Source organism: Flavobacterium sp. (assembly GCF_035292545.1).
Taxonomy (GTDB): domain Bacteria; phylum Bacteroidota; class Bacteroidia; order Flavobacteriales; family Flavobacteriaceae; genus Flavobacterium.
In genome coordinates this window covers 1-45540 of the sequence record NZ_DATDPV010000021.1, presented here as the reverse complement: position 1 = coordinate 45540, position 45540 = coordinate 1, and the positions used below count along the sequence as shown (strand labels likewise).

Sequence of the window (45540 nt, the reverse complement as noted above, 5' to 3'; positions counted from 1 at the left end):
GGTCACAAGCAGAGATATCGTATTATTGATTTCAAAAGAACTAAAGATGGAATTCCAGCTTCAGTGAAATCGATCGAATACGATCCAAATCGTACTGCGTTTATCGCTTTATTAGCTTATGCTGATGGTGAGAAAACTTATGTTATTGCTCAAAATGGATTGCAAGTTGGTCAGAAATTAGTTTCTGGTCCTGAGGCGCAACCAGAAATTGGTAATACATTACCATTAAGCAGAATCCCATTGGGAACTGTAATATCTTGTATTGAGTTACGTCCGGGACAAGGAGCAGTAATCGCTCGTTCTGCTGGAACATTTGCTCAATTAATGGCAAGAGATGGTAAATATGCAACAATTAAAATGCCTTCTGGAGAAACAAGATTGATCTTGTTGACCTGTTCGGCTACAATTGGAGCGGTATCTAATTCTGACCACCAATTAGTTGTATCTGGAAAAGCAGGTAGAACAAGATGGTTAGGTAGAAGACCTAGAACAAGACCTGTTGCAATGAACCCTGTCGATCACCCAATGGGTGGTGGTGAAGGACGTTCTTCTGGTGGACATCCACGTTCAAGAAATGGAATACCAGCTAAAGGTTATAGAACTCGTTCTAAGAAAAACCCGAGTAACAAGTATATCGTAGAACGTAGAAAGAAATAAGTAAGATATGGCACGTTCATTAAAAAAAGGACCTTTCGTTCATTATAAGTTAGACAAGAAAGTTCAGGAAAACATCGAGAAAGGTAATAAAGGAGTAGTAAAGACTTGGTCTAGAGCTTCCATGATTACTCCAGACTTTGTTGGACAAACTATCGCAGTTCATAACGGTCGTCAGTTTGTACCAGTTTACGTAACAGAAAACATGGTAGGTCACAAATTAGGAGAGTTTTCACCAACAAGATCTTTTAGAGGTCACGCTGGGGCAAAAAATAAAGGTAAAAAATAAGAAGCAATGGGAGTTCGTAAAAGAGAAACAGCAGATGCGAGAAAAGAGGCTAATAAGTCTATTGCTTTCGCGAAATTGAATAACTGCCCTACTTCACCTAGAAAAATGCGCTTAGTAGCGGACTTGGTAAGAGGTCAGAAGGTAGAAAGAGCATTAAACATCTTAAGATTTAGTTCTAAAGAAGCTTCAAGAAAATTAGAGAAATTGGTTTTATCTGTTATTGCCAACTGGCAAGCAAAAAACCCTGACGCTAATATGGAAGAAGCAGGTTTATTTGTTAAAACGATTACAGTAGATGGTGGAATGATGTTGAAAAGACTTCGTCCAGCTCCACAAGGTCGTGCACACAGAATTAGAAAACGTTCTAACCACGTTACAATCGTGTTAGGATCTACTATTATTAATAACACAGAAGCAATTTAATAAAAGATGGGACAAAAGACAAATCCAATTGGAAATAGACTTGGTATCATCAGAGGATGGGACTCAAACTGGTATGGTGGAAATGACTACGGTGATAAATTGGCCGAAGATTATAAAATCAGAAAGTATATCCATGCTCGTTTATCAAAAGCTAGTGTATCAAAAGTAATCATCGAGAGAACTTTGAAACTTGTAACCGTTACTATCACTACAGCCAGACCTGGTATCATTATCGGAAAAGGTGGACAAGAGGTAGACAAGTTGAAAGAAGAACTTAAGAAAATTACTGACAAAGAGGTTCAAATCAACATCTTTGAAATCAAAAGACCTGAGCTTGACGCGTATCTAGTTGCTACAAGCATCTGTCGTCAAATCGAAAGCAGGATTTCTTACAGACGTGCAATCAAAATGGCTATTGCTGCTTCTATGCGTATGAACGCAGAAGGTATCAAAGTCTTGATTTCTGGTCGTTTGAATGGTGCAGAGATGGCTCGTTCAGAAGGTTTCAAAGAAGGTAGAATTCCTCTATCAACTTTCAGAGCCGATATTGACTATGCTTTGGCTGAAGCACATACTACTTACGGTAGAATGGGTATCAAAGTATGGATCATGAAAGGTGAAGTTTATGGAAAGAGAGATCTTTCTCCACTTGCAGGAATGGATAAAAAACAATCCGGAACTGGTGGTGGTAAAGGTGGCGATGCTCCTAGAGGAGACAGAAAGCCTTTTAATAAAGGTGGAAAACCAGACGCTCGTAAACGAAAGTAAATTTTTAAACTAAAGTAAAATGTTACAGCCTAAAAGAACAAAATACCGTAAGGTACAAAAAGGTAAAATGAAAGGGAACTCTCAAAGAGGGCATGAACTTTCTAATGGAATGTTTGGTATTAAATCTGTACATGAAGATGGAATGTTCTTAACTTCTCGTCAAATCGAAGCTGCGCGTATCGCTGCAACTCGTTTTATGAAGAGAGAAGGACAATTATGGATCAAAATATTTCCAGACAAACCAATTACTAAGAAACCTCTTGAGGTACGTATGGGTAAAGGAAAAGGAGCCGTTGAATATTGGGCTGCTGTTGTTAAACCCGGAAGAATTATGTTCGAAGTTGGAGGAGTACCTTTGTCAGTTGCAAAAGAGGCGTTACGTCTTGCAGCTCAAAAGCTTCCAGTAAAAACTAAATTCGTTGTTGCTAGAGATTTCGAAGCATAATTTATATTATATTATGAAACAATCAGAAATAAAAGATCTTTCTGCAGCAGAGTTGCAAGAAAAGCTTAGCCAGACTAAGAAAACATATGCTGATCTAAAAATGGCTCACGCTATTTCGCCAATTGAGAACCCACTTCAAATTAGAAGTGTAAGAAGAACAGTTGCTAGATTAGCTACAGAACTTACTAAAAGAGAGTTACAATAACTGTATTCTGCTGAAAGATGGAAGAAAAAAGAAATTTAAGAAAAGAAAGAGTTGGTGTTGTTACTTCAGACAAAATGGATAAATCTATTGTTGTTGCTGAAGTGCGTAAAGTAAAACACCCATTATACGGTAAGTTCGTGTTGAAAACTAAAAAGTATCACGCACACGACGAAAAGAACGACTGCAATGTTGGAGATACGGTAAGGATTAGCGAAACGCGTCCTTTAAGTAAAACCAAATGTTGGAGGTTAGTTGAAATCTTAGAAAGAGCTAAATAATTATGGTACAACAAGAATCAAGACTAAAAGTAGCAGATAACACAGGGGCTAAAGAAGTTTTAACCATCCGTGTTTTAGGAGGTACCAAAAGAAGGTATGCCTCTGTTGGAGACAAGATTGTAGTATCAATTAAAGATACAGCACCTAACGGAAGCGTTAAAAAAGGAGCTGTTTCAACTGCAGTAGTTGTACGTACCAAAAAAGAAGTGAGAAGAGCCGACGGTTCATACATCAGATTCGACGATAACGCTTGCGTATTGTTAAATGCTGCTGGTGAAATGAGAGGAACTCGTGTTTTTGGTCCAGTAGCAAGAGAACTTCGTGAAAAACAATTCATGAAAATTGTATCATTAGCACCTGAAGTGCTTTAATTATTTTTAAGATGATAAAGCTAAAAATAAAAACAGGAGATATCGTTAGAGTTATTACCGGAGACCATAAAGGTGCTGAAGGTAAAATTGTAAAGGTGGACCGTGAGAAGAACAAAGCGATCGTTGAAGGTGTAAACATGGTTTCGAAACATACAAAACCAAGTGCAAAAAGCCCTCAAGGAGGAATCGTTAAGAAAGAGGCTCCAATACAAATATCTAACCTTTCTCTTATAGATCCGAAAACAAAGGAAACTACAAGAACAGGAGTTAGAGTTGAAGGAGATAAAAAAGTAAGATTTTCAAAAAAATCTAATCAAGTATTATAGTAATGGCTTATATACCTAGACTAAAAGATGAATATAAGAACAGAGTAATCTCTGCTCTTAAAGAAGAATTCGGATACAAAAACGTAATGGAAGTTCCAAAATTGGAGAAAATCGTTTTGAGTAAAGGAGTTGGTGCAGCAGTATCTGACAAGAAACTTATTGACTATGCAGTGGATGAGTTGACTAAAATTACTGGACAAAAAGCTATTTCTACAATCTCTAAGAAAGACGTTGCGTCATTCAAATTGAGAAAAGGAATGCCAATTGGAGCGAAAGTTACCCTACGTGGAGAAAGAATGTATGAGTTTTTAGATAGATTCATCACTTCTTCTTTACCACGTGTTAGAGATTTCAGCGGTATCAAAGCTACTGGTTTTGACGGAAGAGGTAACTACAACTTAGGAGTTTTAGAACAAATCATTTTCCCTGAAATTGATATTGATAAAGTGAACAAGATTTCTGGTATGGATATTACATTTGTTACTTCTGCGAAAACAGATAAGGAAGCAAAATCGTTATTGACAGAACTAGGATTACCTTTTAAAAAGAATTAAGACATGGCTAAAGAATCAATGAAAGCCCGTGAGGTGAAGAGAGAAAAAACGGTAGCAAAGTATGCTGAGAAAAGAAAAGCTTTGTTAGAAGCTAAAGATTTCGTAGGTTTGCAAAAATTACCGAAAAACGCTTCGCCTGTTCGTTTGCACAATCGTTGTAAATTAACTGGTAGACCAAGAGGGTATATGCGTCAATTCGGTCTTTCACGTGTTACATTTCGTGAAATGGCAAACAACGGATTGATACCTGGGGTTAAGAAAGCTAGTTGGTAAAATAACATTTATAAATTGGTTAAAGGTTCTTCTAATGAGTATTAGTTGAAAACCATAGCCGCAAATTAATACACATGTATACAGATCCTATTGCGGATTATTTAACAAGAGTTAGAAACGCTGTGGCTGCAAACCACAAAGTTGTCGAAATTCCTGCATCTAATCTAAAAAAAGAAATAACAAAGATCTTATTTGATCAAGGTTATATCTTAAGTTACAAATTTGAAGACAACGCTGTTCAGGGTTCAATCAAAATCGCTTTGAAGTATGATAAAGATACTAAAGAGCCGGTAATCAAAGATATCCAAAGAATTAGTAAACCAGGTTTACGTAAGTATGCGGGTTCTTCTAAAATACCAAGAATCCTTAATGGATTAGGTATTGCTATTGTTTCTACATCAAAAGGTTTGATGACTGGAAAACAAGCCAAACAACTTAATGTTGGTGGCGAAGTAATCTGTTACGTATACTAATTTAAAGACTATAATAAGATGTCAAGAATAGGTAAAAACCCAGTTGTAATCCCTGCCGACGTAACTGTTGAAGTTAAAGACGGTATTATTACGGTAAAAGGAAAAAAAGGTCAACTTACACAGGAGTTTTCGGACGTAACTGTAACAGTTGAAGATGGTCAGGTTCAAGTGAACAGATCGTCTGATCACAAAGACCACAGAGCAAAACACGGATTGTACAGATCTTTAGTCAATAACATGATTATCGGTGTATCGGAAGGTTTTACTAAATCTTTAGAATTAGTAGGTGTAGGTTATAGAGCTTCAAATCAAGGTCAAAAACTTGATTTAGCTTTAGGTTACTCTCACAATATCGTTTTAGAAATTGCTCCAGAAGTAGTTTTAGAAACAATATCTGAAAAAGGTAAAAACCCAATCGTAAAATTAACATCATTTGACAAACAATTGTTAGGTCAGGTAGCTGCGAAAATCAGAGGTTTCCGTAAGCCTGAGCCGTACAAAGGAAAAGGTGTTAAATTTGTGGGTGAAGTATTAAGAAGAAAAGCAGGTAAATCAGCTTAAAAAATAAGATTATGTCATTAACAAAATCTGATAGAAGACAGAGAATCAAGTTCAGAATTAGAAAGACTATTAGTGGTTCAGCTACTAAACCAAGACTTTCTGTATTCAGAAGCAATAAAGAAATCTACGCACAACTTATTGATGATGTGAATGGAGTAACTTTATTGGCTGCATCTTCAAGAGAAAAAGAAGTAGGTAAAGGTACAAACGTAGAAGTTGCAAACGCAGTTGGAAAACTAGTTGCAGAAAAAGCGTTAAAAGCTGGGATAGATGCAGTAACTTTCGATAGAGGAGGTTATTTATATCACGGTCGTATTCAATCATTAGCAGAAGGCGCGAGAGCGGCTGGACTTAAATTCTAATATAGTATGTCTAATAGTAAATACAAGAATGTAGAGCTAGTAAAACCAAGTGGTCTTGAATTAAAAGATCGTTTGGTAAGTGTTAATCGTGTTACTAAAGTTACAAAGGGTGGTAGAGCTTTCGGTTTTTCTGCTATTGTAGTTGTAGGTGATGAAAATGGAGTAGTTGGTCACGGATTAGGAAAATCTAAAGACGTTTCTGAAGCAATTGCGAAAGCAGTAGAAGATGCAAAGAAAAATCTTGTAAAAATTCCTTTGAATGGTCAATCAGTTCCTCACGAACAAAAAGGTAAATTTGGTGGTGCACGTGTATTCTTAATTCCTGCCTCTCATGGTACAGGAGTTATTGCTGGTGGAGCTGTTCGTTCAGTTCTTGAATCAGTAGGAATTCATGATGTATTATCTAAATCTCAAGGATCATCAAATCCTCACAACGTAGTAAAAGCAACTTTTGATGCTTTGTTACAAATGAGAAGCGCACACACTGTTGCAAAACAACGTGGAGTTTCTTTAGAGAAAGTTTTTAAAGGTTAATTCAAGGAAATTATGGCTAAATTATTAGTAAAACAAGTTAGAAGCAAAATCAATTGTCCTCTTACTCAAAAAAGAGGTTTGGAAGCTCTAGGTCTACGTAAAATGGGACAAGTTGTAGAGCATGATTCAAACCCTACAATCCTTGGGATGATAAACAAAGTTAAACACTTAGTTTCTGTTGAAGAAACTAAATAACAAATACTGTTATGAATTTAAGTAACTTACAACCTGCTGAAGGTTCTACACACAATCAAAATAAAAGATTAGGTAGAGGAGAAGGTTCTGGAAAAGGTGGTACTTCTGCAAGAGGTCACAAAGGAGCAAAATCTCGTTCTGGTTATTCTAAAAAGATTGGTTTTGAAGGTGGTCAAATGCCACTTCAAAGACGTGTGCCTAAGTTTGGTTTCACAAACATCAATCGTAAGAATTACGAAGGTGTAAACCTTGATACACTGCAATTATTAGTGGATAATGGAATGATTACAGATACTGTTGATATGACAGTATTCGTTTCAAACCGTTTGGCTACCAAAAATGAAATCGTTAAGATTTTAGGTAGAGGAGAATTGACAGCTAAATTAAAGGTAACCGCTCACAAATTTACTGCTACTGCAAAAGCTGCTATCGAAGCGGCTGGTGGAGAAGCTGTAACAATATAATTTTTCTAGAAGATGAAGAAATTTATTGAATCACTTATTAATGTTTGGAAAATCGAAGAATTAAAAAATAGAATCCTAATTACTTTAGGGCTGTTATTAGTTTATCGTTTTGGTGCGCAAGTTACCCTTCCAGGTATTGATGCAACTCAATTAGCTAATTTAGCTGGTCAGACTAAGGAAGGAATTGGTTCAATTCTGGATATGTTTACCGGAGGTGCATTTTCTCAAGCTTCTGTTTTTGCGTTGGGTATCATGCCTTACATTTCAGCATCTATTGTAGTACAGTTAATGGGAATCGCGGTTCCTTATTTGCAAAAACTACAAAGTGATGGGGAAAGCGGAAGAAAGAAAATTAACCAAATAACACGTTGGTTGACTATCGCTATTACCTTAGTTCAAGGACCTGGTTATATCTATAATTTATATAGAACACTGCCAAGTAGCGCCTTTTTATTAGGATTTGATTCTTTTTCATTCTTATTCTCTTCAGTAATAATTTTAGTTACAGGTACAATTTTTGCCATGTGGTTAGGAGAAAAAATTACTGATAAAGGAATCGGAAATGGTATTTCACTATTAATTATGGTGGGTATATTAGCCAGATTTCCACAAGCGTTCATCCAGGAGTTTACAACTAGAGTTACCAACAACAACGGAGGGCCAATGTTATTGGTTATCGAAATTATTGTTTGGCTTTTAGTTATCATGGCATGTATATTGTTGGTAATGGCAATCAGAAAAATTCCTGTACAATACGCCAGAAGAACAGTTTCTGGTGATTTTGAACAAGACATGATGGGTGGAAACAGACAATGGATTCCATTAAAGCTTAATGCATCGGGTGTAATGCCAATTATCTTTGCACAAGCGATTATGTTTATTCCGGCTGCTTTAGCAGGTTTGTCTCAATCAGAAGTATCAACCTCAATTGCAGGAGCTTTTAGTAATATGTTTGGATTTTGGTATAACCTTGTATTCGCAACTTTAATAGTTGTATTTACTTTCTTTTATACTGCCATTACAGTTCCTACAAATAAAATGGCTGATGATTTAAAGAGAAGTGGTGGATTTATTCCGGGTATTAGACCAGGAGTGGAAACATCTGACTATTTAGATCACGTGATGTCTTTAATTACTTTCCCAGGTTCATTATTTCTTGCCTTAATAGCTGTGTTCCCGGCGATTGTTGTAAGTGTTATGGATGTTCAACAATCTTGGGCGATGTTTTTTGGCGGAACGTCATTAATAATTATGGTTGGAGTAGCAATAGATACCATTCAACAAATCAACTCTTATTTGCTTAATAAGCATTATGATGGTTTGATGAAAACTGGTAAAAATAGAAAAGCAGTAGCTTAACTTATGGCGAAACAATCAGCAATAGAACAAGACGGATCAATCATCGAAGCATTATCCAATGCGATGTTCCGTGTAGAGTTAGAAAATGGACATATTGTAATTGCTCATATATCTGGAAAAATGCGTATGCATTACATCAAATTATTACCTGGTGATAAAGTGAAACTGGAAATGAGCCCTTATGATCTGTCAAAAGCAAGAATTACTTATAGATATTAAAGGTATTCACAATGAAAGTAAGAGCATCAGTAAAAAAGAGAAGTCCCGAGTGCGTTATCGTGCGAAGAAAAGGGAGATTGTACGTAATTAACAAAAAGAATCCTAGATTTAAACAAAGACAAGGATAGTTATGGCAAGAATTGCAGGGGTAGATATCCCGAAAAATAAGAGAGGTGTTATTGCACTAACCTATATCTTCGGATTAGGAAAAAGTAGAGCTATTGAGATTTTAGAAAAAGCTCAAGTTAGCCAAGACAAGAAAGTTCAAGATTGGAATGATGACGAGATCGGAGCAATTCGTGAAGCGGTATCAACATTCAAAATTGAAGGTGAATTACGTTCTGAGGTTTCTTTGAACATCAAACGTCTTATGGACATTGGATGTTATAGAGGTATTCGTCACAGATCTGGTCTTCCATTAAGAGGACAAAGAACTAAAAACAACTCTAGAACAAGAAAAGGTAAGAGAAAAACTGTTGCCAACAAGAAAAAAGCAACTAAATAATAAGTAGTATGGCTAAGGCAAGTACAAAAAAACGTAAAGTCATTGTTGAATCAACGGGAGAAGCACACATCAGTGCAACTTTTAACAACATCATCATTTCTTTGACAAACAAAAAAGGTGAAGTTATTTCTTGGTCTTCAGCTGGTAAAATGGGCTTTAGAGGTTCTAAAAAGAACACTCCATATGCAGCTCAAATGGCAGCAGAAGATTGTAGTAAAGTAGCGTTGGAAGCAGGACTTAAAAAAGTAAAAGTGTATGTAAAAGGACCAGGAAACGGACGTGAGTCTGCCATTCGTTCTTTGCATAACGGTGGAATTGAAGTGACTGAGATTATCGATGTTACTCCAATGCCTCACAATGGATGTCGTCCTCCAAAAAGACGTAGAGTTTAATTATATATTTAAGTATAACTAGGTAGAATAAACGATTATCGAAGGATATGACCTGAATTCATAATCTCTACCTTAATTTAATTTTTAGAAATGGCAAGATATACTGGTCCAAAAACTAGAATTGCTCGTAAATTTGGCGAAGCAATCTTCGGAGATGACAAATCTTTCGAAAGAAGAAATTACCCACCTGGACAACACGGGATGGCTAAAAAAAGAGGAAAAAAATCTGAATTTGCTATCCAGTTAATGGAAAAACAAAAAGCTAAATATTCTTACGGAATTTTAGAAAAACAATTCAGAGGCTTATTCAAAAAAGCAGCAGCTTCAAAAGGTGTAACAGGTGAAATCCTATTACAATTATGTGAAGCAAGATTAGATAACGTAGTATTCAGAATGGGTATCGCTCCTTCTAGAAGAGGCGCTAGACAATTGGTATCGCACAGACACATCGTGGTAAACGGTGAAGTTGTAGATATCGCTTCTTACCACTTGAAAGCTGGTGATAAAGTTGCCGTTCGTGAAAAATCTAAATCATTAGAAGCTATCGAACGTTCTTTGTCTAATTCTAGTCATGTTTATGAATGGATTACTTGGAACAACGATATCAAAGAAGGTACTTTTGTTTCTGTTCCTGCAAGATTGCAAATTCCAGAAAACATCAAAGAACAATTAATCGTAGAGTTGTACAACAAATAATAACTGACATTAGTCGAAATTTATGGCAATATTTAATTTTCAGAAGCCCGATAAAGTTATCATGATCGATTCAACCGATTTTGAAGGTAAATTCGAATTTAGACCTTTAGAACCTGGTTACGGATTGACAGTTGGTAATGCACTTAGAAGAGTTTTACTTTCTGCTTTAGAAGGATACGCAATCACATCGGTTCGTATCGAAGGTGTAGATCATGAATTTTCTACTATCTCAGGAGTTGTTGAAGATGTTACAGAAATTATCCTTAATCTTAAACAAGTACGTTTCAAACGTCAAATTGAAGATGTAGATAATGAATCGGTTACGATTTCTGTTACAGGTAAAGACCAACTTACTGCTGGTGATTTTCAAAAGTTTATCTCAGGTTTCCAAGTTCTGAACCCAGAACTGGTAATTTGTAATTTAGACCCAAAAATCAATTTGAATTTCGAATTGACAATTGAAAAAGGTAGAGGTTATGTTCCTGCAGAAGAGAACAAAAAACAAAATGCAGCAATTGGAACAATATTTACTGACTCAATCTTTACTCCGGTAAAAAACGTAAAGTATACTATTGAAAACTTCCGTGTAGAGCAAAAAACAGATTATGAAAAATTGGTTTTTGAAATAAAAACTGACGGTTCAATCAATCCAAAAGATGCCCTTACTGAAGCTGCCAAAGTTTTAATTCACCATTTCATGTTGTTTTCTGACGAAAGAATTACGCTAGAGGCTGACGAAATCGCTCAAACTGAATCGTATGACGAAGAGTCATTGCACATGAGACAATTGCTTAAAACTAAGCTTGTTGATATGGACTTATCGGTTAGAGCATTAAATTGTTTGAAAGCGGCTGAAGTTGATACATTAGGTGACTTAGTGTCATTCAATAAAAATGACCTGATGAAATTCCGTAATTTCGGTAAAAAATCGTTAACTGAATTAGACGAATTAGTCGCAGTTAAAAATTTAACCTTCGGAATGGATTTAGCAAAATACAAACTAGATAAAGAATAAATTACTTCATATTTTGCTCTCCAAAGTGGATTGCAGCAAGATGAAGTTAAAAAAAATACGTCATGAGACACGGAAAAAAATTCAATCACTTAAGTAGACAGAAAGGACATAGAGCAGCTATGTTGGCTAATATGGCTTGTTCTCTTATCGAGCACAAACGTATTAACACTACTGTCGCTAAAGCAAAAGCACTTAAACAATTCGTTGAGCCGCTTATAACAAAATCAAAAGCTGATACTACTCACAACAGACGTATCGTTTTCGCTTACTTACGTAGCAAATATGCCGTAACTGACTTGTTCAGAGACGTAGCTGCAAAAGTAGGAGATCGTCCGGGTGGTTACACTCGTATCATCAAAGTTGGAAATCGTTTAGGAGATAATGCTGATATGGCAATGATCGAACTAGTAGATTTCAACGAACTTTACAACGGTGGTAAAAAAGAAGTGAAAAAAGCAAAAAGCCGTCGTGGTGGAAAAGCAAAGAAAGCAGATGAAGCTACAGAAGCTCCAGCTGCCGAAACTGAAACTACAACAGACGCAGCTGAATAAGGATGAAAATCACTATTCAATAAAAATCAAGGATAAACTTTTACTAGTTTGTCCTTTTTTTTTGTCAAATTTTAAAGGAGCTAAAATTTTTGGCTTCTTCAAGAAATCATGTACCTGCTGTCCGTTGTAATCTTTTTTTCGTCAGTTCGAGTTTGGACTGAAAGACAAAATATCGAGAAGACGAAAAAAAGGATTTCCACTACCATCAGGGCTAAAGAATAAAATTGTGGCCTCACGAGAAATTAAATTTTCAGAAACCCACAAATTGAATTAAATTTGCAACCGCAACACAACAACTACAACACAAATGAAATACGCAAATAGACAAAAAGCCATCCTGTTACTCAGTGACGGAACCATTTTTCACGGGAAATCCATCGGAATAGAAGGCACCGCTTTTGGCGAAGTTTGTTTCAATACCGGAATGACCGGTTACCAGGAAATCTTTACCGATCCGTCTTATTTCGGACAAATCATGGTCGCAACCAATCCGCACATCGGTAATTACGGCGTAAACGACAAAGAAGTAGAATCCGATTCCATAAAAATATCTGGCTTAGTTTGTAAAAATTTTAGCTTTAATTATTCCAGAGCAGATGCTTCAGGAAGTTTAGAAGATTATTTTGCCAAACAAAATTTAGTTTGCATTTCCGATGTCGATACCCGTGCTTTAGTTAGTTATATTCGTGATAACGGCGCCATGAATGCCGTAATCTCCACAGATGGCAAATCTATCGAAGAATTGAAAGCCATGCTTAAGGAAGTTCCAGAAATGAATGGATTGGAATTGGCTTCGAAAGTATCAACAAAAGAGCCATATTTCTTTGGAGAAGAAAACGCAACCTATAAAATCGCAGCCTTAGATTTAGGAATCAAGAAAAATATCCTGCGCAACTTAGCAAAAAGAGATTGTTATATAAAAGTGTTTCCTTTTGATGCAACCTACCAAGATTTGGCAGCTTTCAATCCCGATGGATTTTTCCTTTCTAACGGACCTGGAGATCCCGAGCCCTTATTTGACGCTCAGGAAGTGGCAAAACAAATTTTGGCAAACAACAAACCGTTATTCGGAATTTGTTTAGGACATCAGGTAATTGGCTTGGCAAACGGAATTTCAACTTACAAAATGTTTAACGGTCACCGCGGAATTAACCATCCGGTAATGAATGTGATTTCTGGTAAAGGAGAAATTACATCTCAAAACCACGGTTTTGCTGTCAACAAAGAAGAATTAGAAAAACACCCTGATTTTGAAATCACGCATTTACACCTTAATGACGATACCGTTGCCGGAATGCGTATGAAAAGCAAAAATTGTTTCTCAGTGCAATACCATCCCGAGGCCAGTCCCGGTCCACACGATTCAAGCTACTTGTTTGATGAATTTATTGAAAGAATAAGAGATAGAAAATAATTTAGCATTACAATATTAATTTTTGTAAGGTTTATAATGGAAGGGTTTGACTTTTTAATTAAAGTTTTACCCTTTTTTTGTGGATTATAAAAAAGGAAATAGTCTTATGTAATCAGGCTATGTAAATTATATTAAAAAGATGATAAATATCATATAATAGTTTGTAGATGATTTGTAAATTTAACAGAAACTAAAATAGTTATGATAAAAAAAATTATATTCTCATTTATGATAAGTTTCAGTTTATTTGCCAATGCTCAGGATAAAAATGTTTTTGATGTCGCGAGAAAAGGAACTTTAGAAGAGATGAAATCAATTTACAAAAGCAACCCGGATTTGATTAACACGCTTAGCGATGATTATACTCCGTTAATATTGGCTTGTTACAGAGCCAATGTAGCTGTTGCTTTATTTCTTATCAATAAAGTTTCGGATATTAACTATAGTTCAGGGGATGGTACTGCACTAATGGCAGCAGTAATGTCTGGGAATATTCAAATAATTGATCAATTGATTTTGCATAAAGCCAATTTGAATACTGCCGATGCTCAAGGAAAAACAGCCTTGATTTATGCTGCTTATTTTAATAAAACTGAAATTGTTAAAAGTTTGATAAAAGCGGGAGTAGATAAAAAACACAAAGACAGTGAAGGAAAAACAGCTTTAGATTTTGCTAATTTTAATAAAAATACGGAATTAATAATATTATTAGATAATTAATACTCAATACTAACATTAACAAAATTAAATATGAAAAAGATTTACATTGGATTACTGATTGCAGGGATGATTAATTTGTCTTTTGCTCAAACAAAATCTAGTGGAGTTATTACTTTCGCTAGTATTACATCTATGTCTGTCAAACTTGATGTAAATAAAACTACGTCGAAGGTAACGATGACACTTACTGGTCCGGCAGACAGATTGTTTTGTATAGGATTTGGAAGTACCTCTATGAATGGAATTACGGATTCTTTTACAAGCAATTCTCCAACTACAATTTTAGACAGCAATGGATTTACTGGGTATAGCAGTATTATTGCTGATTCCCAACAAAATTGGACATTGGTTTCAAATGTAGTTGATGGAACTGGCTTGATAAGAACATTAGTTGCCACTAGAGCATTAAATACTGGAGATGTTTCGGATTATACTTTTGATTATGATAATTTGACAAGCTTGAATATCTCTTGGGCAATGTGGAGAACTGCTAATGAGTGGGCATTAAATGGTAAAGATTTGAATGGTGCCGGTACTGTTAACACTAGGCATAATAATGCCGCTTCTTTAACAAGAGGTGGTGTAGTGGCTACATTTTATGTAAATGAAATGAAATCTACAGGAGTGGTTTCTTTTACTAGTATAACTCCTATGTCCGTAAAACTTGATATGGATAACACTGCATCGCAACTTACGATGACACTTACTGGACCGGCGGATAGATTGTTTTGTATAGGATTTGGAAACACTATTATGGACGGTGCTGATACGGTTACAAATAATTCTCCAACTTCGATTATGGATACTCAGCCATTTATAGCTCACAGTATTCTTGTAGCTGATACGCAACAAGATTGGACATTAGTTTCAAATGTAGTTGACGGTACTGGTTTGATAAGAACATTAATTGCTACCAGAGCATTAAACACTGGAGATGCTACAGATTATACTTTTAATTACGCAACTTTAACTAACCTAAATATCATTTGGGGAATGTGGAGAACAGCTAATGAATATGCATTAAATGGCAAGGATTTGAATGGTGCCGGTACTGTTACCACTAGACATAATAATGCCGCTTCTTTAACCAGAGGTACTGCGCAATTGACATTTGGAACTTTAGGTGTTGATAATTTTGCCTCTTTAGATAAAATAAACGTTTATCCAAATCCCTCTAATGGGTTTTTAAACATTTCTAAAAATAATGACACTTCAATTTCAAAAATTAGAGTTTTTGATACCAATGCTAAATTATTAAAAGAAATAGATTCAGATGTTAACAGTGAACTTGTTTCCATAAATATATCAAACTTGTCAAGAGGAATGTACTTTGTGGAGATTTCGAATGAGCAGGATAAAGTGGTTAAAAAAATTATAATAAAATAAATTATAAGCATAGGGTCAGCATTGTAAAAAACATATCGTAATTGGATTGACAGGATCAATATTCCAGTTGAAAATTGTTTTGAAGTATTAAAAACAATAGCAGTTAGCAATTATTTAATTTAGAATAAAAAACTCCAAATCGTTTTCGATTTGGAGTTTTTTTATTCTAAAATTTTAATCTAAACCATACCTTCATGACAATCAAACTCCATAACAGGGTAGTTTTCCATTACAAAGATTATAGGTCTTAACGTAATATTCCGGGACATCAATCAGTACTTCAATGGTAAAATTAGAAAATATACCAAAAATAAATTGTCATTCCCCACAGATGATGCTGTTATGAAATCCGTATATTTGGCTATCAGAGAAGCAACAAAAAAATGGTCAATGCCAATCCAAAATTGGGGATTAATCCTCAACCAGTTCTTAACTTTTTTTGAAAAAAGGGTTCAACTTTAATTAAAAAGTTAAACCCCTATATTTTTAATTTACACACTTAACGGGATAGTGTCTCCAATAAAAATTAAGCCCCAATTTTTTAAATTGGGGCTTAATTTTTATGTTTAATTATTTTTTCATTGTTCTTAGATAATTCACAACCAACCATCTGTCTTCGTCGCTTGCAATTTTTTTCTTAAATCCTGGCATATCATCTCTTCCTTCTATCATTTTGTAAAACAATTCGCCATCGGTCTGTTTTTGGAATTCAGCAGAAGAAAAATCTCCCAATTCTCCTTTAAGTTCAGGTGCTTTAGAGCCATCTCCCAATCCTTTTTTTCCATGACACGAACTGCATTGTTTTGCATATAATGCCTTTCCTTCTGCTAAGCCTTCCTTGTCTTTGGGATCAGTTGGATTTTTCATGGTTTTATATTTCGCTGGCACTATCCATTTACTTTGAATTTCAGTTGTAGAATAAATATAGGACCCAAAAGCAGTCAATCCGATAATCGATAATAATTTTAAATTTTGCATGAGTGTTTATTTTTTAGATTTGTAAATTTTGAATAAGTTAAGAACTAATAGCAACAATATTGACCAAATTCCTATTAATAATATGTTTGGAATTATCCATAAAAATATTGGTGTTTTTGTAGGAGGTGACCACATGGTTCTTTCATTGAAACTGGATTCATCAACTATTGGGACACCAAAATCCACTGTAACATTATCAATAACAGTGCCGTAGGTGTCACTTTCTTCTAAAGCAACTTGGAAGTTTAATTTTCCGTTTATTCCTGTAAGTCCTTTTTCAATTGGAACTAAAATAACTCCGTCCTCATCGGTTGCGTAACTCTCTTCTTCTCCTATTCCTAAATTACCGAACAGTCTTTTCAGTCCAACTTTTAGGCTTTCTTCAGCTATGGGTTCATCAGTATTGGATACCAAACGTGCTTTTATATTATAAACGCTATCAATCTTTTCCACTGATGTCTCAATATTGACATTAGTTATAGTGACTATTTCTTCGGCATCTTCAAAATTCTTATCGTTTTCTAATATAACGCTGAATGAAGCAGATGGGGTAATGTGTTTTAAGGGGATAATAAATTTGGCTTTGCCCTCTTTGTTTGTTTTTATTAGCCCTATTTTAATTGCTGCTTCAACATCGTTTGTATCTATTTTACTAACAATGAAATTTAAATTTGCGCAGGGTTCAAATCCGTCTTTCCCTTTATATTTTGCGGAAATTTTCAGAAACGAATTTTCTTTCATTATTTTAACATACTGAACAGAAAGACTGATGTCCTTTTTGTCTTCTTGACTATAGACATCATTTCCAAAAAAGCAAAGTGATATCATCAGAATCAAAAGCGATGTTTTGCAATAGGTAATAGCTGATCGTATCATAATTTTCCTATTTTATCTGTTTTTAAAAATCCTCTTTCTTCAGCAGTTTCATGAATTGGAATTATGGGTAAATAGCGAAAGAGTACGGTCATAATCAACAATGCTGCTGCTAAAGTTCCAAAAGTGATAATCCATTCCAAGCCGGAAGGAAAATAACTGTGCCAGGATTTAGGCACCCCCTGAATTGGAAGAATTGGATGAAGCAGTGTGGGTGTCACAATAATGAAACGTTTCCACCAGGCGCCAAGGACTACCAAAATCCCTATTATAAAAAGGGGAAATGGTTTTCTTCCTTTTGGAAAAACAAGAGTAATTACGGGTACAACTAATCCACCTATGATAACGCTCCAGAATAATAAGGCATAGCTTCCAAAAAACAGTTCATGTAAATGGGCCGCTTCTTCGGTAGTAGTTTTATAGGCTGGGATTAAATATTCATTTACATTGAAATATAAATAAATCAGACAAAGCAAAACCAGTAGTTTACCCATTTTATCAAAATGCAAATCGGTGATATAATCTTCTAAATGATAGGTTCTTCTCAGTACATACATAATCACGACTACAGCTCCGGCTCCGGCAACAAATGCTCCGGCAATAAAGTAAGGGCCAAAATTAGAACTGTCCCAACCCGGTCTGTAAGTGGTTGCAAATAACCAGGCTGTTACGGTATGGATTCCAAACGCAACCGGAATAATTAAAACTGATAACGTTTTGATAGATTTGTTATACAGGTTTTCCTGATCTTTACTTCCGGTCCAGTTCAAAGATAGTTTGCCATACCACTTGCTTAATTTTGGCTGGTCTTTAAAGTGTTTTTTCAGAATTGCAAAATCCGGTAATAATGGAAAAAACAGCAATAATACACTAATAAACAAATAAGTGGAAATGACCAGCACATCCCAGATAATCGGGGATTGCAATCTTCCGTGCAAAAAGATATTATAAATTCGTTCCGGTCGCCCCATATCTATGATAATGGTTAAGCCTGCCATGATGATGGCTGCTACGGCAATTACTTCGGCAATTCTAGTTAAGGGTGTGCTCCAGCTTGCTCCTGATAATCGCAAAATTGCTGTCACCAAAGAACCTACCAGACTTATGGCTACGAAAAACACAAAATTTGAAATGTAAACACCCCATAAGGCATAGTCGCGCATGTTGGTAATAATCAATCCTTTATCTAATTGTTGGTAATAAGCATACATTGCAAAAAGAATTATTACCAATAAAAAGGAAACCCAAATTTGACCAAGTTTCCCAAATTTTTTGGGAGCAAGGTCTTTTATTAATTTATCATATTCTTTCATGGTTATTCTTTTTTATGAACTGATTCATACCCGGTAAAGTTTTTAAGGCTTTCTTCAAAATCGACCAATCGATCAACAGGAGGAAGATAAAAAACGCTCGGTTCTGTCCCCAATCCTTCCAGTAAACGGTGTCCGGCGCGGTCTGTCAGAAGTTTGCTTAATTTGAAAGTTTCTCCGCTACCATTAGTAACGGCATCTTCATACATGTCACCAAACGCAAAAACATCATTAGGGCAGGCTTTTACACAAAATGGAAGTTCGCCTTTTACAATTTCATGAGGACAGAAATCGCACTTGTCAACTGTTCCTTTTACACTTGGTTTACCACAATGGTCGGGAGTGTATTCTTCTTCATGAACAATTTGCGGCTGATCCGGCTCATTCCAATTAAAAACCCGAGTACCGTAGGGGCAAGCTGCCATACAAAAACGACAGCCAATGCAGCGTTCATTATCTATTAATACAATACCATCCTGACGTTTAAACGTGGCATCAACAGGACAAACTTTTACACAAGGAGGCTTGTCGCAATGCTGGCACTGTGTAGGCATAAAGTAAGGAGCCGTTTTTTCGGATTCCTGCATTTTATAAACCTTTATCCAGGCGTTATCTCCTGTGATATAATGTCCTTTGTTACAGGCTGTTTGACATTTTAATGCATTTTTACACTTGGCTAAATCAACGACCATTACAAATTTCTTGCCTGGGAAACCTACTCTTGGATCATAACCTTTGGGTTTTAAGGATACTTCCTGAACTTCTGAAGCAGGTACTTGTATAAGATTTCCATCGGTAGACATAAGTTCCACCATTTCTGATGGCTTTTCATCACCAAAAACTTTTGAAGCTAATACCGTTCCTGCAGTCGCAAGTAATCCAAACTTAATTCCCAATTCAAAAAACTTACGCTTTGATTGTTGATTGTCTTCTTTCATGACTAGATGCTTTTTTTTAACCACCCTAAAAGTGATTTGTTGGAAATGTTTTTTTCAATGACTTTTGACTTGGCCAACACGCTTTTCTTTACTCTTACGGTGGTTCCGTCTGGTTTAAGCAGCGTTTGATATTCCGCTGCTTCGTCCAGGATTTCAGGTGTGGGTTTGCCAAAGCCTAAAAGCGGTAAAATTAATCCACCTCCAAGGAGTGGCAAAAAACCTCTTCTGCTGATTTGAATTTTATCGTTTTTATCTGAATTTTTCATAGCTAATAAGGTTGTATATTATAAATGCCATAATCTGGTAATATTAAAACCTATCATGAAATCACCATTAAAGAAATCATTTTGATTGTACATGTAATTTTTCTGTGCAACAATTCCTTTATAGTTACTGACAAAAACCTGAAAAGCATGTGAACCGGTTGAAAATTCAAGTCCTAAGTTAATCCCGGGTTTTGGAGTATTGATTTGATAGGTATTTAATGGTAGATGATATTCTGCCATAATTGAAGTTTGCGGACTGATTTTGTATCTTCCTGCAACAGAAACAGCAAACATATCGTTTCGCATAGTGCTTTCAACAACATTATAATGGGATAGACTTGGAGAAACCTGAAAGGAAATGTTTTTGTTAAAACGTCGTGCAATTATAATTTGATTGAAAAAAGAGTAACGGTCTCCGGTATGAATAAAATTTTCTTTCGGTCTCGCATCAATAGTATAATTGCCATAATAAGTAACACTTACCGGCATTTCATTGCCGCGAGTTTGTCTTAAAATAGCGCCTTTAAGGTTAAAGTCCTGTAAACGGTTGTCTTTAGTTGTTCCGAAACCCACCGTAATGCGATCGGTAACGGCATAACTCAAAGCGATTCTGATATTTGCAGGTCCCCAAATTCCAATCATATCATTGGTGCCGTTAACAAGACCAAAACGGTGGTTCATTACCATTTCTAAGGTCCCTTTGGTATTAACAACATTTGTTTGGTTGTCTATCAATGCAGTGCTTTCGAAAGCTGCACGCTCCAGTTTTACTTTACTTGTTGTAGCAATAGTGTCCTTTTCATCTTGTGCAAAAACCATAAGAGGAAGAACGAACACGGCTATAAAAATTGATTTATATAATTTCATGATTAATTTGTTTGAAATTAGTTATTAAGAGCGCCTTCGTTAATCCATTGTTTCACTAAATTGATCTTAGCTTGACTTAAGCCTCCGTCTGGCGGCATTAATGGGGCACCTTCTCCTATTAAAGCTTTGTAGAGCACGCTGTTTTCAGCGTCAGAGGGGATAACATAGGCGTTGTTTGCTGTCAAAGCAGTATAAGAAGTACCTGATCTTAAATCGGGATCTAAACCGCCGTCATGGCAACTGGTACAACTCTGATTAAATATGGGTTGAATTTCATTTTGATAAGAAATATTTTCGGGAATTGGAATGACCGAAGCATCCGGAAGGGCATCATAATAACAAGAGGAAGCTGCCATGCTCAGGCATATCACACCTAGGAATTGAATTGTTTTTTTCATTTTTATATTTTTTAAAAGGAAGAATAATTATTATATTTTACTCTACAATTTTCATTGTTAAAAGGTTTAATGTTCCATGAGCAATCGCAGCATTGCTAAAAAAGGACATACCAAATTTCATTTCTTTTCCAATTTCAAACGCGGCATCATTCGCAACATCTTCGGTGATCAGTTTACGGGTGATTTCAAGGACCCATTTAGTACCGGTATGGGTAGCTTTGATTTTGGTGTCATTTCGGGAATCGTAACCTACATAACCACTTCCGTCATTAATGGTAACACTCGGGAAACGTTTTTTTCCTGTGCCTTGTGCATAAGAGGCAAGATCAGTATTTGGATTCAAAGTCAGAATAGTGCCGGCAGCATCATTTATATAGGACAATGTTCCGTCAACAGCAACATTTACAACCGTTTTTGCAGTAAAATTTGCTAATTCATCTTTAGTTACCCAATAATAATTTTCAACCCCTGGTTTAATCCATTTGGGACCTTTTTTACCGGTTATAGGATCAGTGAATACAGGTTTGTCATCATATGGATTTTTCCCTGCATCTGGTAGTCTTCCTTGTGCTTGTGCAGTACCTCTTTTGTCAACAAGACCTGCAGCATCATTAAAAGCACTAACGTAACCATCATCAACAGAGCCGGAAATGGCGTTTCTAACTCTTTTCCAGTGCCATAAATCAGCTTTTGTGCCTGCTACCGGCATATAATGTCTGGTGTCTTTATCTCCTGCAACTGCACCGGTTAATCCTTTGTGACAAGTAAAGGAACAGGTTCCTTCATTCCAGCCTGCCGGGATGACTCCTGATGCATCTTTAATAGGGAACATAAATCCAAATTTATCTTCATAAAACTTGTCATTTGCATTATTGGCATATTTATGCTCTTGTTTCCATGTTTGAGTAGGTGCATAAAAATAAAAGGATTCTCTATCCTGACTATCGTTGCCATCTTCAACTTCTAATAAAAGGTAAAGATTTGTTCCGTCATGGCCTCCACGTAAAGAAAATTTATTGGTTTCTCCTTTATAAGGGTCAAAAATGTCCAAAGGTTCTGTATTTAAGAAACCATCGGAATTTAAGGGTACGGTTCTGATTCCTGCTGAAGGAACTGTATAAGAGTTTAATAAGGGTCTTGCAGAATCCCAAATGGCATCAATATTTCCATCAACAACAGGTGCTGTTGTAAATCTTTCTACCAATAATTCATTTGGACTCGATGTTAGTACCTCAGGTGTTGGAGCAACATAATCATCGGCATGAGTACATCCTTGCAAAACGGAAGTCAGTACCGCAATAAATAAGATACTTTTGTTTGTTGTTTTCATGTTATTAAGAATTTGTTAGTTTATAATTATTAAGTAAATTTCTACATTATTTGGCTATTATTTAATGATAATTATCATGTTTCTGGGTTGAAACATTTTCGGGAGTATCCTGTAATCTTATTTAGAATGAATAAGCATTATTTAACTTATATATTGTTGTTTTACAGTGATTTAAAAATAAAATCTAACCATAAACACTTGTTAAATATAACAAAAATACTTGTTAAAAATTTGTAATTCAGAAAAAACGCATGAAATAGCAGTTAAAATGCTTGAATTCAATTTTGTATGAGCCATAAAATGGTCAAAATCTATATTAATTATGTTAAAATATTTTTTCGAAAATGCAACCATAAATAAGACATAACAACAATGCTAAAATGGTTGTAAAAAAAGAAAAGAATTTGGTTTGACAACTAATCGAGCAGCACGGAATTAGCAGACAGTTTTTAAAGAATTTAAAACTTAATATCTACAAAAAGGTTAGTTCCGATTGTATATAATGGTTTAAAAAAGATAAATGGTCTTTTTCATTTTTTATAGGGTATGAATTATAAAAGCTGGGTTCACCTCTCAAATAAGAAGTGAACCCAGCTTTTATTAATCTTATAATCTCTGTAAATTTTATTTAGTTGCCATTTAGTAAATTGCATAAATAGAATCTACATCCCAAAAGGATAGGTGTCCGGAATTTCATTTCCGCCCGGCTGTATATGTATCGGATGCAAGGCACTTGTTTGATCAAGAAAAATAAAGGCATCGTATCGCTTTGGTAAAATAGTCGGAACATAATTTCCAAATCTTTCATGCTCCGGATTATAAACCACCCCAATAGCACGATGTCCTATAGGGGAAGAAAGGCATTCTGCTTCCTTAAGTTTATTCAATAGCAATAATTTGTTTTTTCCATTACTTGCAAGATGAAAAGCGTGTTCCCAGCTTCCTTCCATTGCTTCAGGAACTTTTATTTTTCGCATAGCATCTCCCCAATTTCTTCCGGCAATTACACTTCCTTTGTAGGAACCAAATCCAACTGCCACAACACCATCCATGGCAAATTGTTCTCTCAATAATTGCCCAACATTAACCATTCCGTCGGATGCCATATCTGTGGCTCGCGCATCACCGATATGGGTGTTGTGTTCCCAAACAATTGTTTTTGCCCCGTTGCCATGAAATTTCATGAGGCGTTCTAAAGTGGAAACCATGTGTTCATCACGAATATTCCAGGAGGCTGAACCTCTTTTTATCATGGCGCGATAATACTTTTCTGCATTTCTGGCTATATGGGCATTTTGCTCTGTACTCATGACATTTTCTGCATCAGTATTGTAGCTTTCGATCTTGCTTCTTATTTCAGTTAACATATGAAGCACTTCTTTTTCACACAATTCCGGAACCAGGGCAGAGGCTCTTGCATAAGTCTGTCCTTCATCTTTGCCGTAAGGTTCGAAACAGGCCATTGCTTTTTTGGCTATTTTAAGAGCTTCCGGATCATTTTTTTCCAGATAATCGATTATGGCCTGCATGGATTCCCTGAAACTATAAACATCCAATCCATAAAAACCCACTTTTTTATTGGTTGGTAAATCCTCATTATGACCCTTGAGCCAGTCTATGAATGCTGCAATTTCCCAATTGGCCCACATCCATGTCGGCCATCGGTTAAATTCATTCAGGACGCTGTAGATATCTTTTCCTGAAACTGGATATCCTTTTGCGAAACGATTTAAACGATAACAGTCTGGCCAATCCCCTTCGACTCCCACAAATGAGAAACCCTTTTCCTGAATCAGTCGCTGGGTTATTTTTGCTCTCCAGGTATAGTATTCATGTGTTCCATGAGAAGCTTCTCCAAGTAAAACATATTTAGCATCGCCTATATAATCCATTAGCGGATCCAAATCTTGTGAATTTTCTAAAGCGGTGGCGGAACGATTGATTAATTCTATAATTTCTTTAGAATTAATAGGGTAATCCAGATTTCTTAGTGTTTTCATTGCCTGTTGATTTTTTAAATTATTGAGTATTTTCTAAATTTTCAACCGAAATTAACATCTGTAAGCTTCGTTATAATGAAATGAAAGGCAATTATAAAATTACGCTATATATTTGATAATCAAATGTTTTATATAGATATTATTTATAATTTCTCATTAATAAAAGATATTGTAGCTGTCGATTAGTAACTGTCTGAAAGCAGAAAAATAATTAAAGTTGTGGCTCAGGATTTTTGCTTCAAAAATAAATTATAACGTTATCGTTAATAACATTCATTCTTTTTTTATTATCATAATTATAGATATAATATATTTGTAATTCTAAATTTACGATTCAACACTTAAAATAAAAATAATGAGTATTATTATCAAAGTTCACGCAAGACAAATATTTGATTCAAGAGGAAATCCTACAATAGAAGTTGATGTTATTACTGATAATGGGGTTTTAGGCAGAGCGGCAGTTCCATCCGGAGCATCAACCGGAGAGCATGAAGCGGTAGAATTGCGCGACGGCGGAAAAGCTTTTTTAGGTAAAGGGGTTATGAATGCAGTGGAAAACGTAAATACGGTTATCGCCGAAGAATTGTTGGGAACTTCTGTTTTCGAACAAAATCTGATTGATCATATGATGATTAAACTGGACGGTACACCAAATAAATCGAATCTTGGGGCGAATGCCATTCTTGGTGTTTCCCTTGCGGTTGCAAAAGCAGCTGCGAATGAACTTGGATTGCCATTATACCGTTATATTGGCGGTGTTTCAGCAAATACATTACCGGTGCCAATGATGAATATTATCAATGGAGGGTCTCATTCTGATGCGCCGATTGCGTTTCAGGAATTTATGATTATGCCTGTAAAAGCAAAAACATTTTCTGAAGCCATGCGAATGGGGACAGAGATTTTTCATCATTTGAAAAAAGAATTACACGACAGAGGACTTTCAACTGCCGTTGGTGATGAAGGTGGATTTGCTCCAAATTTAGCCGGCGGAACAGAAGACGCCATTGAGTCTATTAAAAAAGCGGTGGAAAGTGCGGGATACAAATTTGGCGATGAAATTATGATTGCTTTAGACTGTGCCGCTTCGGAGTTTTTTGTAAACGGAAAATACGATTACACCAAATTTGAAGGGGAAACCGGAAAAATCAGGACTTCAGAAGAACAAGCAGATTATTTGGCGGAATTGGCTTCTAAATATCCAATTATTTCTATTGAAGACGGAATGCAGGAAGATGATTGGGCAGGTTGGAAATATCTGACTGAAAAAATTGGAGATAAAGTACAATTAGTAGGAGACGATTTGTTTGTAACCAATGTAAAACGTTTGTCTAGAGGGATTGATGAAAATATTGCCAATTCTATTCTTGTAAAAGTAAATCAGATTGGTACGTTAACCGAAACCATTGCAGCGGTAAATATGGCGCATAATGCAGGTTATACTTCGGTAATGTCTCACCGATCGGGAGAAACGGAAGACAACACGATTGCTGATTTAGCAGTAGCCTTAAACTGTGGACAAATCAAAACGGGTTCGGCTTCACGTTCGGATCGTATGTCAAAATACAATCAATTGTTAAGAATCGAAGAAGAATTGGGTGATACAGCTTATTTTCCGGGTGTAAAAGCATTCAAAATCAGCTAGTTTTTAATTCTATTCCTATATAAAATCCAAAGCCAATGTTCCTCATTGGCTTTTTTATGACTTTTTGATAAAAATTAACTCTTTCAATGTAATTTTCATTTTTTAATTAATATGGAATTCCTTAGATTTGTTAAATTATAATTTTACAATATAAAAATCCCCAATAATATCATGTCAAAAACAGCAATATTAGAATTAGATGGTAATAAGTATGAGTTTCCGGTAATAGTAGGAAGCGAAAATGAAGTGGCTATCGATATAAACAAACTACGTGACTTAACCGGAGCAATTACACTGGATCCGGGCTATAAAAATTCAGGTTCTTGCAAAAGTGAAATTACGTTTCTTGATGGTGAAGAAGGAATTTTGCGTTACAGAGGGTATTCAATTGAAGATTTAGCCGATAAAGCAGGTTTTCTTGAAGTATCCTATTTATTGATTTTTGGGGAGTTACCAACCAAACAAGAATTAGAGAAATTCGAGAATGATATCAGAAGATATACCTTGGTAAACGAAGAGATGAAAAACATCATTGATGGTTTTCCAAGAAATGCACATCCGATGGGCGTTTTGTCTTGTTTGACAAGTGCCTTAACAGCATTTAACCCAAAATCGGTGAATGTTGATAATGAAAAGGAAATGTATGAGGCAGTTTGCAAAACCATGGGTAAATTCCTTGTAATTGCAACCTGGACCTACAGAAAAAGCATGGGCTTCCCTTTGAATTATTACGATAATACAAAAGGATATGTAGAAAACTTTATGCATTTAATGTTCGAATTGCCTACAGGTCCTTACACTGCAAATCCAACGGTTACAGCTGCATTAAACAAATTATTTATCCTTCATGGTGACCACGAACAAAACTGTTCTACATCAACTGTGAGAATGGTAGGTTCTTCTCATGCAGGATTGTTTGCTTCAATTTCTGCCGGAGTTTCCGCACTTTGGGGACCATTGCACGGTGGAGCAAACCAGGCCGTTTTGGAAATGTTGGAAGAAATCCAAAAAAATGGCGGGGATGCCGATAAATATTTAGCGAAAGCAAAAGACAAAGAAGATCCGTTCCGTTTGATGGGCTTTGGACACAGGGTGTATAAAAACTTTGACCCAAGAGCAAAAATCATCAAAAAAGCAGCTGATGAAGTATTGGCAACTTTAGGAGTAGACGATCCAATTTTAGCGATTGCAAAAAAACTGGAAGAATCAGCCTTAGTGGATGAGTACTTTGTTTCCAGAAAATTGTATCCAAACGTAGATTTTTATTCCGGAATTATTTATCGTGCGTTAGGAATTCCTACCGATATGTTCACGGTATTATTCGCCATCGGACGTTTACCGGGCTGGATTGCACAATGGAAAGAAATGCGTGTCAATAAAGAACCAATAGGTCGTCCAAGACAAGTATATACAGGTTATGCCTTGAGAGATTTTAAATCAATGGATAAAAGATAAGTTTCCCAATTAAATATAAAAAAAGCTTCATATAATCATGAGGCTTTTTTTATATTTGTCAACCCGAGCGTCAGCGAACTGACGAAGTAAAGCCAAAACCAAAACTGATGTTACAACTTAATGTAAAAAACGAAACTTCAAGATTAAGAGCTGTTGTTCTGGGTTCTGCAGTGAATAATGGCCCAACGCCAACAGCTGACGAAGCCTACGACCCAAAATCTTTAGAACATATTTTAGTAGGTACTTATCCTGTTGAAGAAGATATGGTTAAAGAAATGGAAGCGTTCCATGCCGTACTTCAAAAATACGATGTGAAAGTCTTTCGTCCGGAAATGATTGAAAACTACAACCAAATTTTCACACGTGATATCGGTTTTGTAATTGATGATATATTCATTAAAGCCAATATTCTACCGGATCGTGAGAGAGAATTGAATGCCATTCAATACGTTATTGACCAGATTGATCCAAAAAAAGTGGTTCGTCCGCCAGAAGAAGTACACATCGAAGGCGGAGATGTGATGTTATGGAACGATTATATTTTTATTGGAACTTATAAAGGCAGCGATTACAAGGATTATATTACGGCTCGGACGAATATGCACGGAGTAAATTATATCAAAGCATTATTTCCGAACAAAATGGTCAAAGAATTCGATTTGGTAAAATCCAAAATTGAAGCCAGAGACAATGCCTTGCATCTGGATTGTTGTTTTCAACCTGTTGGAACTGACAAAGGAATTATCTACAAAAGCGGTTTCCGTGAAGAAGCCGATTATATGTTTCTCGTAAATCTTTTCGGAAAAGAAAACCTGTTTCATATCACCCGGGATGAAATGTATAATATGAATTCGAATGTATTTTCTATCGCTCCTGACGTAGTCGTTTCCGAAAGAAATTTTACCAGATTAAATACCTGGTTGCGAGAAAACGGATTTACCGTAGAAGAAATTCCGTATGCCGAAATCGCCAAACAGGAAGGATTATTACGATGTTCCACTTTACCATTAATTAGAGACTAATTTCAATGTAAAGACACACTGTAGTGCCTCTTTGCGAAAAAAAAAATAAACCATGAAACAGACAACAAATTCCATATTAATGATTCGTCCGGTGGCGTTTCGTATGAATGAACAAACGGCAGTAAATAACTACTACCAAAAAGTGTTAGATGATTTATTGCCGGCAACAGTAAACGCAAAAGCGCAACAGGAATTCGACACTTTCGTGGAGAAATTAAGAGCGGTGGGTGTAGATGTGACCGTAGTTGATGATACGTTGAATCCGGACACACCGGACAGTATTTTTCCAAACAATTGGATTTCATTTCACGAGAACGGAGATGTGGCTTTATATCCGATGTTTGCCGAAAATCGCCGTAAAGAACGTCGTGAGGAAATCCTGGATATTCTGGAAGAAAAAGGATTTGTAATTAATAATATTGTCGATTATACTTCTGCCGAAGAAGATGGTTTTTTCCTCGAAGGAACCGGAAGCATATTACTGGACAGGGAAAATGACAAGGCCTATTGTGCTTTATCACCAAGAGCGGATGAAGAATTATTTATAGAATTCTGTGAGGATTTTGAATATACCCCAGTAATATTCGAAGCCTTTCAAACGGTAAACGGAGAAAGAAAATTAATCTACCACACCAATGTAATGATGTGTCTGGGCGAAACCTTTGCTGTAATTTGTGCCGATAGTATCGATGACAAAAAAGAACGCAAAATGGTTCTGGACAGTATAAAAGGCGATGAAAAAGAAGTGATTTTAATTACCGAAGACCAGGTTAATAGTTTTGCCGGAAATATGCTCGAAGTAAAAGGGGCAAACGACAGAAGATATTTAGTGATGAGTACGGCTGCGTATAAGAGTCTGACCAAAAAGCAAATCGCACAACTCGAAGAACATGTAACAATTTTAAGTTCGAGTTTAGATACCATTGAAGCTTGCGGCGGTGGAAGTGCCAGATGCATGATGGCGGAGATTTTCCTGCCTAAAGAATAAAAAAAATGACCTTCACGTGAAGGTCATTTTTTTTTTTACATATTTACTTTTATCAGGGTGGTAATGGAACTAATAATATATTGAATTCCAATTGCAATAACAATAAAGCCAACAATTCTGGAAATGGCGACAATACCCGACGTTCCCAGTATTTTGGCCAAGTAATGGGCGCTTTTTAACGTCAGGAAAATAACAATAGAAACCGCTAAAATAGCCAGTGTCGACCATAAAATATCCATGGTGCTATGGTGTTCCTGATAAAACGCAATCAAGAGTGACATAGAGCCCGGACCAGCCAACATTGGAATGGCCAGTGGGGTTAACGCAATATCATTCCGGTTTTGAATCTCATTCTCCACTTTCTTATTAATCCCTCTTTTCTTGCTGAATTTACCTGTCAGTAATGAAAATCCGGAACTAACGATAATCAGTCCGCCCGCAATTCGTAACGCTTCAATACTGATTCCAAAAAAAGACAATACATATTCCCCAATAAAAAAGGAAATAATCAAAATTATAAAAACATTAATGGCCGTCCACAACGATATTCGGGAACGTTCTTTTTTGTCATCGTGCTGGGTAAGCCCAACAAAAATAGGCACCGTTCCAATTGGATTTAAAACTGAGAATAACGCGGCGAATAAATAAATAAAAAGTTCCATGTTTTTTTGCAAAATTAGGGGTTTCAAATAAGGTTTACGATGAACTTAAAATTAAGAAAAGGTTATAATAAAAGAAATTTCGTGACCGTTTTAAAAGCTTTGAAAACGAAAGATATTAATTTTAATTGAAAATGGACTATAGTATTTTCACTACTTTTGCAAAACAATAATAATCTACAGATGAAAAATAAAAAAACTTTAGTACTTGGTGCTTCCACAAAACCAACCAGATATGCTTTTATGGCGATTGAAAAATTGGTCGAAAAAGGACATTCTGTTCTTGCTATCGGTCAAAATGCGGGTGAAGTGGCAGGAATTAAAATCCAGACCAAAGCCATCCCTTTAAAAAATATCGATACCGTTACGTTATACCTGAATCCAACCCGTCAGCGCGATTATTACAATTACATCGTGGAAGCGGCACCAAAAAGAGTGATTTTTAATCCCGGAACCGAAAATCCAGAGTTTTATCAGTTGTTAAAACTAAACAATATCAAAGTCGAAGTGGCTTGTACCTTGGTTTTATTGGCTACAAACCAGTATTAACTATTTTTTGGGGAGCAAATAGCTTGGGGCTTATCAATAAATCCTGTTCCTGCTGTACGCTATATCTTTTTATACCCCACCCGTTTTTTCGAAACGGGTCGGGTATAAAAAGGATACCACTGCCATCAGGGCTAAGGAATGAATCATTTTACCTTTTGGAAAATTTTCCCCAACCTCCGCTTTAAAACCTTGTCTGCTCCGTTGCCGGTTTACTAATCAATAACAGACCAACAAAAGTAATCAGTCCGTTAAGGATAATCAATTCATTATCGATAACATATCCTCCCAATAAAGTTGTTGAATTGGTGCTGATCAAAAAGCAAATCGCCGGAGAAAGCAGGCAAATAAAAGGAACCAGTTTGTCGTGTACCGTTTTCGACTTCATAAACAATCCAAAAGCATACAATCCCAAAAGTGGGCCGTAGGTATAAGAAGCAATCTTGAAAATCATGCTCACCACCGAAGCATCGTTAATCGCATTAAAAATCACAATCACTATAAACATCAATAATGAAAAACCGATGTGAACAAAATGACGGGTTATAACGTTATTGGGTTTGTCTTGATTTTCCAATTTATCCATTCCAAGAAAATCCACACAAAAAGAAGTAGTCAAAGCCGTTAATGCCGAATCGGTTGTGGCAAAGGTGGCTGCAGTCAATCCCAGCAAGAAAACAATGGCTGGAATTAAACTCAAATGATGAAAAGCAATTTCTGGAAATAGCAAATCGGTTCTTGGTTTTCCGGTAACCAAATCGGTTGGCACTTCAATGCCGTTTTTGTTTGCATAGATATAAAGTAACGCGCCGACACTCAAAAAGAAAATATTAATCACGACAAAAATACCAGTGAAGGTAAACATGTTTTTTTGTGCTTCACCAATGTTCTTGCAGCTCAAATTCTTTTGCATCAAATCCTGGTCTAAACCCACCATCGCAATGGTAACGAAGATTCCGCCTAAGATTTGCTTCCAAAAATAATGTCCTTTCATGGCATCTTCAAAGAAAAACACTTTCGAATAATTGCTGTTTTTTACTGCTTCGAAAGCCTCAATTGCTGAAAAATCCAAACTGTTGCAGATAAAGAAAATCGTCAGAAATACAGAAGAAACCAGAAAAAAGGTTTGCAAAGTATCAGTAATAATAATGGTTTTCAGTCCGCCACGATAGGTGTACGCAAATATAAGAAGCAACGAAATCAACACAGTAACCGCAAACGGAATTTTATAAAAGTCGAAAACATAACGCTGCAAAACAATCACGACCAAATACAATCGAAAAGCCGAACCAATCGTTCTGCTGATCAAGAAAATACTCGCCGCAGTTTTGTAACTGACAATTCCCAGCCTTTGTTCAATATAACTGTAAATCGAAGTCAGGTTCATCCGGTAATAAAGTGGCAGCAGGACTTTTGCGATGATAATAAACCCAATCGCATTTCCCAATACAAACTGAAAATATTTGAATTGATTCTCCGGATTTCCCACTTCTCCGGGAACCGAAATAAAAGTCACACCCGAAAGCGCCGTTCCAATCATTCCGAAAGCCACCAAATACCATTTAGAATTTTTATTGGCTTTAAAAAAAGCCTCGTTGCCGCTGTCTTTTTTACTGACCACGTGAGAAATGACAAACAGTATTCCAAAATAAACGATAATCAATGATAATATGGCGATAGGAGTCATTTGCTATTTTTTTATTCGGAGGCCAAAGTACGAAAAAATGTTAATTTAGGGATTTGTTTATTCGGTTATTTGATTGTTCGATGGGCGGAAGGAGGGCTTGATTGTTTGATTGCTATTGTAGAATACAAACATTGTTGCTTGACTTAGGGCGTAATTTAACATTTTGATTAAAATAAAATTCAAATTCAGTTGCCTCCGTTTTTATTTCTATTAAACTAGAAAGCCTTAGCAATCAGGAATTAACAATAAATTAATGTTAATTTTTCTTGTTATTTTTTGCTTGTTACAACAATTCGAGTACTTTTGTTACTCGGTATTAACCCGATAGTTATGTTAGAGACGCTCATTACTTCAAAAACCCGTATTCGTATTTTGGTAAAGTTTTTTATAAACGCTGCCAATAACGGTCATTTACGAGGTTTAGCAGAAGAGCTCAACGAGTCTACCAATGCCATCCGTAAAGAGTTAAACAATCTTTCGGAAGCCGGCTATTTGGAAAAAGAAGCGATACAAAACCGAATATCCTACAAAGCCAACATCAAGCATCCTTTATTTACAACCCTCCAAAAAATTGTATACCAGCACCTGGGCTTAGATGCCATTGTGGAAATGATTTTAGATCGTATGGGGGTGGTAAACAGCATTATGATTATTGGAGATTATGCCAATGGTAATGACAGTGGAACCATAGCAGTAGTAGTAGTAGGTGAAGCGTTGAATGCCGAGTACATTGACCAGTTGGCCGGTAAAATTGAAAATGTAATCCATAGAAAAGTCCAATTTATCATTACGCAAGAATATTCAGGAAAAGGATTGGTTATTTATGAATCCGATGGGACAGGTCGCGACCTATCCGTAACAGGTCAGAAGGCGCAAAAAATAAAAGTAAAAACAGACTGAGTCTGATTTAAATATTAAATAAATGACACAACAAATTGAGAATCAAAAAATATTAGTAACAGGTGGAGCCGGGTTTATAGGGTCTAATCTTTGTGAACATCTATTGCAACACCACAATAAGGTGGTGTGTCTGGATAATTTTGCCACCGGCAGAACCCAGAACATACAACATTTATTAACCCATCCTAATTTTACATTAATCGTAGGAGATATCCGCAATCTGGCTGATTGTCATAAAGCGGCCCAAGGGGTTGATTATATCCTGCATGAAGCGGCTTTGGGATCTGTCCCAAGATCCATTAATGATCCCATTACCAGTAATGATGTCAATGTCTCCGGATTTTTGAACATGCTGGTTGCGGCAAGGGATGCCAAAGTAAAACGATTTATATACGCTGCCAGTTCGTCTACCTATGGAGATTCTGAAGCCTTACCGAAGGTAGAAGATAAAATAGGCAAACCATTGTCGCCTTATGCTATCACCAAGTATGTGAATGAATTGTATGCGGATATCTTCCAACGTACTTATGGTCTGGACACGATAGGATTGCGTTATTTCAATGTGTTTGGAAGAAAACAGGATCCGGATGGCGCTTATGCAGCGGTAATCCCGAAGTTTGTGATGCAACTGATGCAACACGAAAGTCCGGTAATCAATGGCGACGGGAATTATTCAAGGGATTTCACTTATATCGACAATGTGATTCAGATGAATGTACTTGCCATGGTAACCGAAAACCCGGAAGCCCTGAACACCGTATACAACACTGCCTTTGGTGACCGTACCACATTGAATGACCTAATGGCTTCGCTAAAAAAATACCTTTCCGTTTTTGATCCTGCCATCGCAGATATTAAAACCATATACGGACCCAACAGAGCCGGAGATATCCCGCATTCTTTGGCGAGTATTGATAAAGCAAAACAATTATTGGGTTATAATCCGGAGTTTTCAATGCAACAAGGATTGGAACAGGCAGTTGCCTGGTATTGGGAAAATTTAAAATAGTAAAATTGTAAATTCATAAATTTGAATTATTGAATAACCAAATTAACAAATAAAAAAATGAGTATAAAAATTGCAGTTATAGGTTTAGGATATGTGGGACTTCCTTTGGCAAGATTGTTTGCGACAAAATATCCAGTTGTCGGATTTGATATCAATCAAACCCGGATTGACGGATTGCGTTCAGGAACGGACAGCACTCTAGAAGTTTCAGATGAAGTTTTACAAAACGTATTGGTAGACGGTTTTAATGGTAATCAAAACGGATTATTGTGTTCGGCTACGCTAAATGATATTGCTGACTGTAATTATTATATTGTTACTGTGCCTACTCCCGTAGATAAAAATAACCGTCCTGATTTGACCCCCTTATACAAATCAAGTGAAACGGTAGCGAAAGTATTGAAAAAAGGAGACATTGTTATTTATGAATCCACGGTGTATCCCGGTGTAACGGAGGACGAATGCGTACCGGTGTTAGAAAAAATATCGGGATTGAAATTCAATGTTGACTTTTTTGCAGGCTATTCTCCGGAAAGGATTAATCCGGGAGACAAAGAGCATACCGTAGAAAAAATATTAAAAGTAACTGCAGGATCCACACCGGAAATTGGACAAAAAGTAAACGAATTATATAAAAGTGTGATTACCGCAGGGACTCATTTAGCCCCTTGTATTAAGGTAGCCGAAGCGGCCAAAGTAATCGAAAATTCCCAACGGGACATTAATATTGCCTTTGTCAATGAATTGGCAAAAATATTTAATCTGTTGGATATTGATACCCATGCAGTTTTGGAAGCAGCCGGTACCAAATGGAATTTTTTACCATTCAAACCAGGACTGGTAGGTGGACATTGTATAGGCGTCGATCCTTATTACTTAGCACAAAAAGCACAGGAAATGGGTTATCATCCTGAAATTATTCTGGCAGGGCGTCGTTTGAATGACAGCATGGGCGAATATGTAGCTTCGCAAGTGGTGAAGCTGATGATTAAAAAAGGAATCACCGTTAATGGTGCGCATCTTTTGATGTTAGGTATTACGTTTAAAGAAAATTGTCCTGATGTGCGTAATACCAAGATTGTAGATGTAATTGCTGCTTTAGCGGATTATGGAATTGCGGTAAGTATTTATGATCCGTGGGCCAATCCGGCTGAGGTGAAACATGAGTATGGATTAACAACAAATACAGTTTTACCCAATCGCAAATTTGATGCAGTGGTTTTGGGAGTAGCGCATAAGGAATTTTTGGACTTAGATTTAGCTTCTTTGCAAAATGGCAATAGTTTGTTGTATGATGTGAAAGGAATTTTGGATGTTGCCGTTGATGGTAAATTATAGAGGGGTTAAAAGTAAAAGATGAAAAAAATATTAATCACAGGAGGAGCTGGCTTCATAGGGTCTCATGTAGTAAGGAGATTTGTAAAAAAATATCCTCAGTACCATATATTCAATCTGGATGTGCTGACCTATGCCGGAAATTTGGAAAATATTTCTGATATAGAAAATGAACTGAATTATACTTTCATCAAAGGTGATATCGTGGATGCTGCATTTGTCGACAGTCTATTTTCAGAACATCAATTTGAAGGCGTTGTTCACCTGGCAGCTGAATCTCATGTAGATCGTTCCATTACAGACCCTATGGCTTTTGTTAAAACCAATGTTATAGGAACCATGAATCTGCTTAATGCTTTCAAAACCATCTGGAAAGGTGATTTTGATGGCAAGCGATTTTATCATATCAGCACCGATGAGGTCTATGGTTCTTTAGGTGCAGAAGGACTGTTTACAGAGACCACGGCTTATGATCCTAATTCCCCTTATTCTGCTTCAAAAGCAAGCTCGGATCATTTTGTTCGTGCTTATGGAGAAACCTATGGCATGCCTTATGTTTTGACAAACTGCTCAAACAATTATGGACCCAATCATTTTCCGGAAAAACTAATTCCACTTTTTATAAATAATATCATCAATAATAAACCATTGCCGGTTTATGGAGATGGAAATTATACCCGTGACTGGCTTTTTGTGGAAGACCATGCCGTTGCCATTGATTTGGTTTTTCACGATGGAGAAAATCATGAAACGTATAATATTGGAGGTTTCAATGAATGGAAAAATATTGATTTGGTAAAATTACTTTGTCGAATTATGGATGAAAAGTTAGGAAGAGTAAATGGTACATCTGTAAAGCTAATTACTTATGTAAAAGACAGACCGGGACACGATTTGCGTTATGCCATTGATGCGTCTAAAATAAACACAACATTGGGCTGGAAACCTTCTGTGACATTTGAGCAAGGCTTAGAAAAAACCATTGACTGGTATTTATCAAATGAGGAGTGGTTGCATAATGTTACTTCAGGGGATTATCAAAATTATTACGATAAACAATATAATTAATTCTAATAATTAGTATAGATGAAGGGAATTATTTTAGCCGGAGGTTCCGGAACCAGATTGCATCCATTGACCAAAGTGGTGTCTAAACAATTGTTGCCCATTTATGATAAACCGATGATCTATTATCCGTTATCAGTATTAATGTTAGCAGGGATCCGAGAGATATTAATTATATCTACCCCTCATGATTTGCCGAATTTTAAAAACTTATTTGGCGATGGAAGTCAATTGGGATTAATTATAGAATATGCTGAACAGCCCTCACCCGATGGTTTAGCTCAAGCATTCATTATTGGTGAAAAGTTCATCGGCAGTGATGGTGTGTGTTTGGTTTTAGGAGATAATATTTTTTATGGAGCAGGGCTTCAAAAATTATTAACAGATTCCGTTAAGACAGTCCAAGAAGAAAATAAAGCAGTAGTTTTTGGTTATTATGTAGAGGATCCTGAACGTTATGGTGTTGCAGAATTTGATGCAGTAGGTAATGTATTGAGTATAGAGGAGAAACCCATGCATCCAAAATCGGATTATGCTGTTGTTGGACTGTATTTTTATCCTAATTCCATAATTGAAATTGCTAAAAGCGTGAAACCTTCTCATCGCGGCGAATTAGAAATCACTTCTGTGAATCAGGCTTATTTAGCGTTGAATGAACTTAAAGTTCAGATAATGAGTCGTGGCTTTGCCTGGTTGGATACAGGGACTCATGAATCTTTAACAGAAGCGACGGAATTTGTAAAAGCAGTGGAGAAAAGAACAGGTTTAAAAATTGCCTGTTTAGAAGAAATCGCCATGAATTATAAATGGATTGACAAAGAAGTCGTATATGAGGATGTAAAAAACCTAAAAGGAGATTATTTTGAATACCTTAAAAAAATAACTGGAAAAAAATAACATGTCATTAAAAAAGCAAACTTTTTTAGGGTTATTTTGGGCATTTGGCAATACCTTCATTATAAAGGGATTGTTTTTTGTGGCTACAATTGTATTGGCAAGAATACTAGGTCCTTCAGAATTTGGTTTAATGGGAATGATTTCGGTTTTTATTGCTATTGGAGCATCATTAGTAGATAGCGGATTGTCTACTTCTCTTATTCGAACTCAAAATGCAGATGATAGTGATTATACTACGGTATTTTATTTGAACTTGGGAATTAGTTTTTTTTTATATTTAATATTCTTTTTTGGTGCACCTTTTATTGCAGATTTTTATAACCAAGATATATTAGCCAATATAATTAGGCTATATTGTTTGAGTTTTATTATAACTGCTTTCTCATCGGTACAACTAACGTTACTGAATAAAGAGATGCAGTTTCGTAAAATAATGCAGTATAATATTCCTGGAAATATAATTGGTGTTATTACAGGAATTGCTTTAGGTTATTTAGGATATGGAGTGTGGAGTATTGTATGGATGTATTTAATTACACAATTAGTACAATCAATAATTTTGTGGTCATTTTCGGAATGGAAACCTTCAAAAACTTTTTCTAAAGAAAAAATGAAATACCATTATGCATTTGGTTATAAATTAACTTTATCCGGATTATTGGATACGGTCTTTAAAAATAGTTATAATATTATAATTGGGAAGTATTTCTCAGTTCAGTCCTTAGGTTATTTTGAGCGCGCTCAGGCTTTTAATGATTACTCTGTTTCAACTTTAACAGGAATTATATCTGGTGTTTCTTATCCACTATTAGCTAAGTTACAAAACCAAAAAGATAAAATCACCGAGGTATATAAAAAATTACTTCAGTTTACTTTTTTTATTACAGCACCCCTAATGTTAGGTGCGGCTGCTATTGCAAAACCTTTATTTTTATTAGTTTTAGGAGAGCAATGGTTGCCTGCTGTTTCTTTTTTTCAAATTTTATGCTTAGGAGGAATGTTTTATCCTATCCATGTATTTAACATCAGTGTGCTCAAAGTATATGGCAGGAGCGATTTATTTCTTAAACTGGAAATTATAAAAAAAATTGTTTTTACAATAAGTTTACTGTTGGCTTTTCAATTTGGAATTTATGGTTTAGTTTGGAGCAGTGTTTTTGTCTCAATTAGTGCTTTGGGAATTAATACCCACTACAGTAAAATGATGATCAATTATACCACTAGAAATCAAATAGAAGACATGATTCCCACTTTGTTAAAGGCTGGATTAATGGCTGGATTGATGTTTGTTTTAGTATATTTATTAAAAAATGAATCTACATATTGGCAAATTGTTATTCCTTCTTTTGTGGGGGGATTATTTTATTTTTTGATAAATTATTTTTTAAAAGCAACACCTTTATTTTTTATACTTAATATTATTAAAGAAAGAAAACTATGATACCAGTTACAAAGCCCTTTTTGCCTCCAATAGCAGGTTATAATAAATATTTAGAAGGAATATGGAAACGCCAATGGTTAACCAATATGGGGCCATTAGCAAGTGACCTTGAAATGAGATTAAAAAACCATTTGTCAGTAAATCATTTACTTTTCGTTACTAATGGAACAGTAGCCTTACAAATGGCCATAAAAGCGTTAGACTTAAAAGGAGAAATAATTACAACCCCATTTTCTTTTGTAGCGACAACAAGCAGTATCGTTTGGGAAGGATGTAAACCTATATTTGTTGATATTAATAAAGATTCTTTGAATATAGATCCTAATAAAATCGAGGAAGCCATAACCGAAAATACATCAGCGATATTAGCTACGCATGTGTATGGAAACCCATGCGATGTGTCAGCCATTGAAAAGATAGCCAAAAAGCACAATCTTAAAGTCATTTATGATGGTGCGCATGCTTTCGGTGTACAGGTAAGCGGAAAATCAATTTTTGACTATGGAGATCTTTCTATTTGCAGCCTTCATGCCACAAAATTATATCATTCGATTGAAGGCGGACTGATCATAACTAAAGATGCTACATTGCTCAAAAAGATTGCTTATATGCGCAATTTTGGTTTTGATGGACCTGAAGCTTTTGCAGAATTAGGATTGAACGGTAAAAATTCAGAATTTCACGCAGCTATGGGACTAGTAAATCTGGATTTTATTCAGGAAATCCATGACAATAGAAAAAAAATTGTTGAGCGTTATGATGAAAAGCTTAAAAATTATAAAGGAATTAAGCAATTATGGCACATCAATGGGACACAAAATTATGCCTATTATCCTATAGTTGTTGAAAGTGAGGAGCTATTACATAAATGTATTGATACCCTAACATTAAATGAAATATTCGTAAGGCGTTATTTTTACCCTTCTTTATCTAAGGTATTGCCTTATTTGGAGTCGGTCGAAATGCCCATTACGGAAGATATCGCCAAAAGGGTGATGTGCCTACCATTATTTCATGATTTGACATTGGAAGAAGTAGATTTGATTTGCAGGTTATTATTAAGAATACAAAATAATTAAGTCATGCTTATAATCGGAGCTAAGGGTTTTGCTAAAGAAGTTTTAGAAGTGTTTCATCAATTAAATCAATTGGATAATATTGCTTTTTATGATGATGTGAATGTTGACAGTGAGCATTTTTTATATGGATTATTTCCAATTTTGAAAAATGAAAATGAAGTAAAAGATTTTTTTAATAAATATGGTAATGATTTTACAATAGGTATTGGAAATCCACAACTTAGATATGTTTTAATGAAAAAATTTATATCAATTGGCGGGAATATGGTTTCTAGTATCAGTAATAAAGCTATTATTGGTTCTTATGGAGTAAAAATAGGGAATGGATGTAATGTCTTAGACAATGCAATATTTTCTAATGGCTCGTCAGTTGGGAAGGGTTGTATAATATACTATAATGTAACTTTAACTCATGATTGTGAAGTTGGAGATTTTGTCGAATTATCTCCAGGGGTCACATTATTAGGTTCGTGTAAAATAGGGTCATTTTCGCAAATAGGCGCAAATGCAACTATTCTTCCAAAAATTAAAATTGGTCAAAATGTTATAATTGGAGCTGGAGCTGTGGTAACAAAAGACATTCCTGATAATTGTGTTGCTGTTGGTTTACCATCAAAAGTGATTAGAAATTTAGAGCCAATAAACTTAGGATTATGAATGAGCCAACTGTAAGTGTTGTCATGATTACCTATGACCATGAAAATTTTATTGAAAAAGCTATACAAGGAGTTCTAATGCAGGAGTGTGATTTCGATATTGAATTAATAATAGCGAATGACAATTCACCGGATCATACGGATCGGATAATACACAAGATAATCGGTATACATTCTAATGCATGTCGTATAAGATATACTAAACATGAAAAGAATATTGGTATGATGGCCAATTTCATATTTGCTTTAGAGCAGTCTCAAGGCAGTTACGTAGCTCTTTGTGAAGGCGATGATTATTGGACAGATCCTTTAAAGCTTCAAAAGCAAGTAGATTTTTTGGAGAAAAATAATGATTACAGTATGTGCGTACATAATACTTCAATATTAAGTAATAATGAAATAAGAGATAAGGATTGGAGATGGGACAAGACAAGAGATGTTTTTTCGATTAATGATTATATTTATTCTTTGTTTTTTCATACTTCTTCAGTTGTGTTCAAAAGGGTTGAAATACCCGAATATTTTTCGAATCCGTCAATTTTGCAAGGAGATATGGCCCTTTTTTTAGTGGCAATTAATACTAAAAAAATATTGTTCATTAATGAAATGATGAGTGTTTATAGAATGCATGAAGGAGGGATTACGAACTCTAAGGACAATAAAAGCAACTTGAAATCGTATCAATCCTTATTGTTTATATATGAGAATTTTAATGTTTATTCAAAATTCCAATTTAATGCAATAGTTATGTTAAAAATAAAAATGATAAAATCTATACTTTTTTTAAATGATGAGAGTAAATCTGGATTTATAAAAGGTTTCGTCAAATCGTATTATTATTTTAATAAGATAATAATGAGAAGTTTAGTTCATTTTAAAAAATAAAAAACATTGGATATGAAGAAGTTATTTTTATGGATAATGAATATCTCGATGTTTATTATAGTTTTTAAATTGAATCCTTTTCTAGCTCTCCCACTTTCGTATGATAAATTTTTTATAGCGGCAGGTCTTTTTTCATTATTGTTTGTCCCAGGTATTAAGCACATTACGGTAATTTCTAAACCCGTATTTTTTTTATTGTTGTTATTGCTTTATGGAACTATGGTTTCACTAAATTATAATTATGAGATTAATCATCAGGTATATCGGTTTTTTCTTTTTGTTTTCGAGTCATTAACGGTTTCTTTTTTCATAATAGGAGCTTATATCAGGGTTTTAAATAAGGATTTACAATATATTTTGAAAGTAGTTTTTCACTGTATATTGATACAATCAATCCTTGTCATTATATCCTTTATAGTGCCATTTTTTTTCAACATAATGGATGTCATTGCGCCTTTGGAGGGAACCAATTTTGATGAAGAAATTAGTTTTAGGTTATTTAGAGGTTTAAGCAATACCTCAGGATCAGCCCATTCTGTAGTTTTGTCGATAGGAGCACTATTAGCCTTTTATTTTTACTCCATCGAAAAACATAAAATTTATTTGATTTCCATTCTTTTCTTTTTTCTTGCCGCAGCAATAAATGGGAGGACCGGAGTGATACTAATAGCCTTATTCGCTGTTCTGTATATATTACAGAATTTAAAAAAAGGAAAGATGATAAAACCAATCCTGATTGCTTTATTTGCTTTTTTTATAGGTCAGAATGTCGTAAATTATTTCTTTTCATTTAGTAATAGAAATCAGGAAATTGGAGTTTGGTACTCTGAAGCATTTAGTTTTTTAGATAATGACAAACAAAAAAACAGTGCGTTCTATGATGATTTTGAGGATAAACATATATTTTTTCCGGATACTACCGTGGGCATTTTGTTTGGTGTCGGAAACGATACTGACCAATACCTTATTGGTAAAGGGTCAGATTCTGGAATGATAAAAAATATATTTTCTTTTGGGATAATACTAACAATTGCATTTTATATATTCTTATGTTATAAACTATATAAATCCGGTCAAAGCATGGGAGATGCTGAATTTTATTTGTCAATTGGCATAATAGTAGTGCTTTTAATAAGCGAGTATAAGGAGCCATTCTTAGTAAAAACTTTTTTGGCCAAATTAATATTTATTGTGGTTATTGGCAGAAATTGGAACACAAAACATAAAATGATATTTTAAGAGATGGTAAAAATAATTAAGATTTTAAAAGAATTATATACCAGAGCAACCAAATCAGGCGTTGACTATGCCCGATATAAAGGAGTTAAGGTTGGAAACAATTGCAGAATTTATACCACAAATTTCGGATCCGAGCCATGGATGATTTCTATTGGAAACAAAGTAACTGTAACAAGTGGTGTGATTATATTAACCCACGATGGTTCAACATGGCTAATGAATGACGAAAAGGGCAGACGCTATTTATACAGAAGGGTAGAAATAGGGAATAATGTTTTCATTGGGGTAAATTCCATTATAATGCCTGGGGTAAAAATAGAAGACAATGTAATTATTGCTGCGGGTAGTATTGTTACTAAGTCCGTTCCTTCTGGTGTTATTATAGCTGGGAATCCTGCTAAAATTATTGGTAACTATGAAGCGTATCAAAAGGAGGTATTAGAAAAATATATATCAGATAAAGACATGGATTATACTCTAGATTATCAAAATAGAATTGAAAAAGTGATTGATAATTCATTTAAAAAATATTTACAATAATGTGCGGAATTTATTTAACGAATATTCCTTTTGCTGAAGAAGAGATAAAGGGAAAATTAGAATCCATTCAATTTAGAGGACCTGATTATACGGGAATACAAAAAATAACCGATCTAACCTTTGGACATTTACGTTTGTCTATTTTAGATCTGGATGTCCGTTCTCATCAACCCATGCAATTTGAAGATTTTACCATAGTATTTAATGGTGAGATTTACAATTTTCAGGAAATTAAAAAGGAATTAATGGATTTAGGGTATGCTTTTAATACCACTGGCGATACAGAGGTTTTATTAAAAGGATATAAAGAATGGGGAGAGGGCATTGTGCCAAAATTAAATGGAATGTTTGCTTTTGCCATTTATAATGCTGCAACAAGAAAAATTTTCTGCTCCCGGGATCGATTAGGTGTCAAACCCTTTTATTATTTTTGGAAAGATGGGCAGTTTGAAATTTGCAGCCAGTTGCGACCAATGAGTCAAAACAAACAACTAAATGAAGAGGCTATTTCAATGTATTTAGACTGTACTTATGTGCCAAGTCCTTTTACAATCTATCAGGATGTGTATAAACTGTCTCCTGGGAATAATTTAGAAATTGATTTGAATACTCAAAAAATCACCATTAAGGAGTATTGGAATCTAAAAAAAGTTAGTGATGCTGGTTTGTCTTATGAAGAAGCCAAAGAACAATTGCATGAGCTGTTAAAGGATGCTGTAAAAATAAGATTACAGGCAGATGTGCCTTTCGGATCCTTCCTTTCCGGAGGAATAGATTCAGCATTGATATCTAGCATCGCAGCTAAGGTTTCAAAAGAACCTATTAAAACATTTTCAATTGGATTTGAAGACCCAAAATATGACGAAAGTAAAATAGCGGCGCAATATGCCAAAATTATGGGTTCAGAACATACTGAAACTATTTGTAAACCAGAAGATATTTTAGAATTAATTCCAAAATTAATCGAAGTTTATGATGAACCTTTTGCTGATAGTTCGGCTCTGCCTTCATTATTGTTAAACAAAATAACACAACAATATGTTACGATGGCATTGTCTGGTGATGGAGGAGATGAGAGTTTTTTAGGGTACAATAATTTTGATTGGGTAGCTAAATTCAAATCATTAACAAAAATACCTTACCCGATTCGTTTTATCGCATCCAAATTTTTAATTTTTAATGTTTTAGGATCTAGAACTGAGCCAATAAAAAGAATTCTTAACATTAAATCAAAAAATGATTTTATCGAAGGAATTTTCGTGGGATATAATTCCATCTTGAAAAAGAGAAACCTTGACTGGCTATCTCACTATAGAGGTTATCAAACTTGGTCGAAAGATTTGATCCAAGCTACCGCCGATTTAAACATTAAGTTATGGTTAGAAAACGATAGTAATGTAAAGGTTGACAGAGCGAGTATGGCCTATTCGGTTGAGGTACGAAGTCCGTTTTTGGATTATAGAATAATAGAGTTTGCAAGAACTTTAGCGGTTTCGTATCGGTATGTTCCTGGAAGAAAAAAGAGAATACTAAGGGATATTTTAAAAGAGTACATTCCGGAAGAAGTGTTCAATCAGCCAAAAAGAGGTTTTGCAGTGCCGATAGGGACTTGGATTCGCAAAGAGTTAAAAGAAGAGTTTATAGAAAATTTATCAGATGATTTTTTAAACCAGGTTCCCAATTTAAATGTGCCTAAATTCAAAAAAATGTTTAAAGTGCATTTAGAAGGTAAACATGACTATGCTTCTTACATATGGAGGGTTTATATTTTGTCTAAATGGTATCAGGAATTTGGATTTTATAAAAAAACAAAAGTTGACTAAAAAGAAAATAATTTTTATTTTGCCTAGTTTACGCGCAGGCGGTGCAGAGCGTGTAATTTCGTTTGTTGCCAAACAATTGAATTCCGATATTTTTGATGCAAAATTAATTGTAATCGGTTTTCAGAAAGAAGCTGTTTATGATGTTGAATTATTAAATGTTCAATATCTAAATAAATCCAGATTGTTAACCTCCGTTGCAACATTATTTAGAGTAATCGTAAAAGAAAAACCATCGATTGTGGTAAGTTCGATTGGGCATGTAAATATCATGATG

General features: G+C 35.3%; 56 protein-coding genes and 2 pseudogenes. 47 read left to right on the top strand and 11 right to left on the bottom strand.

Annotated features, from left to right (window positions below):
* The 29 genes and pseudogenes from rplB to VI621_RS03475 all read left to right on the top strand — a co-directional run.
* On the top strand, positions 1-657 hold a 657-nt coding region (gene rplB / locus VI621_RS03615), incomplete at its 5' end, for a 50S ribosomal protein L2 (RefSeq protein WP_324217015.1).
* Positions 658-664: 7 nt separating this feature from the next.
* On the top strand, positions 665-943 hold the full coding sequence (rpsS, locus tag VI621_RS03610; protein WP_014085019.1) for a 30S ribosomal protein S19: 279 nt from the start codon (positions 665-667) through the stop codon (positions 941-943).
* Positions 944-949: 6 nt separating this feature from the next.
* Complete coding sequence (rplV, locus tag VI621_RS03605) at positions 950-1366, top strand: 50S ribosomal protein L22 (RefSeq protein WP_324217014.1); 417 nt, start codon at positions 950-952, stop codon at positions 1364-1366.
* A 6-nt stretch (positions 1367-1372) separates the two neighbouring features.
* Positions 1373-2134 (top strand): 30S ribosomal protein S3, encoded by a 762-nt coding sequence (gene rpsC / locus VI621_RS03600; RefSeq protein ID WP_144265614.1) that lies wholly within the window; start codon positions 1373-1375, stop codon positions 2132-2134.
* A gap of 19 nt (positions 2135-2153) precedes the next feature.
* The gene (gene rplP, locus VI621_RS03595) at positions 2154-2579 is read left to right on the top strand and encodes a 50S ribosomal protein L16 (protein ID WP_007803637.1); all 426 of its coding nucleotides are present in this window, start codon (positions 2154-2156) and stop codon (positions 2577-2579) included.
* Positions 2580-2592: 13 nt separating this feature from the next.
* Positions 2593-2784 carry a 50S ribosomal protein L29 gene (gene rpmC, locus VI621_RS03590; protein ID WP_047774317.1) on the top strand — a complete coding sequence of 64 codons (192 nt, stop codon included), beginning with the start codon at positions 2593-2595 and terminating at the stop codon, positions 2782-2784.
* Positions 2785-2801: 17 nt separating this feature from the next.
* Complete coding sequence (gene rpsQ, locus VI621_RS03585) at positions 2802-3062, top strand: 30S ribosomal protein S17 (RefSeq protein WP_091203665.1); 261 nt, start codon at positions 2802-2804, stop codon at positions 3060-3062.
* Between the two features lie 2 nt (positions 3063-3064).
* A complete protein-coding gene (gene rplN / locus VI621_RS03580) occupies positions 3065-3433 on the top strand; it encodes a 50S ribosomal protein L14 (protein WP_026717863.1) in 369 nt (122 codons plus the stop codon).
* Between the two features lie 11 nt (positions 3434-3444).
* Entirely contained in the window at positions 3445-3759 is a 315-nt protein-coding gene (rplX, locus tag VI621_RS03575; protein ID WP_324217013.1) for a 50S ribosomal protein L24, read from the top strand.
* 2 nt (positions 3760-3761) lie between these two features.
* Positions 3762-4313, top strand: coding sequence for a 50S ribosomal protein L5 (rplE, locus tag VI621_RS03570; RefSeq protein WP_324217012.1), 552 nt, complete (start codon positions 3762-3764; stop codon positions 4311-4313).
* Positions 4314-4316: 3 nt separating this feature from the next.
* Positions 4317-4586, top strand: coding sequence for a 30S ribosomal protein S14 (rpsN, locus tag VI621_RS03565; RefSeq protein ID WP_324217011.1), 270 nt, complete (start codon positions 4317-4319; stop codon positions 4584-4586).
* Between the two features lie 74 nt (positions 4587-4660).
* Positions 4661-5059, top strand: a complete 399-nt coding sequence (gene rpsH, locus VI621_RS03560) for a 30S ribosomal protein S8 (protein ID WP_126745307.1) — start codon at positions 4661-4663, stop codon at positions 5057-5059.
* Between the two features lie 18 nt (positions 5060-5077).
* Complete coding sequence (rplF, locus tag VI621_RS03555) at positions 5078-5620, top strand: 50S ribosomal protein L6 (RefSeq protein ID WP_324217010.1); 543 nt, start codon at positions 5078-5080, stop codon at positions 5618-5620.
* 11 nt (positions 5621-5631) lie between these two features.
* Positions 5632-5982, top strand: coding sequence for a 50S ribosomal protein L18 (gene rplR / locus VI621_RS03550; RefSeq protein ID WP_324217009.1), 351 nt, complete (start codon positions 5632-5634; stop codon positions 5980-5982).
* A 6-nt stretch (positions 5983-5988) separates the two neighbouring features.
* Positions 5989-6516 (top strand): 30S ribosomal protein S5, encoded by a 528-nt coding sequence (gene rpsE, locus VI621_RS03545; RefSeq protein WP_144256165.1) that lies wholly within the window; start codon positions 5989-5991, stop codon positions 6514-6516.
* Positions 6517-6528: 12 nt separating this feature from the next.
* On the top strand, positions 6529-6711 hold the full coding sequence (rpmD, locus tag VI621_RS03540; protein ID WP_035668100.1) for a 50S ribosomal protein L30: 183 nt from the start codon (positions 6529-6531) through the stop codon (positions 6709-6711).
* An 11-nt stretch (positions 6712-6722) separates the two neighbouring features.
* A complete protein-coding gene (gene rplO, locus VI621_RS03535) occupies positions 6723-7175 on the top strand; it encodes a 50S ribosomal protein L15 (protein WP_126745303.1) in 453 nt (150 codons plus the stop codon).
* Positions 7176-7187: 12 nt separating this feature from the next.
* Complete coding sequence (gene secY / locus VI621_RS03530; protein ID WP_324217008.1) at positions 7188-8534, top strand: preprotein translocase subunit SecY; 1347 nt, start codon at positions 7188-7190, stop codon at positions 8532-8534.
* A gap of 3 nt (positions 8535-8537) precedes the next feature.
* The gene (gene infA, locus VI621_RS03525; protein WP_007136545.1) at positions 8538-8753 is read left to right on the top strand and encodes a translation initiation factor IF-1; all 216 of its coding nucleotides are present in this window, start codon (positions 8538-8540) and stop codon (positions 8751-8753) included.
* A gap of 11 nt (positions 8754-8764) precedes the next feature.
* A complete protein-coding gene (gene ykgO / locus VI621_RS03520) occupies positions 8765-8881 on the top strand; it encodes a type B 50S ribosomal protein L36 (RefSeq protein ID WP_108736932.1) in 117 nt (38 codons plus the stop codon).
* Positions 8882-8883: 2 nt separating this feature from the next.
* Positions 8884-9258: a 30S ribosomal protein S13 gene (gene rpsM / locus VI621_RS03515; RefSeq protein WP_073018962.1), complete on the top strand. Its 375-nt coding sequence runs from the start codon at positions 8884-8886 to the stop codon at positions 9256-9258.
* 8 nt (positions 9259-9266) lie between these two features.
* Positions 9267-9650 carry a 30S ribosomal protein S11 gene (rpsK, locus tag VI621_RS03510; RefSeq protein WP_108776509.1) on the top strand — a complete coding sequence of 128 codons (384 nt, stop codon included), beginning with the start codon at positions 9267-9269 and terminating at the stop codon, positions 9648-9650.
* A gap of 90 nt (positions 9651-9740) precedes the next feature.
* Positions 9741-10346, top strand: a complete 606-nt coding sequence (rpsD, locus tag VI621_RS03505) for a 30S ribosomal protein S4 (RefSeq protein ID WP_324217007.1) — start codon at positions 9741-9743, stop codon at positions 10344-10346.
* A 22-nt stretch (positions 10347-10368) separates the two neighbouring features.
* Positions 10369-11361, top strand: coding sequence for a DNA-directed RNA polymerase subunit alpha (locus VI621_RS03500; RefSeq protein WP_324217006.1), 993 nt, complete (start codon positions 10369-10371; stop codon positions 11359-11361).
* 62 nt (positions 11362-11423) lie between these two features.
* Positions 11424-11912, top strand: coding sequence for a 50S ribosomal protein L17 (gene rplQ / locus VI621_RS03495; protein ID WP_324217005.1), 489 nt, complete (start codon positions 11424-11426; stop codon positions 11910-11912).
* 307 nt (positions 11913-12219) lie between these two features.
* Complete coding sequence (gene carA, locus VI621_RS03490; protein ID WP_324217004.1) at positions 12220-13326, top strand: glutamine-hydrolyzing carbamoyl-phosphate synthase small subunit; 1107 nt, start codon at positions 12220-12222, stop codon at positions 13324-13326.
* A 228-nt stretch (positions 13327-13554) separates the two neighbouring features.
* Complete coding sequence (locus VI621_RS03485; RefSeq protein ID WP_324217003.1) at positions 13555-14046, top strand: ankyrin repeat domain-containing protein; 492 nt, start codon at positions 13555-13557, stop codon at positions 14044-14046.
* A gap of 30 nt (positions 14047-14076) precedes the next feature.
* Positions 14077-15432 (top strand): T9SS type A sorting domain-containing protein, encoded by a 1356-nt coding sequence (locus tag VI621_RS03480; protein ID WP_324217002.1) that lies wholly within the window; start codon positions 14077-14079, stop codon positions 15430-15432.
* A gap of 282 nt (positions 15433-15714) precedes the next feature.
* A pseudogene (locus VI621_RS03475) lies at positions 15715-15894 on the top strand (IS256 family transposase); the annotation flags it as partial.
* A 108-nt stretch (positions 15895-16002) separates the two neighbouring features.
* Here VI621_RS03475 and VI621_RS03470 read toward each other — a convergent pair.
* From VI621_RS03470 to VI621_RS03430, 9 genes are all read right to left on the bottom strand, one after another.
* Positions 16003-16410: a cytochrome c gene (locus VI621_RS03470; protein WP_324217001.1), complete on the bottom strand. Its 408-nt coding sequence runs from the start codon at positions 16408-16410 to the stop codon at positions 16003-16005.
* 6 nt (positions 16411-16416) lie between these two features.
* Complete coding sequence (locus tag VI621_RS03465; RefSeq protein ID WP_324217000.1) at positions 16417-17286, bottom strand: hypothetical protein; 870 nt, start codon at positions 17284-17286, stop codon at positions 16417-16419.
* Complete coding sequence (gene nrfD / locus VI621_RS03460; RefSeq protein WP_324216999.1) at positions 17283-18596, bottom strand: NrfD/PsrC family molybdoenzyme membrane anchor subunit; 1314 nt, start codon at positions 18594-18596, stop codon at positions 17283-17285. Before nrfD ends, VI621_RS03465 begins: the two co-directional genes overlap by 4 nt.
* 2 nt (positions 18597-18598) lie before the next feature.
* Complete coding sequence (locus tag VI621_RS03455; protein WP_324216998.1) at positions 18599-19531, bottom strand: 4Fe-4S dicluster domain-containing protein; 933 nt, start codon at positions 19529-19531, stop codon at positions 18599-18601.
* A gap of 2 nt (positions 19532-19533) precedes the next feature.
* The gene (locus VI621_RS03450) at positions 19534-19797 is read right to left on the bottom strand and encodes a hypothetical protein (protein ID WP_324216997.1); all 264 of its coding nucleotides are present in this window, start codon (positions 19795-19797) and stop codon (positions 19534-19536) included.
* Positions 19798-19815: 18 nt separating this feature from the next.
* On the bottom strand, positions 19816-20664 hold the full coding sequence (locus VI621_RS03445) for a DUF5777 family beta-barrel protein (protein ID WP_324216996.1): 849 nt from the start codon (positions 20662-20664) through the stop codon (positions 19816-19818).
* 17 nt (positions 20665-20681) lie between these two features.
* Entirely contained in the window at positions 20682-21020 is a 339-nt protein-coding gene (locus VI621_RS03440) for a cytochrome c (RefSeq protein ID WP_324216995.1), read from the bottom strand.
* Between the two features lie 79 nt (positions 21021-21099).
* On the bottom strand, positions 21100-22392 hold the full coding sequence (locus VI621_RS03435) for an ethylbenzene dehydrogenase-related protein (RefSeq protein WP_324216994.1): 1293 nt from the start codon (positions 22390-22392) through the stop codon (positions 21100-21102).
* 662 nt (positions 22393-23054) lie between these two features.
* Positions 23055-24392 (bottom strand): erythromycin esterase family protein, encoded by a 1338-nt coding sequence (locus tag VI621_RS03430; protein ID WP_324216993.1) that lies wholly within the window; start codon positions 24390-24392, stop codon positions 23055-23057.
* 355 nt (positions 24393-24747) lie between these two features.
* Between VI621_RS03430 and eno the strand changes: the two genes are divergently transcribed.
* The 4 genes from eno to ctlX all read left to right on the top strand — a co-directional run bounded on the left by eno (position 24748) and on the right by ctlX (position 29505).
* The gene (gene eno, locus VI621_RS03425; protein WP_324216992.1) at positions 24748-26040 is read left to right on the top strand and encodes a phosphopyruvate hydratase; all 1293 of its coding nucleotides are present in this window, start codon (positions 24748-24750) and stop codon (positions 26038-26040) included.
* Positions 26041-26211: 171 nt separating this feature from the next.
* Positions 26212-27495, top strand: a complete 1284-nt coding sequence (locus VI621_RS03420; RefSeq protein ID WP_324216991.1) for a citrate synthase — start codon at positions 26212-26214, stop codon at positions 27493-27495.
* Between the two features lie 107 nt (positions 27496-27602).
* Entirely contained in the window at positions 27603-28517 is a 915-nt protein-coding gene (locus VI621_RS03415) for a dimethylarginine dimethylaminohydrolase family protein (protein WP_324216990.1), read from the top strand.
* Between the two features lie 52 nt (positions 28518-28569).
* Positions 28570-29505, top strand: a complete 936-nt coding sequence (ctlX, locus tag VI621_RS03410) for a citrulline utilization hydrolase CtlX (RefSeq protein WP_324216989.1) — start codon at positions 28570-28572, stop codon at positions 29503-29505.
* A gap of 35 nt (positions 29506-29540) precedes the next feature.
* Here ctlX and VI621_RS03405 read toward each other — a convergent pair whose 3' ends face one another.
* Entirely contained in the window at positions 29541-30167 is a 627-nt protein-coding gene (locus VI621_RS03405) for a MarC family NAAT transporter (RefSeq protein WP_324216988.1), read from the bottom strand.
* Positions 30168-30347: 180 nt separating this feature from the next.
* On the opposite strand from VI621_RS03405, the gene VI621_RS03400 reads away from it, so the two are divergent.
* Positions 30348-30713 (top strand): CoA-binding protein, encoded by a 366-nt coding sequence (locus VI621_RS03400; protein ID WP_324216987.1) that lies wholly within the window; start codon positions 30348-30350, stop codon positions 30711-30713.
* Positions 30714-30894: 181 nt separating this feature from the next.
* On the opposite strand, the gene VI621_RS03395 is transcribed toward VI621_RS03400, so the two are convergent.
* Positions 30895-32397, bottom strand: a complete 1503-nt coding sequence (locus VI621_RS03395; protein WP_324216986.1) for a sodium:solute symporter — start codon at positions 32395-32397, stop codon at positions 30895-30897.
* 330 nt (positions 32398-32727) lie between these two features.
* Between VI621_RS03395 and VI621_RS03390 the strand changes: the two genes are divergently transcribed.
* The 13 genes and pseudogenes from VI621_RS03390 to VI621_RS03330 all read left to right on the top strand — a co-directional run.
* Positions 32728-33297 carry an ArsR family transcriptional regulator gene (locus tag VI621_RS03390; protein WP_324216985.1) on the top strand — a complete coding sequence of 190 codons (570 nt, stop codon included), beginning with the start codon at positions 32728-32730 and terminating at the stop codon, positions 33295-33297.
* 22 nt (positions 33298-33319) lie between these two features.
* Positions 33320-34306, top strand: a complete 987-nt coding sequence (locus VI621_RS03385; protein WP_324216984.1) for an SDR family oxidoreductase — start codon at positions 33320-33322, stop codon at positions 34304-34306.
* 57 nt (positions 34307-34363) lie between these two features.
* Positions 34364-35644: a nucleotide sugar dehydrogenase gene (locus VI621_RS03380; RefSeq protein ID WP_324216983.1), complete on the top strand. Its 1281-nt coding sequence runs from the start codon at positions 34364-34366 to the stop codon at positions 35642-35644.
* Between the two features lie 18 nt (positions 35645-35662).
* Positions 35663-36709: a dTDP-glucose 4,6-dehydratase gene (gene rfbB / locus VI621_RS03375; protein WP_324216982.1), complete on the top strand. Its 1047-nt coding sequence runs from the start codon at positions 35663-35665 to the stop codon at positions 36707-36709.
* A gap of 18 nt (positions 36710-36727) precedes the next feature.
* Positions 36728-37603: a glucose-1-phosphate thymidylyltransferase RfbA gene (rfbA, locus tag VI621_RS03370; protein WP_324216981.1), complete on the top strand. Its 876-nt coding sequence runs from the start codon at positions 36728-36730 to the stop codon at positions 37601-37603.
* A 1-nt stretch (position 37604) separates the two neighbouring features.
* Positions 37605-39044 carry a lipopolysaccharide biosynthesis protein gene (locus tag VI621_RS03365; RefSeq protein WP_324216980.1) on the top strand — a complete coding sequence of 480 codons (1440 nt, stop codon included), beginning with the start codon at positions 37605-37607 and terminating at the stop codon, positions 39042-39044.
* Positions 39041-40123 (top strand): DegT/DnrJ/EryC1/StrS family aminotransferase, encoded by a 1083-nt coding sequence (locus VI621_RS03360; protein ID WP_324216979.1) that lies wholly within the window; start codon positions 39041-39043, stop codon positions 40121-40123. The genes VI621_RS03365 and VI621_RS03360 overlap by 4 nt, the downstream gene beginning before the upstream one ends.
* Before the next feature lie 3 nt (positions 40124-40126).
* Positions 40127-40780: an acetyltransferase gene (locus VI621_RS03355; protein ID WP_324216978.1), complete on the top strand. Its 654-nt coding sequence runs from the start codon at positions 40127-40129 to the stop codon at positions 40778-40780.
* Complete coding sequence (locus tag VI621_RS03350) at positions 40777-41664, top strand: glycosyltransferase family 2 protein (protein ID WP_324216977.1); 888 nt, start codon at positions 40777-40779, stop codon at positions 41662-41664. Before VI621_RS03355 ends, VI621_RS03350 begins: the two co-directional genes overlap by 4 nt.
* A gap of 357 nt (positions 41665-42021) precedes the next feature.
* Positions 42022-42903: a hypothetical protein gene (locus VI621_RS03345; RefSeq protein ID WP_324216976.1), complete on the top strand. Its 882-nt coding sequence runs from the start codon at positions 42022-42024 to the stop codon at positions 42901-42903.
* Positions 42904-42906: 3 nt separating this feature from the next.
* Positions 42907-43443 carry an acyltransferase gene (locus VI621_RS03340; protein WP_324216975.1) on the top strand — a complete coding sequence of 179 codons (537 nt, stop codon included), beginning with the start codon at positions 42907-42909 and terminating at the stop codon, positions 43441-43443.
* Positions 43443-45266: an asparagine synthase (glutamine-hydrolyzing) gene (gene asnB / locus VI621_RS03335; RefSeq protein WP_324216974.1), complete on the top strand. Its 1824-nt coding sequence runs from the start codon at positions 43443-43445 to the stop codon at positions 45264-45266. The genes VI621_RS03340 and asnB overlap by 1 nt, the downstream gene beginning before the upstream one ends.
* Positions 45259-45540: pseudogene (locus tag VI621_RS03330) on the top strand (glycosyltransferase); the annotation flags it as partial. The gene asnB and the pseudogene VI621_RS03330, both read left to right, overlap by 8 nt.

Excerpts from the sequence above, each read along its gene's own strand:
- rpsS (WP_014085019.1), top strand. The coding sequence starts at position 665 with ATGGCACGTTCATTAAAAAAAGGACCTTTCGTTCATTATAAGTTAGAC.
- rplV (WP_324217014.1), top strand. The coding sequence starts at position 950 with ATGGGAGTTCGTAAAAGAGAAACAGCAGATGCGAGAAAAGAGGCTAAT.
- rpsC (WP_144265614.1), top strand. The coding sequence starts at position 1,373 with ATGGGACAAAAGACAAATCCAATTGGAAATAGACTTGGTATCATCAGA.
- rplP (WP_007803637.1), top strand. The coding sequence starts at position 2,154 with ATGTTACAGCCTAAAAGAACAAAATACCGTAAGGTACAAAAAGGTAAA.
- rpmC (WP_047774317.1), top strand. The coding sequence starts at position 2,593 with ATGAAACAATCAGAAATAAAAGATCTTTCTGCAGCAGAGTTGCAAGAA.
- rpsQ (WP_091203665.1), top strand. The coding sequence starts at position 2,802 with ATGGAAGAAAAAAGAAATTTAAGAAAAGAAAGAGTTGGTGTTGTTACT.
- rplN (WP_026717863.1), top strand. The coding sequence starts at position 3,065 with ATGGTACAACAAGAATCAAGACTAAAAGTAGCAGATAACACAGGGGCT.
- rplX (WP_324217013.1), top strand. The coding sequence starts at position 3,445 with ATGATAAAGCTAAAAATAAAAACAGGAGATATCGTTAGAGTTATTACC.
- rplE (WP_324217012.1), top strand. The coding sequence starts at position 3,762 with ATGGCTTATATACCTAGACTAAAAGATGAATATAAGAACAGAGTAATC.
- rpsN (WP_324217011.1), top strand. The coding sequence starts at position 4,317 with ATGGCTAAAGAATCAATGAAAGCCCGTGAGGTGAAGAGAGAAAAAACG.
- rpsH (WP_126745307.1), top strand. The coding sequence starts at position 4,661 with ATGTATACAGATCCTATTGCGGATTATTTAACAAGAGTTAGAAACGCT.
- rplF (WP_324217010.1), top strand. The coding sequence starts at position 5,078 with ATGTCAAGAATAGGTAAAAACCCAGTTGTAATCCCTGCCGACGTAACT.
- rplR (WP_324217009.1), top strand. The coding sequence starts at position 5,632 with ATGTCATTAACAAAATCTGATAGAAGACAGAGAATCAAGTTCAGAATT.
- rpsE (WP_144256165.1), top strand. The coding sequence starts at position 5,989 with ATGTCTAATAGTAAATACAAGAATGTAGAGCTAGTAAAACCAAGTGGT.
- rpmD (WP_035668100.1), top strand. The coding sequence starts at position 6,529 with ATGGCTAAATTATTAGTAAAACAAGTTAGAAGCAAAATCAATTGTCCT.
- rplO (WP_126745303.1), top strand. The coding sequence starts at position 6,723 with ATGAATTTAAGTAACTTACAACCTGCTGAAGGTTCTACACACAATCAA.
- secY (WP_324217008.1), top strand. The coding sequence starts at position 7,188 with ATGAAGAAATTTATTGAATCACTTATTAATGTTTGGAAAATCGAAGAA.
- infA (WP_007136545.1), top strand. The coding sequence starts at position 8,538 with ATGGCGAAACAATCAGCAATAGAACAAGACGGATCAATCATCGAAGCA.
- ykgO (WP_108736932.1), top strand. The coding sequence starts at position 8,765 with ATGAAAGTAAGAGCATCAGTAAAAAAGAGAAGTCCCGAGTGCGTTATC.
- rpsM (WP_073018962.1), top strand. The coding sequence starts at position 8,884 with ATGGCAAGAATTGCAGGGGTAGATATCCCGAAAAATAAGAGAGGTGTT.
- rpsK (WP_108776509.1), top strand. The coding sequence starts at position 9,267 with ATGGCTAAGGCAAGTACAAAAAAACGTAAAGTCATTGTTGAATCAACG.
- rpsD (WP_324217007.1), top strand. The coding sequence starts at position 9,741 with ATGGCAAGATATACTGGTCCAAAAACTAGAATTGCTCGTAAATTTGGC.
- VI621_RS03500 (WP_324217006.1), top strand. The coding sequence starts at position 10,369 with ATGGCAATATTTAATTTTCAGAAGCCCGATAAAGTTATCATGATCGAT.
- rplQ (WP_324217005.1), top strand. The coding sequence starts at position 11,424 with ATGAGACACGGAAAAAAATTCAATCACTTAAGTAGACAGAAAGGACAT.
- carA (WP_324217004.1), top strand. The coding sequence starts at position 12,220 with ATGAAATACGCAAATAGACAAAAAGCCATCCTGTTACTCAGTGACGGA.
- VI621_RS03485 (WP_324217003.1), top strand. The coding sequence starts at position 13,555 with ATGATAAGTTTCAGTTTATTTGCCAATGCTCAGGATAAAAATGTTTTT.
- VI621_RS03480 (WP_324217002.1), top strand. The coding sequence starts at position 14,077 with ATGAAAAAGATTTACATTGGATTACTGATTGCAGGGATGATTAATTTG.
- VI621_RS03470 (WP_324217001.1), bottom strand. The coding sequence starts at position 16,410 with ATGCAAAATTTAAAATTATTATCGATTATCGGATTGACTGCTTTTGGG.
- VI621_RS03465 (WP_324217000.1), bottom strand. The coding sequence starts at position 17,286 with ATGATACGATCAGCTATTACCTATTGCAAAACATCGCTTTTGATTCTG.
- nrfD (WP_324216999.1), bottom strand. The coding sequence starts at position 18,596 with ATGAAAGAATATGATAAATTAATAAAAGACCTTGCTCCCAAAAAATTT.
- VI621_RS03455 (WP_324216998.1), bottom strand. The coding sequence starts at position 19,531 with ATGAAAGAAGACAATCAACAATCAAAGCGTAAGTTTTTTGAATTGGGA.
- VI621_RS03450 (WP_324216997.1), bottom strand. The coding sequence starts at position 19,797 with ATGAAAAATTCAGATAAAAACGATAAAATTCAAATCAGCAGAAGAGGT.
- VI621_RS03445 (WP_324216996.1), bottom strand. The coding sequence starts at position 20,664 with ATGAAATTATATAAATCAATTTTTATAGCCGTGTTCGTTCTTCCTCTT.
- VI621_RS03440 (WP_324216995.1), bottom strand. The coding sequence starts at position 21,020 with ATGGCAGCTTCCTCTTGTTATTATGATGCCCTTCCGGATGCTTCGGTC.
- VI621_RS03435 (WP_324216994.1), bottom strand. The coding sequence starts at position 22,392 with ATGAAAACAACAAACAAAAGTATCTTATTTATTGCGGTACTGACTTCC.
- VI621_RS03430 (WP_324216993.1), bottom strand. The coding sequence starts at position 24,392 with ATGAAAACACTAAGAAATCTGGATTACCCTATTAATTCTAAAGAAATT.
- eno (WP_324216992.1), top strand. The coding sequence starts at position 24,748 with ATGAGTATTATTATCAAAGTTCACGCAAGACAAATATTTGATTCAAGA.
- VI621_RS03420 (WP_324216991.1), top strand. The coding sequence starts at position 26,212 with ATGTCAAAAACAGCAATATTAGAATTAGATGGTAATAAGTATGAGTTT.
- VI621_RS03415 (WP_324216990.1), top strand. The coding sequence starts at position 27,603 with ATGTTACAACTTAATGTAAAAAACGAAACTTCAAGATTAAGAGCTGTT.
- ctlX (WP_324216989.1), top strand. The coding sequence starts at position 28,570 with ATGAAACAGACAACAAATTCCATATTAATGATTCGTCCGGTGGCGTTT.
- VI621_RS03405 (WP_324216988.1), bottom strand. The coding sequence starts at position 30,167 with ATGGAACTTTTTATTTATTTATTCGCCGCGTTATTCTCAGTTTTAAAT.
- VI621_RS03400 (WP_324216987.1), top strand. The coding sequence starts at position 30,348 with ATGAAAAATAAAAAAACTTTAGTACTTGGTGCTTCCACAAAACCAACC.
- VI621_RS03395 (WP_324216986.1), bottom strand. The coding sequence starts at position 32,397 with ATGACTCCTATCGCCATATTATCATTGATTATCGTTTATTTTGGAATA.
- VI621_RS03390 (WP_324216985.1), top strand. The coding sequence starts at position 32,728 with ATGTTAGAGACGCTCATTACTTCAAAAACCCGTATTCGTATTTTGGTA.
- VI621_RS03385 (WP_324216984.1), top strand. The coding sequence starts at position 33,320 with ATGACACAACAAATTGAGAATCAAAAAATATTAGTAACAGGTGGAGCC.
- VI621_RS03380 (WP_324216983.1), top strand. The coding sequence starts at position 34,364 with ATGAGTATAAAAATTGCAGTTATAGGTTTAGGATATGTGGGACTTCCT.
- rfbB (WP_324216982.1), top strand. The coding sequence starts at position 35,663 with ATGAAAAAAATATTAATCACAGGAGGAGCTGGCTTCATAGGGTCTCAT.
- rfbA (WP_324216981.1), top strand. The coding sequence starts at position 36,728 with ATGAAGGGAATTATTTTAGCCGGAGGTTCCGGAACCAGATTGCATCCA.
- VI621_RS03365 (WP_324216980.1), top strand. The coding sequence starts at position 37,605 with ATGTCATTAAAAAAGCAAACTTTTTTAGGGTTATTTTGGGCATTTGGC.
- VI621_RS03360 (WP_324216979.1), top strand. The coding sequence starts at position 39,041 with ATGATACCAGTTACAAAGCCCTTTTTGCCTCCAATAGCAGGTTATAAT.
- VI621_RS03355 (WP_324216978.1), top strand. The coding sequence starts at position 40,127 with ATGCTTATAATCGGAGCTAAGGGTTTTGCTAAAGAAGTTTTAGAAGTG.
- VI621_RS03350 (WP_324216977.1), top strand. The coding sequence starts at position 40,777 with ATGAATGAGCCAACTGTAAGTGTTGTCATGATTACCTATGACCATGAA.
- VI621_RS03340 (WP_324216975.1), top strand. The coding sequence starts at position 42,907 with ATGGTAAAAATAATTAAGATTTTAAAAGAATTATATACCAGAGCAACC.
- asnB (WP_324216974.1), top strand. The coding sequence starts at position 43,443 with ATGTGCGGAATTTATTTAACGAATATTCCTTTTGCTGAAGAAGAGATA.